The organism is Pseudomonas rosaeacicularis, assembly GCF_057128745.1.
Genome location: NZ_JBSKHT010000023.1, coordinates 1 through 57,671, shown reverse-complemented (window position 1 = coordinate 57,671; position 57,671 = coordinate 1). Strand labels below are relative to the sequence as shown.

42 protein-coding genes (1 of these 42 running past the window's edge) are annotated in these 57,671 nt (G+C 59.1%); 20 read left to right on the top strand and 22 right to left on the bottom strand.

The window, feature by feature from the left end; all coding sequences use genetic code 11:
* Positions 1-588, top strand: partial view of a PepSY domain-containing protein gene (locus tag ACWKWM_RS25670; RefSeq protein WP_483848835.1) — the 3' end only. Its footprint begins 1,959 nt before the window's first position; only the last 588 of its 2,547 coding nucleotides appear in the window; its start codon lies off the left edge, out of view; the stop codon is at positions 586-588.
* A gap of 1,009 nt (positions 589-1,597) precedes the next feature.
* Here ACWKWM_RS25670 and ACWKWM_RS25665 read toward each other — a convergent pair.
* The 11 genes from ACWKWM_RS25665 to ACWKWM_RS25615 all read right to left on the bottom strand — a co-directional run bounded on the left by ACWKWM_RS25665 (position 1,598) and on the right by ACWKWM_RS25615 (position 17,496).
* Complete coding sequence (locus ACWKWM_RS25665; protein ID WP_483848798.1) at positions 1,598-2,569, bottom strand: peptide ABC transporter ATP-binding protein; 972 nt, start codon at positions 2,567-2,569, stop codon at positions 1,598-1,600.
* Positions 2,569-3,537, bottom strand: coding sequence for an ABC transporter ATP-binding protein (locus ACWKWM_RS25660; protein WP_483848797.1), 969 nt, complete (start codon positions 3,535-3,537; stop codon positions 2,569-2,571). The genes ACWKWM_RS25665 and ACWKWM_RS25660 overlap by 1 nt, the downstream gene beginning before the upstream one ends.
* 10 nt (positions 3,538-3,547) lie before the next feature.
* A complete protein-coding gene (locus tag ACWKWM_RS25655) occupies positions 3,548-4,459 on the bottom strand; it encodes an ABC transporter permease subunit (protein WP_483834089.1) in 912 nt (303 codons plus the stop codon).
* A 10-nt stretch (positions 4,460-4,469) separates the two neighbouring features.
* Positions 4,470-5,480, bottom strand: a complete 1,011-nt coding sequence (locus tag ACWKWM_RS25650; RefSeq protein WP_483848796.1) for an ABC transporter permease subunit — start codon at positions 5,478-5,480, stop codon at positions 4,470-4,472.
* A gap of 74 nt (positions 5,481-5,554) precedes the next feature.
* On the bottom strand, positions 5,555-7,162 hold the full coding sequence (locus ACWKWM_RS25645) for an ABC transporter substrate-binding protein (protein WP_483848795.1): 1,608 nt from the start codon (positions 7,160-7,162) through the stop codon (positions 5,555-5,557).
* A gap of 81 nt (positions 7,163-7,243) precedes the next feature.
* Complete coding sequence (locus tag ACWKWM_RS25640) at positions 7,244-8,623, bottom strand: OprD family porin (RefSeq protein ID WP_483848794.1); 1,380 nt, start codon at positions 8,621-8,623, stop codon at positions 7,244-7,246.
* Between the two features lie 166 nt (positions 8,624-8,789).
* Entirely contained in the window at positions 8,790-10,403 is a 1,614-nt protein-coding gene (locus ACWKWM_RS25635) for an ABC transporter substrate-binding protein (RefSeq protein WP_483848793.1), read from the bottom strand.
* Between the two features lie 334 nt (positions 10,404-10,737).
* Complete coding sequence (locus tag ACWKWM_RS25630) at positions 10,738-12,366, bottom strand: ABC transporter substrate-binding protein (protein ID WP_483848792.1); 1,629 nt, start codon at positions 12,364-12,366, stop codon at positions 10,738-10,740.
* A 280-nt stretch (positions 12,367-12,646) separates the two neighbouring features.
* Entirely contained in the window at positions 12,647-14,245 is a 1,599-nt protein-coding gene (locus ACWKWM_RS25625; protein WP_483848791.1) for an ABC transporter substrate-binding protein, read from the bottom strand.
* Between the two features lie 124 nt (positions 14,246-14,369).
* A complete protein-coding gene (locus tag ACWKWM_RS25620; RefSeq protein WP_483848790.1) occupies positions 14,370-16,532 on the bottom strand; it encodes an HET-C-related protein in 2,163 nt (720 codons plus the stop codon).
* Positions 16,533-16,779: 247 nt separating this feature from the next.
* Positions 16,780-17,496 (bottom strand): SIMPL domain-containing protein, encoded by a 717-nt coding sequence (locus ACWKWM_RS25615; RefSeq protein ID WP_483848789.1) that lies wholly within the window; start codon positions 17,494-17,496, stop codon positions 16,780-16,782.
* Positions 17,497-17,812: 316 nt separating this feature from the next.
* Between ACWKWM_RS25615 and ACWKWM_RS25610 the strand changes: the two genes are divergently transcribed.
* From ACWKWM_RS25610 to garD, 7 genes are all read left to right on the top strand, one after another.
* Positions 17,813-19,072 (top strand): ATP-binding protein, encoded by a 1,260-nt coding sequence (locus ACWKWM_RS25610; RefSeq protein WP_483848788.1) that lies wholly within the window; start codon positions 17,813-17,815, stop codon positions 19,070-19,072.
* Positions 19,069-19,629, top strand: a complete 561-nt coding sequence (locus tag ACWKWM_RS25605) for a response regulator transcription factor (RefSeq protein ID WP_483834099.1) — start codon at positions 19,069-19,071, stop codon at positions 19,627-19,629. The genes ACWKWM_RS25610 and ACWKWM_RS25605 overlap by 4 nt, the downstream gene beginning before the upstream one ends.
* Before the next feature lie 88 nt (positions 19,630-19,717).
* Positions 19,718-21,454, top strand: a complete 1,737-nt coding sequence (locus tag ACWKWM_RS25600; protein ID WP_483848787.1) for an ABC transporter ATP-binding protein/permease — start codon at positions 19,718-19,720, stop codon at positions 21,452-21,454.
* 109 nt (positions 21,455-21,563) lie between these two features.
* Positions 21,564-22,313, top strand: coding sequence for a FadR/GntR family transcriptional regulator (locus tag ACWKWM_RS25595; RefSeq protein WP_483848834.1), 750 nt, complete (start codon positions 21,564-21,566; stop codon positions 22,311-22,313).
* A 433-nt stretch (positions 22,314-22,746) separates the two neighbouring features.
* Entirely contained in the window at positions 22,747-23,658 is a 912-nt protein-coding gene (gene kdgD, locus ACWKWM_RS25590; RefSeq protein WP_483848786.1) for a 5-dehydro-4-deoxyglucarate dehydratase, read from the top strand.
* 168 nt (positions 23,659-23,826) lie between these two features.
* Entirely contained in the window at positions 23,827-25,197 is a 1,371-nt protein-coding gene (locus tag ACWKWM_RS25585; protein ID WP_483848785.1) for an MFS transporter, read from the top strand.
* Positions 25,198-25,209: 12 nt separating this feature from the next.
* The gene (gene garD / locus ACWKWM_RS25580; RefSeq protein WP_483848784.1) at positions 25,210-26,763 is read left to right on the top strand and encodes a galactarate dehydratase; all 1,554 of its coding nucleotides are present in this window, start codon (positions 25,210-25,212) and stop codon (positions 26,761-26,763) included.
* A gap of 218 nt (positions 26,764-26,981) precedes the next feature.
* On the opposite strand, the gene ACWKWM_RS25575 is transcribed toward garD, so the two are convergent.
* The gene (locus ACWKWM_RS25575) at positions 26,982-27,983 is read right to left on the bottom strand and encodes a ketopantoate reductase family protein (RefSeq protein WP_483848783.1); all 1,002 of its coding nucleotides are present in this window, start codon (positions 27,981-27,983) and stop codon (positions 26,982-26,984) included.
* A gap of 363 nt (positions 27,984-28,346) precedes the next feature.
* Here ACWKWM_RS25575 and ACWKWM_RS25570 point away from each other — a divergent pair, with 363 nt between their 5' ends.
* Positions 28,347-29,561, top strand: coding sequence for a zinc-dependent alcohol dehydrogenase (locus tag ACWKWM_RS25570; RefSeq protein ID WP_483848782.1), 1,215 nt, complete (start codon positions 28,347-28,349; stop codon positions 29,559-29,561).
* A gap of 145 nt (positions 29,562-29,706) precedes the next feature.
* Here ACWKWM_RS25570 and ACWKWM_RS25565 read toward each other — a convergent pair whose 3' ends face one another.
* The 5 genes from ACWKWM_RS25565 to cra all read right to left on the bottom strand — a co-directional run bounded on the left by ACWKWM_RS25565 (position 29,707) and on the right by cra (position 34,151).
* On the bottom strand, positions 29,707-30,474 hold the full coding sequence (locus tag ACWKWM_RS25565; RefSeq protein ID WP_483848781.1) for an alpha/beta hydrolase family protein: 768 nt from the start codon (positions 30,472-30,474) through the stop codon (positions 29,707-29,709).
* Entirely contained in the window at positions 30,458-31,582 is a 1,125-nt protein-coding gene (locus tag ACWKWM_RS25560; RefSeq protein WP_483848780.1) for a DUF3182 family protein, read from the bottom strand. The genes ACWKWM_RS25565 and ACWKWM_RS25560 overlap by 17 nt, the downstream gene beginning before the upstream one ends.
* Positions 31,583-31,857: 275 nt before the next feature.
* Positions 31,858-32,283: a low affinity iron permease family protein gene (locus ACWKWM_RS25555; RefSeq protein WP_483848779.1), complete on the bottom strand. Its 426-nt coding sequence runs from the start codon at positions 32,281-32,283 to the stop codon at positions 31,858-31,860.
* A 90-nt stretch (positions 32,284-32,373) separates the two neighbouring features.
* Complete coding sequence (locus ACWKWM_RS25550; RefSeq protein ID WP_483848778.1) at positions 32,374-33,153, bottom strand: TatD family hydrolase; 780 nt, start codon at positions 33,151-33,153, stop codon at positions 32,374-32,376.
* Between the two features lie 2 nt (positions 33,154-33,155).
* A complete protein-coding gene (gene cra / locus ACWKWM_RS25545; protein WP_483848777.1) occupies positions 33,156-34,151 on the bottom strand; it encodes a catabolite repressor/activator in 996 nt (331 codons plus the stop codon).
* A gap of 403 nt (positions 34,152-34,554) precedes the next feature.
* Between cra and ptsP the strand changes: the two genes are divergently transcribed.
* The 5 genes from ptsP (at position 34,555) to ACWKWM_RS25520 (ending at position 43,193) form a co-directional block, all read left to right on the top strand.
* Positions 34,555-37,416, top strand: a complete 2,862-nt coding sequence (ptsP, locus tag ACWKWM_RS25540; RefSeq protein WP_483848776.1) for a phosphoenolpyruvate--protein phosphotransferase — start codon at positions 34,555-34,557, stop codon at positions 37,414-37,416.
* On the top strand, positions 37,416-38,357 hold the full coding sequence (gene pfkB, locus ACWKWM_RS25535) for a 1-phosphofructokinase (RefSeq protein ID WP_483848775.1): 942 nt from the start codon (positions 37,416-37,418) through the stop codon (positions 38,355-38,357). The genes ptsP and pfkB overlap by 1 nt, the downstream gene beginning before the upstream one ends.
* Before the next feature lie 175 nt (positions 38,358-38,532).
* Positions 38,533-40,272: a PTS fructose-like transporter subunit IIB gene (locus ACWKWM_RS25530; RefSeq protein WP_483848774.1), complete on the top strand. Its 1,740-nt coding sequence runs from the start codon at positions 38,533-38,535 to the stop codon at positions 40,270-40,272.
* A 204-nt stretch (positions 40,273-40,476) separates the two neighbouring features.
* Entirely contained in the window at positions 40,477-42,036 is a 1,560-nt protein-coding gene (locus tag ACWKWM_RS25525) for an alkaline phosphatase D family protein (RefSeq protein ID WP_483848773.1), read from the top strand.
* Positions 42,037-42,251: 215 nt separating this feature from the next.
* Positions 42,252-43,193, top strand: a complete 942-nt coding sequence (locus ACWKWM_RS25520; RefSeq protein WP_483848772.1) for an AEC family transporter — start codon at positions 42,252-42,254, stop codon at positions 43,191-43,193.
* A gap of 98 nt (positions 43,194-43,291) precedes the next feature.
* Here the strand turns inward: ACWKWM_RS25520 and ACWKWM_RS25515 are convergent, their stop codons facing one another.
* The 5 genes from ACWKWM_RS25515 to gatC all read right to left on the bottom strand — a co-directional run bounded on the left by ACWKWM_RS25515 (position 43,292) and on the right by gatC (position 48,138).
* Positions 43,292-44,344, bottom strand: a complete 1,053-nt coding sequence (locus ACWKWM_RS25515) for a calcium/sodium antiporter (RefSeq protein ID WP_483848833.1) — start codon at positions 44,342-44,344, stop codon at positions 43,292-43,294.
* Between the two features lie 69 nt (positions 44,345-44,413).
* Positions 44,414-44,785, bottom strand: a complete 372-nt coding sequence (locus ACWKWM_RS25510) for a septal ring lytic transglycosylase RlpA family protein (protein WP_483848771.1) — start codon at positions 44,783-44,785, stop codon at positions 44,414-44,416.
* 141 nt (positions 44,786-44,926) lie between these two features.
* On the bottom strand, positions 44,927-46,372 hold the full coding sequence (gatB, locus tag ACWKWM_RS25505; RefSeq protein ID WP_483848770.1) for an Asp-tRNA(Asn)/Glu-tRNA(Gln) amidotransferase subunit GatB: 1,446 nt from the start codon (positions 46,370-46,372) through the stop codon (positions 44,927-44,929).
* Between the two features lie 11 nt (positions 46,373-46,383).
* Positions 46,384-47,835 carry an Asp-tRNA(Asn)/Glu-tRNA(Gln) amidotransferase subunit GatA gene (gene gatA, locus ACWKWM_RS25500; RefSeq protein WP_483848769.1) on the bottom strand — a complete coding sequence of 484 codons (1,452 nt, stop codon included), beginning with the start codon at positions 47,833-47,835 and terminating at the stop codon, positions 46,384-46,386.
* Between the two features lie 15 nt (positions 47,836-47,850).
* Positions 47,851-48,138 carry an Asp-tRNA(Asn)/Glu-tRNA(Gln) amidotransferase subunit GatC gene (gene gatC / locus ACWKWM_RS25495; protein ID WP_483834118.1) on the bottom strand — a complete coding sequence of 96 codons (288 nt, stop codon included), beginning with the start codon at positions 48,136-48,138 and terminating at the stop codon, positions 47,851-47,853.
* A gap of 206 nt (positions 48,139-48,344) precedes the next feature.
* On the opposite strand from gatC, the gene mreB reads away from it, so the two are divergent.
* The 6 genes from mreB to ACWKWM_RS25465 all read left to right on the top strand — a co-directional run bounded on the left by mreB (position 48,345) and on the right by ACWKWM_RS25465 (position 57,569).
* Positions 48,345-49,382: a rod shape-determining protein MreB gene (mreB, locus tag ACWKWM_RS25490; protein ID WP_020292894.1), complete on the top strand. Its 1,038-nt coding sequence runs from the start codon at positions 48,345-48,347 to the stop codon at positions 49,380-49,382.
* Positions 49,383-49,619: 237 nt separating this feature from the next.
* Positions 49,620-50,741, top strand: a complete 1,122-nt coding sequence (mreC, locus tag ACWKWM_RS25485; RefSeq protein ID WP_483848832.1) for a rod shape-determining protein MreC — start codon at positions 49,620-49,622, stop codon at positions 50,739-50,741.
* Positions 50,741-51,232 carry a rod shape-determining protein MreD gene (gene mreD / locus ACWKWM_RS25480; protein ID WP_065990112.1) on the top strand — a complete coding sequence of 164 codons (492 nt, stop codon included), beginning with the start codon at positions 50,741-50,743 and terminating at the stop codon, positions 51,230-51,232. Before mreC ends, mreD begins: the two co-directional genes overlap by 1 nt.
* A gap of 266 nt (positions 51,233-51,498) precedes the next feature.
* Entirely contained in the window at positions 51,499-52,110 is a 612-nt protein-coding gene (locus ACWKWM_RS25475; RefSeq protein WP_483848768.1) for a Maf family protein, read from the top strand.
* On the top strand, positions 52,107-53,564 hold the full coding sequence (gene rng, locus ACWKWM_RS25470; protein WP_483848767.1) for a ribonuclease G: 1,458 nt from the start codon (positions 52,107-52,109) through the stop codon (positions 53,562-53,564). Before ACWKWM_RS25475 ends, rng begins: the two co-directional genes overlap by 4 nt.
* A gap of 189 nt (positions 53,565-53,753) precedes the next feature.
* Positions 53,754-57,569 carry a YhdP family protein gene (locus tag ACWKWM_RS25465; RefSeq protein WP_483848766.1) on the top strand — a complete coding sequence of 1,272 codons (3,816 nt, stop codon included), beginning with the start codon at positions 53,754-53,756 and terminating at the stop codon, positions 57,567-57,569.
* Positions 57,570-57,671 lie beyond the last annotated feature (102 nt).

Genomic DNA, 57,671 nt, shown 5'->3' with positions numbered 1-57,671 from the left:
TATTCCATTGCCTCTGTGCCCGAGGACAATTCGCTGCAACTGATTGTCCGTCAGGAAATACATCCCGATGGATCGCTCGGATTGGGTTCGGGCTGGCTTACAGAGCATGCGGCTCAGGGCGACACGATCAACGTGAAAGTGCGTCGAAACAGCAGCTTCCATCTACCGAGTGAACCTGTGCCGTTGATTCTGATCGGCAACGGCACAGGGCTGGCGGGATTGCGCAGCCTGCTCAAGGCCCGGATCGCCGAAGGTCAGCAGCGTAACTGGCTGCTGTTCGGCGAGCGCAACGCGGCCCATGACTTTCATTGCGGTGCTGAACTGCAAGGCTGGCTGATGACCGGCGATATCGAACGTCTGGATCTGGCGTTCTCGCGGGATCAGGTCGAGAAAGTCTACGTTCAGGATCGTTTACGTGAAGCGGCAGATGAGTTGCATCGCTGGCTCGACGACGGCGCGGCGATCTACATCTGCGGCAGTCTGGAAGGCATGGCCTCTGGGGTAGATGAGGTGCTGAAAGCGTTGCTGGGCGAGGATGGCGTTGAAGCGTTGATCGAGCAGGGGCGTTATCGTCGGGATGTTTATTGACTACAGCGCACTAGGCTTCCGGCCGGAGGCCGGAGGAGTCCAGCTTGCTGACGATTGGCTGCGAAGCAGTCATGAACCTAACGATGAAACATTGGGTGGATATCCATTAGCTCGGGTGTTGCTTATATCGGCTCCGCCCTTACGGCGGGTCACTTTTGCCAAACGCCCGGAAGCCGGCCCAGCGAAAAGTAACCAAAAGGTCTCGCTCCCGTGTCCGGCCCCTCCTTCGTCGGGGTCCCTTCGCTCCGGCATTGCTCCGCCGGGACGCGCCGAACGGGCATCCATGCCCTAGCGGCGCTCGCACGACATCCATGTCGTGCGCCCGGCTGCGCAATACCTGCGCTCGGCCTCTCAAAGTCGCAATTTGTGGCGCTCGTGAAATCTCGGCATGGACGAAGACTGATCGCTCCCACGCGGAGCGTGGTAGCGCCTCTCATGACGCTCCGCGTCATCGGACGCGGAGCGTCCTGGGCTGCACTCCCACGCGGAGCGTGAGGAACGATCAGAAGCAGGAGCACAGTTCGCCCTTGCCTTTGCCTTTGCCTTTGCCTTTGTTTTCGTTTTCGCTTTTGCTCTTCTTCCACGTCAGCCCAAACACCGCAAAACGCGACTTGGGTGCAGGCCGAACGCAGGTGGCGCGGAGTGGGCAGCGCGGCATGGATGCCGCGCTAGCCGCCCCCGGCCATGGATGGCCGATGGCGGCGTGCCCACGGAGCGTCGCCGGAGTGAGGGAACCCGACGGAGGAGGGCCAAGCCAGGAGCAAGAGCGCTTTGGTTACTTTCGCGCTCTTTTCGAAAGTGACCCGCCGTAAGGGCGGAACCGATGTCAGCACCACCCGAGATAACGGACACACACAATTCCGGCGTGTCAGGTAGACCGTATCGCGGCCTCGCACTGGCTCGGCAGCTCCTACAGGGAATCCGTGGCCCGCAAAAACATCAGCCACAAAAAAGGCCGTTGCATGAGCGCGCAACGGCCTTTGATCAACACACCGCAGGGCGGCTCATATCACGCCACAAACTGCTCTGCGTAATGGCAAGCAACCTGACGGTTGTCGACTTCACGCAGCGCTGGTTCTTCGTTTACGCAACGCTCGGTCGCGTAGGGGCAGCGCTTGTGGAAAGCACAGCCGCTTGGCGGGTTCAGTGGGTTGGGCAGCTCGCCGATGATCTTGATCTTCGGCTTCAGCGGGTCCGGGTGAATGGTCGGGGTCGCCGACAGCAGCGCTTGCGTGTAAGGGTGCAGCGGACGCGCGTAAATGTCCTCTTTGGGACCCATCTCAGCAGGGCGACCCAGATACATCACCAACACCGTATCAGCCACATGACGCACCACCGACAGGTTGTGCGAGATGAACACGTACGCGGTGTTGAATTCCTGCTGCAAATCCATGAACAGGTTCAACACCTGCGCCTGAATCGACACGTCTAGCGCGGAAGTCGGTTCGTCTGCCACCAATACTTTGGGTTGCAGCATCATCGCGCGAGCCAGCGCGATCCGCTGACGCTGACCGCCGGAGAACATGTGCGGGTAACGCTGATAATGCTCAGGACGTAGACCGACCTGTTTCATCATCGCCTGCACTTTCTCGCGACGCTCGGCCGCCGACAGCTTGGTGTTGATCAACAGCGGCTCGCCGAGCTGATCGCCAATCTTTTGCCGAGGATTGAGGGATGCGTACGGGCTCTGGAACACCATCTGCACATCTTTGCGCAGCTGTTTGCGCTGTTCCTTGGTGGCGCCTGTAACTTCCTGGCCGGCGATTTTCAACGAACCGGAAGACGGTTCTTCAATCAGCGTCAGGGCCCGAGCCAGGGTGGATTTGCCGCAGCCGGATTCACCGACCACAGCCAGTGTCTTGCCAGCTTCCAGCTCGAACGACACGCCGTTGAGCGCGCGCACGACAGCGTGAGGCTTGAACAGACCACGGGAGACTTCGTAGTGACGGGTAAGGTCGCGGGCGGTAAGAACGACGCTCATTACGCCACCTCCTGATTCAGCGGATAGAAGCAGCGCGCCAGGCTATGGGCCTTCGGGTCCAGGGCTGGGCGTTGCTGATGGCATTTTTCCTGAACGTACGGGCAGCGCGGCGACAGCAGGCAACCCACCGGGCGGTCATAACGACCGGGCACGATACCCGGCAGCGTGGCCAGACGCTCGGCGCCCATGCTGTGTTCCGGAATCGCCGCCAGCAATGCTTCGCTGTACGGATGCGCCGGGACGTCGAACAAACCAGGCACCTGACCGACTTCCACGGCTTGCCCTGCATACATCACGCACACGCGCTGGGCGGTTTCGGCTACGACTGCGAGGTCGTGAGTGATCAGCACCAGGCCCATGTTCTGTTCTTTTTGCAGTGCCAGCAGCAGGTCCATGATCTGCGCCTGAATCGTCACGTCGAGTGCCGTGGTCGGTTCATCGGCGATCAGCAGTTTCGGCTCGCCGGCAATTGCCATGGCAATCGCAACCCGCTGGCTCATACCACCCGAAAGCTGGTGAGGGTAGGCATCCAGACGCTGTGCAGCGCCCGGAATTTCGACTTTCTCAAGCAGCTCCAGTGCACGTTGGCGGGCGGCTTTGCCCGACATGCCCAAGTGTGCGCGCAGTACTTCTTCGATCTGGAAACCCACCGTGTAGCTGGGGTTCAGTGCCGTCATCGGGTCCTGGAAAACCATCGCCAGGTCTTTGCCGACGACCTGACGACGCTGGCGCTTACTGAGCTTGAGCATGTCCTTGCCGTCGAAGATGAGCGAATCGGCGGTGACGATGCCGGGGGAATCGATCAGCCCCATCAGCGCCATCATGGTCACGGATTTACCCGAGCCCGATTCGCCGACGATGGCCAGCACTTCGCCCTTGTCGCAGCTCAGGTCCAGACCGTCGACAACCGGAGTGGCCTTGGCGTCGCCGAAGCGCACGTTGAGGTTCTTGATTTCTAAAAGAGACATTCGGACGTCCTCAGGCGGCGTTCTTGAGTTTCGGGTCCAGCGCATCGCGCAGACCGTCGCCCATCAGGTTGATTGCCAGCACGCTGAGCAAAATGGTCAGACCGGGCAGGCTCACGACCCACCAGGCACGTTCGATGTAGTCGCGGGCCGAAGCGAGCATGGTGCCCCACTCAGGCGTCGGCGGTTGTACACCCAGACCCAAAAAGCCCAACGCCGCAGCGTCGAGGATTGCCGAGGAGAAACTCAACGTGGCCTGCACGATCAGCGGCGCCATGCAGTTAGGCAGCACGGTGACAAACATCAGGCGCGGCAGGGTCGCGCCGGCCAGACGCGCGGCGGTCACATAATCACGGTTCAGCTCGCCCATTACGGCCGCACGGGTCAGACGCACGTAGGACGGCAGCGAGACGATGGCGATGGCGATCACGGTGTTGATCAGGCCAGGGCCGAGGATCGCGACAATGGCAACAGCCAACAGCAGCGAAGGCAGGGCCAGCATGATGTCCATCAAACGCATGATGGTTGGGCCGAGAATCTTGGGGAAGAAACCGGCGATCAGGCCCATGAAGATGCCCGGAATCAGCGACATCACCACCGACGACAAACCGATCAGCAACGACAGGCGCGAACCCTGAATCAGGCGCGACAGCAGATCGCGACCCAGTTCGTCAGTGCCCAGCAGAAACTGCCACTGACCGCCTTCTAGCCAGACCGGCGGGGTCAACAGGAAGTCTCGGTATTGCTCGCTCGGGTCATGGGGGGCAACCCACGGCGCGAACAGTGCGCAAAAAACGATCAACAGCATGAATAGCAGACCGGCGACAGCGCCTTTGTTCTTGGAGAACGCTTGCCAGAACTCTTTGTACGGGGACGGGTAGAGCAGGCTTTGATCGACTGCTACTACAGGAGTAGGTGTGCTCATAGAAATGATCTCAGCCGTGGTGACGAATGCGTGGGTTGGCAAATCCGTAAAGGATGTCCACCAGGAAGTTGACCAGGATCACCAGACAGGCGATCAGCAAAATCCCGTTCTGCACGACAGGGTAGTCACGTGCACCGATGGCTTCGATCAGCCATTTGCCAATGCCGGGCCAGGAGAAGATCGTCTCGGTCAGGACAGCGCCCGCCAGCAATGTGCCAACTTGCAGGCCGAACACGGTCAGTACCGGGATCAGCGCGTTGCGCAGGCCGTGTACGAACACCACGCGGGCAGGGGACAGGCCTTTGGCGCGGGCAGTACGCACGTAATCTTCGCGCAACACTTCCAGCATCGAGGAGCGGGTCATCCGGGCGATAACGGCCAGCGGAATGGTGCCCAGCACGATGGCCGGCAGAATAAGGTGATGCAGGGCATCCAGGAACGAGCCTTCTTCATCGCTGAGGAGGGTGTCGATCAGCATGAAACCGGTTCTGGGTGGAATGTCGTACAGCAGGTCGATTCGTCCGGAGACCGGCGTCCAGCCTAGCGACACCGAGAAGAACATGATCAGGATCAGGCCCCACCAGAAGATCGGCATCGAGTACCCCGCAAGCGAAATACCCATGACCCCATGGTCGAACAGGGACCCTCGTTTGAGGGCTGCGATCACCCCGGCCAGAAGCCCGAGAATGCCCGCGAATATCAACGCCGCAATCGACAGTTCCAGTGTGGCCGGGAACAGCGAAGTGAATTCGGTCCACACGCTCTCACGCGTACGCAGCGATTCGCCGAGGTCGCCATGGGCGAGCTTGCCGACGTAGTCGATGTATTGCGCATAAAGGGGTTTGTTCAGGCCAAGACGTTCCATGGCTTGGGCGTGCATTTCCGGATCGACCCGGCGTTCACCCATCATGACTTCGACCGGGTCACCAGGAATCAGGCGAATCAGGGCGAAGGTCAGCAGGGTGATGCCGAAGAAGGTGGGTATGAGCAACCCCACTCGGCGGGCGATAAAACTAAACATCGTGTCGTGTACCTCATCAGCCGGTTAGGCGTGTTCCGGCGGGTCTCGGGTAGTGAGCCCGCCAGATTCTTCTTCTACTTCACTTGGGTGGTAGCGAAGTTGTTAGTGGTGAGAGGACTGATGTGATAGCCCTCTACGTTCTTGCGCATTGCAGTGAACATCTTGGTGTGGGCCATGCTGATCCACGGCAGGTCCTGATTGAAAATCTCCTGGGCCTGCTCATAGAGCGCTGCGCGTTCGGCCGGGTCGGTTTTTTCCCGGGCCTGATCGATCAACGTCTGAAACTTCTGATTGCACCAGCGCGCGTAGTTTTCGCCGTTTTTAGCGGCCTCGCAACTGAGCAGTGGAGTCAGGAAGTTGTCAGGGTCGCCATTGTCACCTGCCCAGCCAGCGGAGACCATGTCGTGTTCGCCGTTTTTCGCCCGTTTGAGCATTTCGCCCCATTCCATGACGCGAATATCTAACTTAATGCCGACTTTCGCCAAATCGGCTTGCATCATCTGTGCCCCCATCGTTGGATTAGGGTTGGTTGCGCCTCCTCCGTTGCGAGTGAACAGGGTCAACACGGTGCCTTCAGGCACGCCGGCTTCCTTGAGCAAAGCGCGGGCCTTGTCCAGATCGTGGGCCGGGTTTTTCAGCTGGGTGTTGTAGCCCAGCAACGTGGGCGGGTAGGGGTTGACCGCCACGCTGGCGTTGCCCTTGCCGAACAGCGCGTTGACGTAGGCTTCTTTGTCGAAGGCAATGTCGATGGCTTTGCGCACGCGCACATCGCTCATGTATTTGTGCGTGGTGTTCATCGAAATGTAGGCGGTGGTCATGGCCTGCAGTTCGTCGATCTTCAGGCTCGGGTCTTTCTTGATGTTCGGAATGTCATCAGGCTTTGGATACAGCGCGATCTGGCATTCGTTGGCCTTGAGCTTCTGCAGGCGAACGTTGCTGTCCGTGGCGATGGCAAAAATCAAAGCGTCAGCTGGCGGCTTGCCACGGAAGTAGTCCGGATTGGCCTTGAAGCGTACTTGGGCGTCTTTGGCATAACGCACGAACACAAAGGGGCCGGTGCCGATCGGGTGGTTGTTCAGCTCTTCGGTCTTGCCTGTCTTGAGCAACTGATCGCCATATTCAGCCGAGTAGATCGAGGCGAACGCCATGGCCGCGTCAGCCAGGAACGGCGCTTCACGGCGGGTCAGCGAAAATTTGACAGTGCTGTCGTCAACTTTTTCGACACTTTTGAGCAGCTCTTTGAAACCCATGCTTTCGAAGTACGGGAAGCCGACGGTCGATTGTTTGTGCCACGGATGGTTCGGGTCCAGTTGACGCTGGAAGCTCCAGACCACGTCGTCGGCATTCATGTTGCGCGTCGGTTTGAAGTAGTCGGTGGTGTGGAACTTGACGTCTTTACGCAGGTGGAACGTGTAGGTCAGGCCGTCGTCGCTGATTTCCCAGGACTCAGCCAGTGCCGGTTCAATTTCAGTGGTGCCGGGTTTGAAATCCACCAGACGATTGAAAATGGTTTCCGCCGCGGCATCGGCAGTGACGGCGGTGGTGTACAGCGCCGTATCGAACCCTTCCGGGCTGGCTTCGGTGCAGACCACCAGAGGTTTGGCTGAAACGCCGACAGCGACACTGAACAAAGCCAGTGCGACTGCGTTGCGTAACGTTGCGAGCTTGAATTTCGATTTCATGTAGACGCCCTCCGCAAGTATGAAGCCATAAAGTGGTCAGCCGGCGAGCCCGTTGGCCTGACTCGCCGCCAACCGCAGGTTTTACAAAATGTTGAATGGAATCGTGGTGACCAGACGGAACTCGTTGATGCTGCCGTCAGCCTGTTCTGCGCTGGCGCGGTGCGTGGTGTACGTAGCGCGCACGGTTGTGGCTTTTAAGGGGCCCGATTGCAGCGTGTATGTCGAACCCACGCCGTATTCGTAATGGGTCTCACCGTCCATGCGCGACACGTCATACGCAGTGCCTTTGTAATGGGTACCGTCGATATCGAAGCCGCGCGCCTGATACACGTTGAACTTCAAGCCCGGCACGCCGTAGTCGGCCATGTTCAGCAGGTAGCTCAATTGCACCGATTTTTCGTTCGGTCCGTTGAAGTCAGACAGCAAGGAGTTGGCCAGGAAAATGGCGTTGGTGTCGTGCACGTAGTCGAAGTAGGTGTCGCCTTCGACTTCCTGGTACGCAATGCTGAAGCTGTGCGCCTTGTGGGTAGCAGTCAACGACAGGCTGTAGGTGTCGTTGTCGATCTGGCCCATCTTTCTGGCGCCGGAATCTTTGGTCTTGTAGTAGTTCAGGTTGGTGCTGATGCCGACCACGTCGGTGTCGCCCATTTCATGCAGCACGCCCAGGTAGTACTGATGCCAGAAGTCTTCGACGTTGGAGGCGTACAAGCTAGTGGTCAGACTCTTGAACGGCTTGTAGTCGAAGCCGGCCATGTCGACGCGATCGGCTTTGGCGCCGTTGGCGTTGTACTCGGACGTGAACTTGGTCAGGCTTTGTTCGGAGCGCGGGGATACGCGGTCGAAGCTGCCAGCCTGGAACGACAGGTTGCTGAGTTCGTCGCTCTGCAGGCTCACCCCTTCAAAGCTCGACGGCAACGCGCGGTTGCCGATGAAGGCAATCACTGGCGTGTTCATCGACTGGCGGCCCAGGGTCAGGGTTGTGTTTGACACCCGCGCCTTGACGTTGGCCAGGCCCATTTTGCTCCACTGCCCCACTGCGTCGCCGTTGCTGCGCGTCAGCGTGCGGTTGTTCGGGCCCATGATGTCGCCGGCGTCCTGGTCCAGTGCGACAGCGTTGTACATCGCCAGCTGGGTGGCGAAACCGACGACGCCCTGAGTGAAGCCCGAGCTGTAATCGATGATGGTGCCTTGCACCCAGTTGATGCGACGCGGGTCGCGATCGACCACGACGCCATCGTCCCGACGACTGAACTGGCCGCCACGCCGCTGCAGCTCGTTGGCATACCAGTTACGGGTAGAACCGGTCAGTTTTGAGTCTTCGAGAAAACCCTTGGCTTCGCTTTGAGCATTGCTCGAGGCGAGCGTTGTCGGCACGAAGTCCTGACTGGTGGGCTCTGCCTGGGCCGCGACGCTCAAGGCAATCATGGACACGGCGAATACAGCGGTGCTGGCTTTTTTCACGTTTTGAAGCTCCCTTTTACTACTTTTATAAAGGCCAGTTTTATGAATGGGCTGGCTTGGGTGGATCTTGTTATTCCGCCGTTTTGATCGGTTTTTGATCAAAGAAGCGGATTGCAGGAATAGCTGCGCCGAGGGGCGGGATTCGCCCCTGGCGCGTATTCATGGGTTATTGAGCGAGACTGACGCCCGAAAAGTTATTGCGTCCGAATGGACTCACCTGAAAACCTTCGACCTCAGCGCGCAATGGCTGGTTGACGGTGGAGTGGGCAATAGGCGTGATCGGCAGTTGTTCCTTCAGATAGTGCTGCGCCTGCTTGTACAGGTCGATACGCTGGGCTTTGTCTGAGGTGGCGACGGCTGCTTTCACCAACTTGTCGTATTTCTCGTCACACCACATCGAGTAATTGTTGCCGCCAATAGCCGCACAGCTGTACAGCGTGCCGAGCCAGTTATCCGGATCACCGTTGTCACCCGTCCAGCCGATCAGCGAGATGTCGTGTTCGCCGTTCTTGCTGCGCTTGAGGTATTCGCCCCACTCGTAACTGACGATATTGACCTTGAGGCCAATCTTCGCCCAGTCCGACTGCAGCATCTGCGCCATCAGCTTGGCGTTCGGGTTGTACGGACGCTGGACCGGCATGGCCCAGAGGTTGATCACGGTGCCTTCCTTGACGCCCGCCGCACGCAACAACTCTCGGGCTTTTTCGGGGTTGTAGGGCGCGTCCTGGATGGTTTCGTCGTAGGACCATTGCGTCGGCGGCATGGCGTTGACCGCCAATTGGCCCGCGCCCTGGTACACGGCCTTGATGATTTCCGGTTTGTTGATCGCCATGTCCAGCGCCTGGCGCACCTGCAGATTATCCAGCGGCGCATGGCGTACGTTGTAGGCGATGTAACCCAGGTTGAACCCCGGCTTCTCGATGACCTTGAGCTGCTTGTCGGCTTTCATGGCATCGAGGTCGGCAGGACGAGGGTTGGAGGTGACTTGGCATTCGTTTTTCTTGAGTTTCTGCACCCGCACCGAGGGATCGGTATTGATGGCGAAAATCAATTGGTCCACCTTCACTCGACTCGGGTCCCAGAACTGTTTATTGGCGATATAACGAATTTGCGAGTCTTTCTGATATCGCTGAAACACAAATGGTCCAGTACCAATGGGTTGTTGATTGATATCGCGTACATCTCCAGATGCCATCAGTTTGTCAGCATACTCAGCAGACAGAATCGAGGCGAAGTTCATTGCAATATTTTGAATGAATGCAGCGTCCACAGTGTTCAATGTGAACACCACTGTCAGTGGGTCGGACTTTTCTACCGACTTGAGATTCTTATCCATTCCCATCCCGGTGAAGTACGGGAATTCAGTCGGATATGCGACGCGGAATGGTTGATCCTTTTGGAGCATCCGGTTGAATGTGAAGAGCACATCGTCCGCATTGAAATCACGGGTCGGGGTAAATGTTTTATTGCTGTGGAACTTCACCCCTTCGCGCAGGTGGAACGTATAGGTCAGACCGTCCGCAGAGACGTCCCAGCGCGTAGCCAGCGCTGGGACTACGCTGGTGCTGCCTTGTTCGAACTCGGTCAGCCTGTTGTAAATGGGCTCTGCGGCGTCATTGTCGGTGCCTGAAGTGTATTGCGCGATATCAAACCCTGCCGGGCTTGCTTCGGAACAAAACACCAGACTTTTGGTGGCCGCTTGTACAGTCGGAGTAATGGCAAATAGCCCGGAAGCTATTCCGATGCTTAACAGCGATGAAGCAAACAAATGATTACGCATGACAATCCTTATCGTTTAATCGCAAAAACGTCTGCACACCCAGACAATTCGTTTGCGCAACTGTTTGCGCAAACGAAACTTGGTATTCCGGACTCGGGCGTTCATAAACGAAAACACAAAGCACGGGCGTTGACGAAGTTATGTCCGTCACGCCGTACAGTAAAGAGTTCTAGGCACTGCACTGTATGTAGGAAAAGTGCATATCATTAGTAGGCAATGGCTTTATTTGACCTGCAAACTAATGATAGGGACCTTTGCGACAAATCGATTTCCCACAAAACGTCACAGCCGCATCACCCGAAGGTGACGCGACCGTGAGTTGATTTCTGATCGATTACTTGCCGCTGACGCTAACGCCGTAGAACGAGTTCAGACCGAATGGGCTGATCTTGAAGTCCTGAACTTCCTTGCGCATCGGCTGATAGACAGTCGAGTGAGCAATTGGGGTCATAGGTACTGCGTCTTTGAGCAGGTGTTGCGCCTGTTTGTACAGTTCGGTGCGCTTGGCCTGATCGGTGGTTTCTTTAGCCTGGTGAATCAGAGTGTCGAACGGCTTGTCACACCATTTGGCAAAGTTGTTGCCGTTGACAGCATCACAGCCAAACAGGGTGCCGAGCCAGTTGTCCGGGTCACCGTTATCGCCGCTCCAGCCAATCAGCATCGCGCCGTTTTCACCCGCTTTGGCGCGCTTAATGTACTCGCCCCACTCGTAGGAAACGATCTTGGCGTTGATGCCGATCTTCTTCCAGTCGTTCTGGAGCATCTCGGCCATCAACTTGGCGTTAGGGTTGTAAGGACGCTGAACCGGCATCGCCCACAGGGTGATTTCGGTGCCATCTTTCACGCCTGCTTCTTTGAGCAGTTCCTTGGCCTTGGCGACGTCGTATGGCGCATCTTTGATCGTGGTGTCATAGGACCATTGGGTCGGCGGCATGGCGTTGACCGCCAGTTGACCTGCACCCTGATACACCGCGTCGATGATGGCTTTCTTGTCTACAGCCATGTCCAGTGCCTGACGCACTTTCAGCTGTGACAATGGGTTTGGCTTGTCGTCGCCCTTGATCTTGTCCATCGTGTTGTAAGCGATGTAGCCCAGGTTGAAGCCTGCCTGATCAGGCATCTTCAGTGCAGCGTCGGCCTTGAGTGGTGCAAGGTCGGCTGGACGTGGGTAAGCGGTAATCTGGCATTCGCCTTTTTTCAGCTTCTGCGCACGAACCGATGCGTCGGTTGTGATCGCGAAAATCAGGTTGTCGACTTTGACGTCTTCAGGCTTCCAGTAGTCCTTGTTCCCGGTAAAGCGGATGTTGGAGTCTTTCTGGTAGCTCTTGAACACGAACGGACCAGTGCCGACTGGCTTCTGGTTGATGTCGGCGGCCTTGCCTTCTTTGAGCAACTGCGCTGCGTATTCAGCGGACTGAATGGACGCAAAGCTCATGGCCAGGTTCTGAATAAATGCCGCGTCGACAGTGCCCAAGGTCATCTTGACCGTGTTGGCGTCAACCTTCTCGATCTTGGTGATGTTGGTGTCCATCGCCATGTCGGTGAAGTAAGGGAATTCGGTTGGGTACGCCTTACGGAACGGGTCGTCCTTGTTGATCATGCGATTGAACGTGAACAGCACGTCATCGGCATTGAAGGTACGCGTTGGTTTGAAGTAAGGCGTGGTGTGGAACTTGACACCTTCGCGCAGATGGAAGGTGTAGGTCAGGCCGTCTGGAGTGACGTCCCAGCTGGTGGCCAGGCCTGGAATGACAGCGGTGCCGCCACGTTCAAATTGGCTCAAACGGTTAAAAATGGTTTCCGCGGAGGCGTCAAAGTCGGTACCGGTGGTGTATTGACCTGGGTCAAAGCCGGCTGGGCTGCCTTCGGAGCAGAACACCAGGTTCGATGCTGCTTGAGCGAAGGGAGCGCTGGCGATCAAACCTGCGCTGAGTAGAAACGGAATGACCGCTTTTTTGAGCATGGTGGCCTCAGTTGTTGTCATTTTTTAATAGAGGGAACGACCTCGTGGGTCATTCCTGCGGATACTTATGCAGGCGTCATACCCAAAGCAAGACGCTGACGCCAATGAAGTGTCAAAGAGTGGCACGAACGTACACGAATGTCGCAAAAGTATAATTTCTGACGCAGTTGAACGTTTGCGTGTCGCATATCGATATCTTTCACGCACCAAGCGGGCGCAGGCAAACGTGACGAATGCACCCGATTGGTACGCAGTTGTTACCCCTAAAACACCTTTTGAGCTATTTGCTCAGGCTGACGCCGTAGAAGGGTGTCAGGCCAAACGGACTGAGCTTGAAGTCTTGGACTTCCTTGCGCATCGGCTGGAAAACCTTGGAATTGGCGATCGGCGTGATGGGCACGTCATTCTTCAGAATGTTCTGCGCCTGTTGATAGAGCTTGATCCGCTCATCGCGATTACTGGTCAGTTTTGCCTGTGTCACCAGCTTGTCGTAGCTGGGATTGCACCATTTGGCGTAGTTGCTGCCCTTGACCGCCGCGCAGCTGTAGAGCACGCCGAGCCAGTTGTCCGGGTCGCCGTTATCGCCGGTCCAGCCGTAGATCATCGCATCGTGTTCGCCCGCCTTGGCGCGTTTGATGTACTCGCCCCATTCGTAGCTGACGATGTTGGCCTTAATGCCGATTTTGGCCCAGTCCGCTTGAATCATCTGCGCCGACATTCGCGCATTCGGGTTGGACGCTCGCTGCACGGTCATTGCCCAAAGGTTGATCTGCGTGCCCGGTGCGACGCCTGCTTCCTTCAACAGCTGTTTGGCTTTTTCAGGATCGTGGGGCGCGTCCTTAATGTTCGGGTCATAGCTCCACTGATCCGGCGGCAGGGCGTTCTGCGCCAATTGGCCAGCGCTCTGGTAAACCGCCTTGATGATCGCTGGCTTGTCGATCGCCATGTCCAGCGCCTGACGTACTTTCAGTTGGTCCAGCGGCGGATGCGTCACGTTGTAGGCCAAAAACCCCAGGTTGAATCCGGCTTGGCTCAGCACTTTGAGGTTCGGGTCTTTCTGCGCTTCTTCGATGTCTTGCGGGCGTGGATAGCCGCTGATCTGGCACTCATTGGTCTTGAGCTTCTGCAGGCGCACGGCCGCGTCGCTGGTGATCGAGAAGATCAAGGTGTCGATCTTCACATCTTCTGGCTTCCAGTAAGCCGTATTGCCGGTGTAGCGAATCTGCGAATCCTTTTGATAGCGCTTGAACACAAACGGCCCGGTGCCGATGGGCTTTTGGTTGATGTCCGCAGCTTTACCTTCCTTGAGCAACTGCGCGCCGTATTCAGCCGACTGAATGGAGGCAAAGCTCATGGCCAGGTTTTGAATGAACGCCGCGTCAATATTGTTCAGGCTGAACTTCACAGTCTGGTCATCGACCTTCTCGACGCTCTTGATCGTGGTGTTCATCCCCATATCGGTGAAGTACGGAGACTCGGAAGGGTAGGCCTTGCGAAATGGGTCATCAGCCTTGAGCAGGCGATTGAACGTGAACAACACGTCATCGGCGTTGAAGTCTCGGGTCGGCTTGAAGTAGTCAGTGGTATGGAATTTCACGCCGGGGCGCAGGTGAAAGGTGTAGGTCAGGCCATCGCTGGAGACGTCCCACTTTGTCGCGAGCCCGGGCTCGACTTCCGTGCCACCGCGCTTGAACTGGGTCAGCCGGTTGAATACCGTTTCTGCCGATGCATCGAAATCGGTACCGCTGGTGTATTGGCTCGGATCGAAACCTGCGGGGCTCGCTTCAGAGCAATAGACCAGAGTGCTCGCCGCCTGGACCATCGGTGTGCAAGCCAGCATGGCTGCGGTGAGCAGTAGGGGTTGAAACGTCTTGCCCATGGAAACCTCGCCCTTATCTCAAAAGAATCGTGCGGCAATCCTGCCGTCGTTGATCGTTGACTGATCATAGACCGCGAAGATTGCTGCACTGCTGAGTTTTCCTACAAGAGCGGGAGAGCGTGGCTTAGATGAGTTTCAGGTATTCGAGCACTTTCCTCGATAGATACCCAAAGGGCGTCAGGCTGTGGAGAAACCACAACGGTGAATCCTTATCCAGAAACTCACCGCGTAAAAACATCAGATAGGCAACGCTGTCTTTGCGCATCTGCTCCAGCGCGTTGCTCCCTGAATGGGCAAGTGTTTTGCTTATTTCGGCGAGTTCGGTTTTCGATTGGCTTCGGCGTAACTCGGCAGGATTGGCAGCGGCCCACGCGACGACTTGATCGTCTTGCCAATGGCTGTCCTGAGGATGTTTGAAATACGCCGTTGCTATGGCAATGGGGTCTGCGCTGGTGTCGCCGCTCCAGTAGTCGACCATCGCCTTGGCTACGTCGCTCACGGCGCTGGTCGCCAGTGATCCAGCCAGCACATGCAACGGGTGTTCGGCATGGTCCTTGGCAAGTTGCGAATGAGTCGGATCGGTCGAGCCGTTCAGATGAGGGTCTTGTCCGTAACGGGTTTGCCAGTCATCGACGTTCTCGCCCAGGTGCGTGAGCATGTCTTTCATGACGATGCCGACCGCATTGCCGACGACGGCAGACAAACCCTGCAGGTAGAGCGCCGACCTTTGCAGGAACTCTACAAACGGCAGGTCGAGCCATTCGTCACGCGTTGTCAGAAAGGTATTGAAGGTGTGCAGGTAGCTCGGGTTGTGATGCTCTTCAAGCAGGATCAGCAGCACTTGCTCCCGCGGACTGCGATCACCCGCTTTGATCGGTTTGTACGTGACGTCTTCGGTCGAAAACAGAATCTCACCCAGCGGCCCGGCCACGCTTGCGAGTACATCGGTGGCGCCAAACATGCCGGTGACCAGCGGCAAGCCAGCCTTGCACGGCGCTGGGGACGTCCATGGCACGACCTCGGAGTGGCCGTTTTTGATCAGGCTCAGCTCGACGAAATTGGAGTGAGCAAAGAAGTCTTCGAGTACATGCAGCGCAGACCCGAACGCACGCATGCCGGCGAAGGTACGCTTCTCCTTCATCGCAATTGTCAGTTCAGCCTGCATGAACGCCACCGATCGCTCGATGTAGCGCTTCATCGAAGTGTCGTAGTCAATTCCCAGTAACGGGTTTGATTCCTGCACCAGCGGCTCGAAGTCCGGATCGCGGGTGGTGGGGTCAAACGCGTTCGCGTCAGTCACCTTCGGGTTGTCGATATGTTCACTCGGGCGGTAAACCCCAAGCATTGCCGGTGTCACGGTGAAGTGTTGTGCAAAGTTGCGCCTCCACCGGAAGCGCTTCACCGCCAGGACATCGACGATTCGCGTAAGGGCATTCCGGGACAGGACGTCCGGAAAGTCTTTCGGCATATTTGTGGCACGTACGATTTTCGGATCGAGCAGTTGCGAGTAGTCACGCAGCCAGTTGCCGAAGTACACCGCTTCGATCTCGTCGCGGTCAAATCCATGGGTGCTTAATACGGCTTCGATCCGTCGATGCGTCATTTGGTGATCGTCTTCGTGCCCTGCTTCAAACGCTTCACGATCTGGATCGGTATGGATAACGTCGTTGTTGCCACGGGCGTCGTTATAACGCGCCTGGATTTGTTCCGCTGCGGCTTTCCATTGAACGGTTATTTCTTGGCTCTTGTCCTGATAACCGCTGAAGCAGGTAACGATGGTCACCTCGTTTGCATCGGGTTCACCGCGCAGTGCCATCCAACGCGAAAAACGCTGGCCTTCCTCGCCCTTGGCGTCTGAGGCCAGCACCGGGTTGCCCTCGGCATCTCGATCGCTGAGGTCGTGGCGCAGAATATTGTCGATGTGATGACCAAACTCGTGCATTAGGGCATCCAGAAGCCAGGAGGTGTCCAGTCCTTGCTCGATGCGTCTGAAAAATCCCCGGTCAATACGGACAATTCGCTCACGGTTGTCGTAGTCCGCCTCGTATCCCAAGGCCTCGGTGAGGATGATTTTCGGGCTCTCTATCTGGTGCGCGAGCAAACGCTGCTGCAGCGCGTGATACGTGTGTGCAGGAATATCGCTGCCGTAGACCGTCGACAAGGCTGCTGAAAACTGCTCGGTCGTTAGCTGACCTGCCACTTGGGTCAATAGGTCCAGTGCCAGGTTGCTGTGAAGCCGCTGGTCAGAGAGGTCGATATGTTTTATGGCTGTCGCTTTGAAGGACATGATGGATTCTTCCGTGATCCCGTGAAATGAACACGCCCTGTCATCAGGGCGAGTGCGCCATTGCGCTCAGGAGGTGAGCGGGTGCGCCGTTCATTTTATGGACTGTCAGGGGAAAGCAAATCGGGAAGATCACTCCGGCCCGTAGGAGAACGGAACCGGCACATGGAGCATGTACAACTGAGTAGTGCGTAAAGAAGGGATGCGCAGGAGCGAAATAGCGGCAGCCCAAGGCTGCCGCTGCCTGACGTCAAGGTATCGCGACTTCGATCACGCCATCAGCCGTGACGCTGACTTCGGCGGTCCCGGCTTCGACGTCTGGCGCTGGAGCGCCGTCGCTGCGGGCTGCTTTCATCATCATGACCGGCGCGCGTGCATACGGTTGTGGATAGCCAGAGGTGTTGAGGTTCAGGTTGACCAGTTTGTAGCTGCTGCCGCCGAGCGCATCAGTGACCAGTTGCGCGCGGGTTTTGAAGGCAGCGACGGCGTCCTTGAGCAGGGTGTCTTCGCTGGCTTTGCGCGCGGGCTTGGAAATCGAGAAATCCATGCCGCCCATCTTCATCTCGGTGCTCAGCAACTCGCCGGTCAGCTTGGACAGTGCGGCGAAGTCGGCGCTTTCCAGGCGAAGCTCGGCACGTTCGCGCCAACCGGTGATTTTCTGGCCCTTGTCGTCATAGACCGGGTAGCTGTTGCGATTGCCCTGGCGGATGGTGACGTCCTTGACCTCGCGCGCCTGACCCAACGCCTTGTTGAGATTTTCGGTGATTTCTGCGGCCAGTTTGGCAGGATCGGCATTCTGGGATTCGCTGTAGAACGTGACCATCATCAGGTCACGCTGGACGTCTTGATTGACCTCGGCGCGCACCGAAACCTGGTTGTAATGAACGTCATCGGCCAAAGCAGGGAGGCTGGCGAGCGCTGCGGTGCCGACAGCAACGAGGGTGGCAAGAGGGCGACGGATGAACATATAAACTCCTTGTTGTGTGAACCGTGGACGATGGCTCGCCGCACGGATGCCCATGAGACTGTGATCCTGGGGTCTTGTTCCTGCACGCGATGGCCCTGCCAGCCCTGTAGGAGCGAATTCATTCGCGAGAAGACGAAACATCCGTTGCACATGTTTGGCCCGACCTGATACTTCGCGAATGAATTCGCTCCTACAGATCCATATCCCGTGTGAAGTCGAACCAGCACATGTGGCGCTTTGACGCACTAACGCTGTATTGCTGCTGTCATTGGTTATACTCGCTCCGATACGCCTGGAGCGCTCATCAGGAGAGCTCATGCTCGCCCCCGTCCAAATGCTTTCCGCCACCCGCCAAAACCTCTGGCGGCTGACCTTCGTCCGTGTGCTGGTATTGGCCGCGCAGGCCGGCTCCGTCGGGTTTGCTTACCTGTTCGATCTGCTGCCGCTGCCTTGGCTACAACTGGACGTCACGCTTGGCATATCGGGCATCGTCTGTTTGCTGACGGCCCTGCGCCTGCGCACCTCATGGCCGGTGACCGAGCTTGAATACGCCGTACAGCTGGCGTTCGATCTGTTTATCCACAGCGCGCTGCTGTTCTTTTCCGGCGGTTCGACCAACCCGTTCGTTTCTTATTATCTGGTGCCGCTGACCATCGCTGCGGTGACGTTGCCGTGGCGCTATTCGCTGATCCTGTCCGGTATCGCCCTGGCCCTGTACACCCTGATGCTGGCGCAGTTTTACCCGCTGGCAGCATTCGCGGCGTCGCGCGAGAAGTTGCAGATTTACGGCATGTGGCTGAGTTTTGCGCTGGCGGCGGGCGTGATCACCTTCTTTGCCGCGCGCATGGCCGAGGAACTGCGTCGTCAAGAACAGATGCGCGCCTTGCGCCGGGAAGAGGGCGCTCGCGATCAGCAGTTGCTCGCCGTGGCAACCGAAGCCGCTGGCGCTGCGCATGAACTGGGCACGCCGCTGGCCACCATGAGCGTGCTGCTCAAGGAAATGCGTCAGGACCACCACGACCCGGCGCTGCAGGAGGACCTGTCGATTCTGCAAGACCAGGTCAAATTGTGTAAGGAAACCCTGCAACAACTGGTGCGTGCGGCTGAAGCCAATCGCCGCCTGGCCGTGCAGGAACAGACTGTCAGTCATTGGCTGGATCAGGCGCTCAACCGCTGGCACCTGATGCGTCCCGAAGCCAGCTATCGTTTCCAACGGCTGGGGCAGGGCGAGCTACCGATGATCGCGCCGCCGCCCGACCTGACCCAGGCCCTGCTGAACCTGTTGAACAACGCCGCCGATGCCTGTGCCGAAGGGCTTGAAGTCAATCTGGACTGGGGCGATCACGAGATCTGCATCAGTATTCGGGATCATGGCCCTGGCGTACCACTGGCGGTCGCTGAACAAATCGGTAAACCCTTTTTTACAACGAAGGGCAAAGGCTTCGGCCTGGGCCTGTTCTTGAGCAAAGCCAGTGTCACCCGCGCGGGCGGCTCGGTGAAACTCTATCCTCACGAGGAAGGCGGCACGCTCACTGAGCTGCGCCTGCCCCGTGACGCACGAGGAGATGAAGCATGACTGACGAAATCCAGGTTGAAGGCGAAGAGCTGCCGCATTTGTTGCTGGTCGACGATGACGCCACCTTCACCCGCGTGATGGCACGTGCGATGGCCAGACGCGGTTTTCGCGTCAGTACCGCAGGTTCAGCCGAAGAAGGCCTGACCCTGGCTCAGGCCGATATCCCGGACTACGCGGCCGTTGACCTGAAAATGGAAGGCGACTCGGGGCTGGTGCTGTTGCCCAAGCTACTGGAACTGGACCCGGAAATGCGTGTCCTGATACTGACCGGTTATTCGAGCATCGCCACGGCGGTCGAAGCCATCAAGCGCGGCGCCTGCAACTACTTGTGCAAGCCGGCCGACGCCGATGACGTGCTGGCGGCGTTGCTGTCCGAGCACGCAGACCTCGACACCCTGGTGCCGGAAAACCCGATGTCCGTGGACCGCCTGCAGTGGGAACACATTCAGCGCGTATTGACCGAGCACGAAGGCAACATTTCTGCCACGGCGCGCGCGCTGGGCATGCACCGCCGCACCCTGCAACGCAAGCTGCAAAAGCGCCCGGTGCGTCGCTGAGGAGTTAAAACTTTATTCATGGAAGATCGTGGGTGGCGTCTGGCACATTGAGAAGACGCTACTAAATACCTGCCACTGAGCCTTAACCATGAATTTCAATGCCCAAGAGTCCACGGTCAACGACACCGTGTCAGGGAAGTTTTTTTCCCGCGTCTGGAAGCTCGTCACGCCCTATTGGCGCAGCGAAGAAAAAGGCATGGCGTGGGTTCTCCTGATCGCCGTCATCATCCTGTCGTTGTTCAGCGTATTCATCTCGGTGCTGGTCAACAGCTGGTATCGCGACTTCTATAATGCGCTGCAGAACAAAGACCTCGCTGCCTTCACCCATCTGATTCTGTATTTCTGCGGGATTGCCGCCATCGCCATCCTCGGCGCGGTGTATCGCCTTTACCTCACCCAGATGCTGACCATTCGCTGGCGTCGCTGGCTGACCGAGCAACACTTTGCCAAGTGGCTCGCGCACAAAAATTACTACCGGCTGGAGCAGGGCGGTTACACCGATAACCCTGACCAACGTCTGTCCGAAGACCTCAATAACTTCACCTCCGACACCCTTAGCCTGAGCCTCGGATTGTTGCGCACGGTGGTCAGTCTGGTGTCGTTTTCGGTCATTTTGTGGGGCGTGTCCGGCAGCATCGAGCTGTTCGGCATCACCATTCCTGGCTACATGTTCTGGGCTGCCCTGGTTTACGCGGCCGTCGGCAGTGTGCTGACGCATTTGATCGGCAAACGCCTGATCATTCTCAGCAACCAGCAGCAACGCTACGAAGCCGACATGCGATTTTCGTTGGTGCGCGTGCGTGAAAACGCCGAAAGCATTGCGCTGTCCGACGGCGAGGCCAACGAGAACGAGCGTCTGAGCAGTCGCTTCGGCATGGTCTGGAGCAACTTCTGGACGATCATGAAGGTGCAGAAACGCCTGACGTTCTTCACCGCCGGCTACTCACAGATCGCCATCATCTTTGCGTTCGTCGTCGCGGCGCCGCGTTACTTCGCGGGCAAAATCGAGTTGGGCGAGTTGATGCAGATCAACTCGGCGTTCGGCAATGTGCAGGAGAATTTCAGCTGGTTTATCGATGCGTACGCGTCGTTGGCTTCTTGGCGCGCGACTTGTGATCGTCTGCTGAGCTTTCGTCAGGCCATGGATCAGAACGAGGCCCGCGTACCGGCCATCAATGTCAGCCATGAGCAGAATGCACTGCGCCTGGAAGGCCTGGACCTGTCCCTGGCCGGTGGCCGTCAGTTGCTCACCAACGCAAACGTAAACATTGCCGCTGGCGAGAAAGTCATGCTCAGCGGCCGTTCCGGCAGCGGCAAAAGTACCTTGCTGCGAGCGATGGGTGGGTTGTGGCTCGATGGTCATGGGGCGGTAAAGTTACCTGCTCAGCGTTCATTGTTCCTGCCGCAGAAACCTTATCTGCCGATTGGCACATTGCGTGAAGCGTTGAGTTATCCACAACTGCCGGAAGTGTACCCGGCTGAGCGTTTCGCCGAGATTCTCGAGACCTGTCGTCTCAGCCATTTGATCCCGCGTCTGGACGAGAGCAATCACTGGCAACGCATGCTCTCGCCCGGCGAGCAGCAACGTGTAGCCTTCGCGCGCGCGCTGTTGTATGCGCCGCAATGGCTGTATCTGGATGAAGCAACGTCGGCAATGGATGAGGAGGATGAAGCGGCGCTTTACCAAGCTCTACTTGATGAGCTGCCGGGCTTGACGCTGTTGAGCATCGGTCATCGCAGCAGCCTGAAACGCTTCCACGGCCGTCATCTGCGCATCGACTCGGGCCAGCTGCGGGAGCAGCCGTTGCCAGAGCCGGTGGTTTAGCGCGACGCTGTCTGGACAACCCTTTTGGCTAATCAGCTCGCCGGGTGTGATCGTACAACCCGGTGAGCTATGATTAGCCTTTCACCGTATTTAGAGACGCATGTTGGATATGGAAAATCAGAGTGCTCCGCCTCGCGCCCGCCGAAAGCACCGCAGCCTGGCCCAAGAGTTGGTGACTGAGCTGTCCGAGCGCATTCGCAGTGGCCTGTTGAAGCGCGGCGACAAGTTGCCCACCGAATCGGCAATCATGGAAGAGCAGGGCGTTAGCCGCACTGTTGTGCGTGAAGCGATTTCCCGGTTGCAGGCGTCGGGCTTGGTTGAAACCCGTCATGGCATCGGCACTTTCGTGCTGGATACGCCAAGCCCTAGCGGCTTTCGCATTGATCCTGCGACCATTGTCACGTTGCGCGATGTGCTGGCGATTCTCGAACTGCGCATCAGTCTGGAAGTGGAATCGGCAGGGCTGGCGGCGCAGCGTCGTTCCGCTGAGCAACTGGCCGACATGCGCGCTGCACTGGATGCGTTGAACGAAGGCGTGTCCCATGCCAGCGATTCAGTCGGACCTGATTTTCAGTTCCACATGGCGATTGCGCTGTCGACTGGCAATCGTTACTTCACCGACATCATGAATCACCTGGGCACCAGCATCATTCCTCGCACCCGTCTGAATTCCGCGCGCATCGCTCACGATGACCATCAGCACTACATGGGTCGACTGAGCCGCGAACACGAAGAAATCTACGACGCCATCGCCCGCCAGGACTCCGACGCCGCCCGCGCCGCGATGCGCCTGCACCTGACCAACAGCCGCGAACGGTTGCGTCATGCTCACGAAGAGGCCGAGTCTCAGCGGGCTTGAATAGCCACGCCTGAAGCGCTTGTACGGTAAATGTTGGAGCGAGGCTTGCCCGCGAAGTTGGCACCGCGGTTCGCCTGACATACCGCGCCGTCTGCTTCGCGGGCAAGCCTCGCTCCAACAGGATTTTGCATCAGTCTGTAAGAGCAATAGGAAGCCGCGGCGGCTGTGACGCGGTCCGTCTGGCAAACAAAAGTAACTGAATTACGACCGGTTCCCGGCCGATCGCTGGCAAGCCAAGCTCCTACGCCCTCCGGGTAGAAGCAATCGAGCAGTCCCAGACTCATCTCTCTGCACCACCCATCCCCCCAACATTAAATTTCTCGACCCCCTATTGAGTCCTCCCGATTACAGTTGTACGATGACTTACGACATCAGCGCAGGACTGATGCTTCATCCACAAAATCCACAAAAATTGTCCCAGGGTGTTCGAATAATGAATCCACAAGAACTGAAGTCCGTCCTCTCTGCCGGTCTGTTGTCCTTCCCGGTTACCGATTTCAATGCCCAGGGCGATTTCCACCGCGCTGGCTACATCAAACGTCTGGAGTGGCTCGCCCCGTACGGCGCCACTGCTTTGTTCGCAGCCGGTGGTACTGGTGAGTTTTTCTCCCTCGCCGCCAGCGAATACTCCGAAGTCATCAAGACTGCCGTCGATACCTGCGAACACAGCGTGCCAATCCTGGCCGGTGTCGGTGGCTCGACCCGTCAAGCAATCGAATACGCTCAGGAAGCCGAGCGTCTGGGCGCCAAAGGCCTGCTGCTGCTGCCGCACTACCTGACTGAAGCCAGCCAGGACGGCGTTGCCGCTCACGTTGAAGCTGTCTGCAAATCGGTCAAGATCGGCGTTGTCGTCTACAACCGTAACGTCAGCCGCCTGACCGCTCCGCTGCTGGAGCGTCTGGCCGAGCGTTGCCCGAACCTGATCGGTTACAAAGACGGTCTGGGCGATATCGAACTGATGGTGTCGATCCGTCGCCGTCTGGGCGATCGCTTCTCTTACCTGGGCGGTTTGCCAACCGCAGAAGTCTACGCCGCGGCTTACAAGGCGCTGGGCGTGCCGGTTTACTCCTCGGCCGTGTTTAACTTCCTGCCAAAAATGGCGATGGATTTCTACCACGCCATCGCTCGCGACGATCACGAAACCGTCGGCAAGCTGATCGACGATTTCTTCCTGCCTTACCTGGACATCCGTAACCGCAAATCCGGTTACGCCGTCAGCATCGTCAAAGCAGGCGCGAAAATCGCTGGCTACGACGCAGGCCCGGTTCGTACTCCATTGACCGACCTGACTGCAGAAGAGTACGAAATGCTCGCTGCACTGATGGACAAGCAGGGCGCGCAATAAACGGCACGCACCTGATCAAGAACCGCTGAGCAATCAGCGGTTTTTTGCCGTCGGGCTGTCGCGTTTCACCGCATCAATCGCAGCTGAGCTAAGGGGCAGCGGCGAGTAGCAAACACACACATAAGATCGTTAACCCGCACAAAAAAATAATTAGTGGGAGTTCCTGACATGCTGAAAACCAAGCCGACTCACGTCCGGTATTTGATCTTGCTCATGCTGTTTCTGGTGACAACGATTAACTATGCCGACCGTGCAACCATCGCAATCGCGGGCTCCAGCCTGCAAAAAAGTCTCGGCATCGACGCCGTCACCCTCGGTTTTATCTTCTCCGCGTTCGGTTGGGCCTATGTGGCTGGTCAGATTCCTGGCGGCTGGCTGCTTGACCGCTACGGCTCCAAGAAAGTCTACGCACTGAGCATTTTCACCTGGTCGCTGTTCACCGTGCTGCAAGGCTATGTCGGTGAGTTCGGTCTCTCCACTGCGATCTTCCTGCTTTTCGCCCTGCGCTTCATGGTGGGCCTGGCAGAGGCACCTTCCTTTCCTGGCAACGCTCGCATCGTCGCGGCCTGGTTCCCGACCTCCGAGCGCGGGACTGCTTCGGCGATCTTCAACTCGGCGCAGTACTTCGCCACCGTTCTGTTCGCCCCGATCATGGGCTGGATCGTCTACACCTTCGGCTGGCAGCATGTGTTCGTGGTCATGGGCAGCATCGGCATCATCTTCTCGCTGATCTGGCTGAAAGTTATCCACAGCCCGCGTAACCACCCGAAAATCAACAAGGAAGAGTTCGACCACATTGCCAACAACGGCGGCATGGTCGACATGGATCAGGACAAGGGCAAAGGCTCGGCCAGCGGCCCGAAATGGGACTACGTGCGTCAGCTGCTGACCAACCGCATGATGCTCGGCATTTACCTGGCGCAGTACTGCATCAACGGCATCACCTACTTCTTCCTGACCTGGTTCCCGGTGTACCTGGTTCAAGAACGCGGCATGACCATTCTCAAGGCCGGTTTCATTGCTTCGTTGCCTGCGATCTGCGGCTTCATCGGCGGTGTACTGGGCGGGGTGATTTCCGACTACCTGCTGCGCAAAGGCCACTCGCTGACCTTCGCCCGCAAGGCGCCAATCATCGGCGGTCTGCTGCTCTCGACTTCCATCGTGACCTGTAACTACGTCGATATCGAATGGGTCGTCGTCGGCTTCATGGCTTTGGCGTTCTTCGGCAAAGGCGTGGGCGCGCTGGGTTGGGCGGTGATGTCCGACGCTTCGCCAAAACAGATTGCCGGCTTGAGCGGCGGCCTGTTCAACATGTTCGGCAACATCGCATCGATCACCACCCCGATCGTGATTGGGTACATCATCAGCACCACCGGTTCGTTCAAATGGGCCTTGGTGTTCGTCGGCGCCAACGCGCTGGTGGCGGTGATCAGCTACGTCTTCATCGTCGGTGAAATCAAACGTGTAGAACTCAAGGAAACCCCATCGAAGGGTGTCCTACCGGCCAGTGAAGCCGATCTTTCTCAAGCGAAACTCTGAGGAAAAACCGTGATGAACTTGATCCAACATGCCGACTCGCCGCGTTACATCCGCTTGCACGCGCTTGATAACGTCGTCGTCGTGGTCAATGACCAAGGCGTTCCGGCGGGGACAGAATTCGATAACGGTCTGGTAACCATCGATAACGTTCCGCAGAGCCACAAGGTCAACACCGTGGACATTGCCGAAGGTGAGCCGATCATTCGTTATGGCCACACCATCGGCTACGCGCTGCAACCGATTCCGAAGGGCAGTTGGGTCAAGGAAGATCAATTGCGCATGCCGTCGGCGCCGCCACTGGACAGTCTGCCAATGTCCGATGCGGTGCCGGTGAGGGGTGAAGCGCTGGAAGGCTTCACCTTCGAGGGCTATCGCAATGCTGACGGCACGGTCGGCACGCGCAACATTCTAGGGATTACCACCACGGTTCAGTGCGTGACTGGCGTGCTGGACTTTGCGGTAAAGCGAATCCGCGAAGAGCTGCTGCCCAAATACCCGAACGTCGATGACGTCGTGGCCATCACCCACAGCTACGGCTGCGGCGTGGCCATCACGGCCAAAGACGCCTACATCCCGATTCGTACCGTGCGCAACTTGGCGCGCAACCCGAACCTGGGCGGCGAAGCGCTGGTGATCAGTCTGGGTTGCGAGAAATTGCAGGCCGGGCAAGTCATGCACGAGGACGACGCTTCGGTGGACCTCACCGATCCGTGGCTGTACCGCCTGCAGGATTCCAGTCACGGCTTCAATGAAATGATCGAGCAGATCATAGAGCTGGCCGAGACCCGTTTGAAGAAGCTCGATCAGCGTCGTCGCGAAACCGTGCCGGCCTCCGAGTTGATTCTGGGCATGCAGTGCGGCGGCAGTGACGCGTTTTCCGGCATCACCGCCAACCCGGCTTTGGGTTATGCCTCGGACTTGCTGCTGCGCGCAGGCGCTACAGTGATGTTCTCTGAAGTGACCGAAGTGCGCGATGCAATCTATTTGCTGACCTCGCGCGCGGAAACCATGGAGGTCGCCGAAGGGCTGGTGCGCGAAATGGACTGGTACGACCGTTACCTGGCCAAAGGCGAAGCGGACCGCAGCGCCAACACTACGCCCGGCAACAAAAAGGGCGGGCTGTCGAACATTGTCGAGAAGTCCTTGGGCTCAATCGTCAAATCCGGTAACAGCGCGATCAACGCGGTGCTGGGCCCTGGCGAGCGTGTGACGCGCAAAGGGCTGATCTTCTGCGCGACGCCAGCGAGCGATTTTGTCTGCGGGACGCTGCAACTGGCGGCCGGGATGAACCTGCACGTGTTCACCACCGGGCGCGGCACGCCGTATGGTCTGGCGATGTCGCCGGTGGTGAAGGTGTCGACTCGAACCGAGCTGGCACAGCGCTGGCCGGACCTGATCGACATCGACGCCGGGCGGATTGCCACAGGGCGGGCGAGCATCGAGGACTTGGGTTGGGAGCTGTTCCATTTCTATCTGGATGTCGCGAGCGGCAAAAAGAAGACCTGGACCGAGCACTATCGTTTGCACAACGACATCACTTTGTTCAACCCAGCGCCGATTACTTGATTGATCGCCTTCGCGGGCAAGCTCACTCCTACAGGACAGCGTTGGACCTGTGGGAGCGGACCTATCCGCGAAGACGTCGTCACATCCGGTACATATCTATCGCCTGAAAAACTGCCTTCGCGGACAGGTCCGCTCCCACGAGTTTGGGTACGGCAACAGATGTGCGCCGATCACGGATTCTGTTGGAGCGAGGCTGCCCCTCCTACAATTCCTGCCGCTCAATGCCGCACATGATCCTTGTGCGGATGCTCACCGCAAAACCTGGCCAGGGTCACGATGCTTCGAGTGATCGGCATCGGGATGTTTACTTTGGCTGCCATCTCCAACACAGCATCGCCAATTGCCGCCAGTTCCAGCGGCAAACCCTTGTCGAAGTCCTGCAGCATCGACGTGCGCACAGCGCCCATGCTGGCGCCAAACTGCATGAACGTCGTCGGCTCCATGCTCAGTCGCGCGTCGTAGGCCGAGGCAACAGCCATCGCTTCGTGAAAGGTCGCAAGCGCCAGTTCGCGCATATCCGGCAGGCCATAGATCTGCTCAAGCGTGGCACCGGTCACCACCGACACCGGGTTTGAGGTCAGATTGGCAATGATCTTGGTCCACAGCTGATCGCGAATCCTGTCCGAGCCTTGGGCTTCAATGCCTGCGCGGTAAATCAGCGACGAGAGTTCTTCCAGGCGGGGCGTCAGTTCATTGTTCAGTTCACCGAAGATGATCCGGTAGGGGTTGTGGGTTTTGACCACGCCGGGCGCCGAGCTCTGCGCGGTCATGAACACAACACAGCCAATGACGTTATTCAGGTTCAGCGATTCCTCCAGCACCCCGTCAGGATCGACGCTGGCAATACGTTCCCCGTCAAACTGGCCGCCTTCGCCGTGGAAATACCACCACGGCACCCCGTTGATCATCGGGATCACCAACGTGTCAGGACCAATCAGCGGCTGAATCTGCGGCAATAGCGTGGTCAGCGAAGGCGCTTTGGTGCACAGAAAAACCACATCCTGCTCGCCGAGGGTTTGCGCGCTGTCGCTGGCGTTGACCTTGACGTGATGGCGCCCCTCCAAATCGTGCAGGTGAATGCCGTTGCGTTGCAGGGCGTCGAGGGTCTTGCCGCGGGCGAAGACGTTAACCGGCTGACCGCTCAGGGCAATGCGCGCCGCCAGCGTGCAACCAATGGCACCAGCGCCCGCAATGCAGACGCGCAAGGAAGAAGAATTCATGACAGCTCCAGATGACCAAACATCGGCTGCGCGAAAGGCCAGCCAGTTGTGCAATATCGCCTGAATCTCACGGTGGGCGTTAGTCTCAATGGCGCTCGGTGTTGATCGCGTTGTCGCGATACGCCGTTTCTGTAGGGGCGAATTTATTCGCGAGGCTTTTTGCTCGGCACACTATTTTTGATCGCTCGCCAACACGTTGGCTCCTACAGTGCCAAGCGCGTTTTACAAATTCCCGCCTGTCCGCTTCCCGTCGCCCGTACCTGAACTTACGGTCCCGTTCCTTCCTCCCTATTTTATACAGGCGGCGCAAGCCTTACGCGCCGCGCCGCAGCTTACTGGCTAAGGCCAAAAAAGGAGAAGTTCATGCGTGCATTGACCTACCACGGTGCCCACGACGTACGCGTCGAAACCGTCGCCGACCCGATCATTCAGGAAGCCGATGACGTCCTCCTCAAAGTCACGGCTACTGCCATCTGTGGCTCGGATCTGCACCTGTATCGCGGCAAGATTCCTGCGACCGAGCATGGCGATATCTTCGGCCACGAATTCATGGGGATCGTCGAAGAAGTTGGCCCGCAAGTGACCGCAGTCAAGCCGGGTGATCGCGTGGTGATCCCGTTTGTGATCGCCTGCGGTGGTTGTTTCTTCTGCCAGATGGATCTCTTTGCCGCGTGTGAAACAACCAATACCGGTCGTGGGGCGATTCTGAACAAAAAGTCGATTCCACCCGGAGCTGCACTGTTTGGCTTCAGCCATTTGTACGGTGGTATTCCGGGCGGGCAGGCGGAATACGTGCGTGTGCCCAAGGGCAACGTCGGGCCATTCAAAGTGCCAGGCAATCTCTCGGATGAGAAGGTTTTGTTCTTGTCAGACATCCTTCCGACGGCTTATCAAGCCGTTCTCAACGCGGGTGTTGGTCAGGGCTCGAGTCTGGCCATTTACGGCGCGGGGCCGGTGGGTCTGCTGGCTGCAGCGTGCGCCAAGATGCTCGGGGTCGAGCAGATTTTTATGGTCGATCACCACGCCTATCGATTGGCTTACGCGCAATTCACCTACGGCGTCATTCCGATCAATTTCGACGAAGACGATGATCCGGCCGACACTATCATCCGCCAGACCAAAGGCATGCGCGGCGTGGATGGCGTGGTCGATGCGGTGGGGTTCGAAGCCAAGGGCAGCACCACTGAAACCATCCTCGCCACGCTCAAGCTCGAAGGCAGCAGCGGCAAGGCTTTGCGTCAGTGCATTGCGGCTGTTCGTCGTGGTGGCACGGTCAGTGTCCCGGGGGTATACGCCGGGTTCATTCACGGCTTCATGTTCGGTGACGCGTTCGATAAAGGCCTTACCTTCAAGATGGGCCAGACGCACGTTCAGCGCTATTTGCCAGAGCTGCTGGAATACATCGAAAGCGGTGCGCTGGCGCCGGAAGCGATTGTCACGCACCGCATGTCACTCGAAGAGGCGGTGGAGGGTTACCGGATCTTCGACAAGAAAGAAGAAGACTGCCGCAAGATTATCCTGACGCCAGGGTTTGATAGCCGCACTGAGTTGTCGGCCAATGATGTGGTGGTGGAGTAGAGGTTCGTCTGATTAGGTCGCTCCAACAGAGTGACGCGACCTGTAGGAGCGAACTTGTTCGCGAGAGGGCATGTTTGATACGCCGGGGTGCCTGCCTCGCCAACAAGTTGGCTCCTACAGAATTGCGGGCCCCGTAGGGCCGCGCTTATGTAAACGCTGCTGAATGCGGGTAATCCACGATCCGCGAGCCAATGACCATCTCGCTGATCCAGTTGGTTAGCATCGTCGTGTACGCGTGCTGACTGGAGTCGCTGGTCAGCGCATGGTCGGCGCCGTCTACCAGCCGATACGTCAGCGAGTGTGCCATGTCGAACGCCGTGCGATAGCTCATCACGGTGGCGTGCGGCACGTAATCGTCGGTTTCTGATTCGACCAACAGCACATCGCCCTTGAAATCCTTGCAAGCAGCCAACGCCCGATTGTCCGCGGCGGTTACGGCGGAGCGTCGATAGTGCGCCAGCTTGTCGCGGTCCAGCGCTTGCTTGGGCATGTCCCAGTCCGCATCCCAGTACAACGCGGGCACTCGCAGCGCCAACCAGCGTACCGGGCGAATACCGCTCAGAATGGTCGCCAGGTAGCCGCCATAACTGCTGCCGATCACCGCAATTGCGTTGTTATCCACAGCGGGGTGGCTGGCCAGCCGATCGTACGCGGCCAAGAGGTCAGCCATGCTTTGTTCACGGGATACTGACGCGCGCATCTCATGAGTACGTTCGTGGCCACGCAAATCGAACGTCAGGCAAACACAGCCTAGCCCCGTGATGTTTTTGGCCCGAGCCAAGTCCCGCTGCTGACTGCCGCCCCAACCGTGGACGAAGAGGATGCCGGGCAATTTGGCGCCCGGCGTAAGAATGGTGCCGGAAATGCTTTGATCATCGACGGCGATGTCGATGGTTTCACTGCGAACCGTCATAGGGCTGGACCTGTGTGAATTTGGTGATGAAGCCGACGTCTGGGTCATCGCCTTCGTAAAGCACGTTAGCGTCTGCGGGCAGGGTGGTTTCGCCGTAGATTTCGTGGGTCGACACGCTGATATGGTTCAGGCCCGGATCGGCGGCGAACGCCACCAGCGCCTGGACTTCCGCCGGACTCGCACCGCCGATTCGCCAGGACTGCTCGAGCACGCCGGAGCACACCTGCCCGCGTGAGTTCGTGCCATGTGCGATGTCGTAGTTGCGCCTTGACGCGAGGAAGTCCGGGAAGCAATCGTGTGCCGCTTTCTCGTAAGTCATCGCCTGATTGACCGACTTTCTGACATCCGCGTCGAGATCGAGTTTGAGCAATTCGTCGTAGTCGCCACGTACCAGCCACAGTTCCGACCCTCCATAAACCGTTTCGCCGTCGTTGTCTTGCGTCAGGCTTTGGGTGCCGTGATAGCTGATCACGATGCCCGCCACCTGGATCTGCCCGACGCTGTAAGTGATGACGTCGTGCAGGTCCTCTTCAAGCACCAGGCCCCATTCCTCGACCTGCGCACTGTCTTGCGCGTCGATGGCCTGATCGAGTTCTGCCTGAGTCTGCGCGACGATCTGGCCCCGTCCAGCGGTGGCCAATACTGGCTTGACCCTGACCGGGCCGTTTTCGAGCAATCGCTTCCCGGCCCGGTGGGCATCGGCGAGATTGAACACGGTAAAGCCGAGCAGAACTGAATCAGCGGCGTCTTCAAAAAATTTATCCGACCAACCTTCCGGTTTCGCCGTGGCGTCATCGAGCAAGGGGTGGGAGATCGCCTTGGTGGCCATGAACGGGTGCTGGATCAAGCCGCCGAAGAAGTCGCGCACTGAACGAATATTCAACGCATCGACAGCGTCTTTGCCGATCAGTGTGTCGGAAGGGATGAAATACAGCCCCGGGCCTTTATGCAGGGCGGGATCGTATAAGCCGGAGAATCTGGCGCCCAGCAGCCTGGCGATCTGCTCGCCAAGGGCCGAGTGCACGCCGACTTCATGTGTAGCGAGTTTCTTATGGGTGGAGAGCAGAACAACTTCAGACTTTGCAGTGCTGGTTTCTGACCCGCTCATGCACAAACTCCCTGTTCAAAAATTGGCAGCGCGTTCCTGTGTAGGAGCCAACTTGTTGGCGAGGCGATCTACAGGTAACGCCGCGTGAACCGCCTCGCCAACAAGTTGGCTCCTACAGGATTGCGTTGACGTCATATCTTCTGTAGGAGCGAACTTGTTCGCGAGGCGATCTACAGGTAATGCCGCGTGAACCGCCTCGCCAACAAGTTGGCTCCTACAGGTGTGCGTCGGCGTCAGGACGTAAAGGTAAGAAGCCCACACAGCTGCGTAGTTCCTCAGCGCTGATCAGTGGCCATCTTGTTAACCTGCTCGTCGGACAGCGGTTCCGGGAACGGTTGGGTGTGATCGATCTCAACGCCGTCACCCATCGCCTTGTACTTTTTACGCAGCGCGTGCAGCTCTTTCTGATCCAGATTGTCGAGGCTGAGCACTGCGTTTTGCGCGTCTTTGGACACCCGCAGCAGCTCGTCGATTTTGATGTGCAGCTCGTCTGTATCGCGGTTCTGAGTGTTTTGAATCAGGAATACCATCAGGAACGTGATGATGGTGGTCGAGGTATTGATGATCAGCTGCCAGGTGTCGTTGTAGTGAAACATTGGCCCAGTGCAGGCCCATGTGGCGATCAGCAAAACGGCGATCAGAAAGGTCTTGGGGCTGCCTGTCCACTTAGATAACGCCTGAGCGAACCTGGAGAATTTCATTGCCGGTGTCCTTGGTACAAATGAGTGATACCTAAGGGACCGCAGTAGGGCTTTGAAATTTCTTATTACAAAATGAAATCGCTGACAGCTTCAGCGCCAGTCGAACACCTGATTCGCATTATGAGTGCTGGCCTGCGCCAATGCGTCGGGCTCCACGCCCATGATCCCTGCTAGCGCCGCGCAAATATCGGGCAAGTGTTCCGGGCTGTTGCGCTGATTGGGATACATCGCGGGCGCCATGTCCGGTGAGTCGGTTTCCAGAACAACGCTGTCCAGCGGCAGATCGGCGAGCACACGATGCATGCGCAGCGCCTGTGGCCAGGTTGCCGCGCCGCCCAGACCCAGTTTGAACCCCAGCTTGATGTACTCGCGCGCTTCTTCGCGACTGCCGGCGAACGCGTGAACGATCCCCGCCCGCTTGAGCTTGAAGCGTTTGAGCGTTGCGAGGACATCGGCGTGACTGCGGCGCACATGGAGCAGCGCGGGCAGGTTGAAGTCGGCGGCCATCTGTAACTGAGCTTCGAACACCTGTTGCTGGCGCGTGCGGTCCAGACTTTCAAGGTAGTAATCCAGACCGATTTCGCCGATGGCGCAGAGCTTCGGATGCCCGGCCAGATGACTCAATCGCTCGCGCAATTCGTCCAGATGCGCCGGGAGATGCTCATCGATGTAAATCGGGTGCAGCCCCAATGCGGCGTACACCGACGGCTCGCTCAGCGCCAAATCCCACACCCGTTGAAGATTGCGCTGATAGACGCCCAGCACCACCACACGCTCGATGCCCAGTTGCTGGCAATTAGCTAGCACCTCAGAGCGATCCTTATCGAAATCGTCGAAGTCCAGATGGGTGTGGGTATCGAACAGCTTCAACGTCAGACCTCGTGGATGCGTTGCTTGAACGTGCGGACGATGGCGTGCACCCCCGGTTCGTAAACGTCTTTCTCAACGGCATCCAGCGCCAGGGACAAGGCTTTTTCCGCAATCAGCTGATGCTGCTGCGCCATGGCATTGACTGGCAACGGCAGAAGGTCCAGCAACTGGGTGTCGCCAAAAGTGCCGAGATGGAGCTGGTCCGGATTCAGCGTGCGTTTTTGCAACAGGTCGAAAACGCCCTGCAGCAATACGTAGGACGTGGTGATCAACGCATCGGGCATGTGGCCGAGTCGGTCGAACAGTTCCGTGGCCAGACGTAAGCCACAGTCGCGACTGAATGCTTCGCCGTGCTCGATGAACACCTCGCCCGTGAAGCCGTCGAGGGCGTCTTTAAAGCCTGCAGTGCGTTCGCGGCTCACGCTCAGTTCCGGGCGCGCGCCGAGCAGGGCGATGTGGCGGGGGCGGGTTTCCAGTAAGCTGCGGGTCAGTTGCTGGCTGGCGTCATGGTCATCGCTGACCACCGAGCAGAACAGCTCAGGGTCCATTTCCCGGTCGATGGCGATGATCGGCAGCCCTTGTTTTTGCAGCGCGCGGTAACTGTCATCGCTGGCCGGAAGACAGCTTGCGACGAACAGCGCATCGCATCGACGGGCGCGAAACAGCTGCAACAATTGCAGCTCACTGATGGGGTCATCGTCGGAACTGGCGATCAGCAACTGATAGCCGCGAGCCCGGGCGCCTTGTTCAAGTTGCTTGGCGATCCGCGCGTAACTGGGGTTCTCCAGGTCCGGCAGAATAAAACCCAGCGTGCGCGTATGACGACTGCGCAAGCCGGCGGCCTGAGGGTTAGGCCGGAAACCATGTTCATCGACCACCGCGCGAACACGCTCCACGGTAGCGCTGCTGATGCGTTGCTGTTCGGCCTTGCCGTTGATCACGTAGCTGGCAGTCGTCACGGACACACCCGCCAAGCGCGCAATATCACTGAGTTTCAACCCGAACATTCCTTTTGTTGTGTGAGGCGGGCTTGATCATATCGCCGAGGATTCTCACCGATCTGGGTCATCATTGCATCAGACTCATGCCAGACGACGCTTTACTGTAGGAGCGAATTTATTCGCGAGACGATCTTACGTCCGGCAAACGGTGTGAGCTGAAAATCCTCTCGCGAATAAATTCGCTTCTACAGATTCGACCGGATGGACTTCAACCCAACGAGATTATCGAGTAACGTGCCCGGCGATTTAGATTAAACGATTCAGCTATCGTATTTACGGCGCTGAACTTGCGTTCAAGCGGTGGTCAGAGTGGTATCGCTTTTACGCTGACACGATCGATCATCGATGATCGATCTACAAAACAAGAACCGGGCGCGCCCTGCGCTGTAAGGAGAGAAGCATGCTCGAACTCACCATAGAGCAAATTTCCATGGCGCAAGCGGCGGCGGACAAACCCGCTGCCTTAAAGCTGCTCGCCGATTTGCTGGTGGCCGACGGCCTGGTAGCCGAAGGTTATCTCGCCGGGCTGCAGGCCCGCGAGCAGCAGGGTTCGACTTTCCTGGGTCAAGGCATCGCCATCCCCCACGGCACCCCGGACACCCGCGAGCTGGTATTCGCCACCGGCGTGCGCCTGATGCAATTCCCGGAAGGCGTGGATTGGGGCGACGGCCAGATCGTCTATCTCGCCATCGGCATCGCCACCAAGTCCGATGAGCACCTGCGTTTGCTGCAATTGCTGACCCGTGCCCTCGGCGAAACCGACCTCGGTGAAGCGTTGCGTCAGGCCCAAAGTCCAGAAGCGCTGCTCAAACTGCTGCAAGGCGCGCCGCAAGCGTTGGCGCTGGATGCGCAGATGATCAGCCTCGGCGTTTCCGTGGATGATTTCGAAGAACTGGTCTGGCACGGCGCGCGCCTGCTGCGTCGAGCCGACTGCGCCAGCAACGGTTTTGCCGCCGTACTGCAACAGGTCGAGCCACTGCCTTTGGGCGATGGCTTGTGGTGGCTGCACAGCGAACAGATGGTCAAGCGTCCAGGCCTTGCGTTCGTCACACCCGACAAACCGATTCGCCACCTCGGTCAGCCACTGACGGGGCTGTTCTGTCTGGCCAGTCTGGGCGAAGCCCATCAAGCGTTGCTTGAGCGACTGTGCGCGTTATTGATCGAAGGCCGTGGCCACGAACTGGGCAGCGCGAAAAACAGCCGCGCGGTGCTGCAAGTGTTGGGCGGCGAGGTGCCCGAAGACTGGCCCACTGAGCGTATCGGTCTGGCCAACGCTCACGGACTCCACGCGCGCCCGGCGAAAATCCTCGCGCAACTGGCCAAAAGCTTCGAGGGCGATGTGCGGGTGCGCATCGTCGACGGCGGCGAAAGCGCTGTGTCGGTCAAAAGCCTGAGCAAACTGCTGAGCCTGGGTGCGCGACGGGGTCAGGTGCTGGAATTCATCGCCGAGCCCAACGTGGCCGGCGACGCCTTGCCTGCGCTGATCGCCGCCGTTCGTGAAGGCCTTGGCGAGGACATCGAGCCGCTGCCCACCGCTGCTGCACCCACACCCATTGCGGCGGTTGTCGCCAAAACGCTCCAGGCCCCGGCCGACGGCAGCCAGATCCAGGCTATAGCCGCATCTCCCGGCATCGCTATCGGGCCGGCTCATGTTCACGTGCTGCCGGTGTTCGATTACCCGCTGCAAGGCGAGTCCCACGCTGCCGAGCACGAGCGTCTGCAATCGGCGCTGGCCGAGGTGCGTGAAGACATTCAGCGCCTGATTCAGCGCAGCACCGCCAAGGCAATCCGCGAAATTTTTATCACTCATCAGGAAATGCTCGACGACCCGGAGTTGGTGGACGAAGTCGCCGCGCGCCTGAAGAAAGGCGAGAGCGCGGCGGCCGCCTGGATCAACGTGATCGAAGAAGCGGCCCGTCAGCAGGAACAGCTGCAAGACGCGTTGCTGGCCGAACGCGCTGCAGACTTGCGTGACGTCGGGCGCCGGGTGCTGGCGCAGATCTGTGGCGTCGATGACCTGGTCGAGCCTGAGCAACCTTACATTCTGGTGATGGACGAAGTGGGTCCTTCTGATGTCGCGCGCCTGGACCCGGTGCGTGTCGCGGGGATTTTGACCGCGCGCGGTGGCGCCACTGCCCATAGCGCCATCGTCGCTCGCGCTCTGGGCATTCCGGCGCTGGTGGGGGCGGGCGATGCGGTGCTGTTGATCAAGTCCGGTACGACGCTGCTGATCGACGGCCAGCGTGGTCGTTTGAACGTGGCACCGGATGAGGCCACTGTGCAGCGCGCCATTCAGGACCGCGACACCCGAGACAAACGCTTGCAGGCCGCTGCCGCATTACGCTTTGAACCTGCGCTCACACGCGACGGCCATGCAGTCGAAGTGTTCGCCAACATTGGTGACAGCGCAGGCACGCCGGCTGCGGTGGAGCAGGGCGCCGAGGGCATTGGCCTGCTGCGCACCGAATTGCTGTTCATGGCCCACAGTTCCGCCCCGGATGAAGCCACGCAAGAAGCCGAATACCGCCGCGTGCTCGACGACCTGCAAGGTCGTCCGCTGGTGGTCCGCACCCTTGATGTCGGCGGCGACAAACCCTTGCCCTACTGGCCGATCGACAAGGAAGAAAATCCTTTCCTTGGCGTGCGCGGCATCCGTCTGACCTTGCAGCGACCCGATGTCATGGAAAGCCAGCTGCGCGCCTTGTTGCGTGCGGCTGACAGTCGCCCTTTGCGGATCATGTTCCCCATGGTCGGCACGGTTGAGGAGTGGCGTCAGGCGCGGGACATGACCGAACGTTTACGCCTGGAAATCCCGGTCGCGGATTTACAGTTGGGGATCATGATCGAAGTGCCGTCAGCCGCGCTGCTGGCGCCGGTCCTGGCCAAAGAGGTGGATTTCTTCAGTGTCGGCACCAACGACCTGACCCAGTACACCCTGGGCATCGACCGCGGCCATCCGACGCTTTCGGCCCAGGCTGACGGCCTGCATCCGGCCGTGCTGCAACTGATCGACATCACGGTTCGCGCGGCCCATGCCCATGGCAAATGGGTCGGTGTATGCGGCGAGCTGGCGGCAGATCCAGTAGCAGTGCCGATTCTGGTGGGGCTTGGGGTCGATGAATTAAGCGTTTCGGCGCGCAGCATTGGCGAAGTCAAAGCCTGCGTGCGCGAATTGAATCTTATCGGTGCAAAACAGCTGGCGCAGGCGGCCTTGACCGTCGGCACGGCTGGCGAAGTCCGCGCGCTTGTGGAGGGCCTGTAATGGCGAAAATTCTGACATTGACCATGAATCCGGCGCTGGACCTGACCGTGCAGTTGGGCCCGTTGCAGGTCGGCCAGGTCAACCGCAGCGAAGCCATGCTCAGTCACGCCGCAGGCAAGGGCCTGAACGTGGCGCAGGTGCTGGCCGATCTTGGTCATGAGCTGACGGTGGCGGGCTTTCTCGGCGTGGACAATCAGCAGCCGTTTGAAACGCTGTTCGCCCAGCGCGGCTTTATCGATGAGTTCGTGCGCGTGCCGGGGGAAACCCGCAGCAACATCAAGCTGGCCGAAAGCACCGGGCGGATTACCGACGTCAATGGCGCCGGGCCGCAGGTTAGCGTCGAGGCGCAACAAGCGTTGGCGGCGCGGATCGAGCAGATCGCACCGGGTTTTGATCTGGTGGTGGTGGCAGGCAGCTTGCCCCGTGGCGTCGATGCGCAATGGCTCAAAGCCTTGCTGCTGCGCCTCAACGCCCAAGGTTTGAAAGTGGCGCTGGACACCAGTGGCGAAGCGTTGCGCGCAGGGCTTGAAGCCGCGCCGTGGCTGATCAAGCCCAATACCGAAGAGCTGGCGGACGCCCTCGATTCGCCGATCATTTCGATTGCCGCCCAGGCAGAAGCCGCCGCGCGCTTGCGCGAGAACGGCATCGAGCATGTGGTGATCTCCCAAGGCTCCGAAGGCGTGCACTGGTTCAGTTCCAGCGTGGCGTTGCAGGCGTTGCCGCCCAAGGTCACTGTTGCTAGCACTGTCGGCGCCGGTGATTCGTTGCTAGCGGGCATGGTTCACGGTTTGCTAAGCGGCCATCCCGCCGAGCAGACCCTGCGTATAGCCACGGCAATTGCCGCCATGGCCGTCACCCAGATCGGTTTCGGCATCAACGACGTCGCACAGCTCAAGCGACTTGCCAGCGGCGTCAACGTACGTCCGTTGACTGAACAATGAGTGCGCTCACGTTGTTCAAACGCACTTTCTGTAGGAGCGAACTTGTTCGCGAGGCGTCCTGGCAGGCACACCGCGTCAGCCGTCTCGCCAACAAGTTGGCTCCTACAGAAGTCTGCGTCGTTCGGAGGGCACCCAAAATAGCCCGTTCAGTTTGTGTTGAAAGGAGAGGTTGGTAATGAAGTTAGCGATTGTTACGGCCTGTCCCAACGGCAAGATCAGCAGTGTCCTCAGCGCGCGTTTACTTGATGCCGCCGCGCAACGCCAGGGCTGGAGCACTAGCGTTGAGGTGCACAACCCGCGCAACCTGGAACAACAACTGACCGATGCCGATATCGAGGCGGCAGACTGGGTTCTGGTGGTCAACACCGGCCCGCTGGACCTGACCCGTTTTGCCGGCAAGCGTCTGCATCAAGCGACGCCCGCGCAAGCGTTGCAGGACGTCGATGGCTTCCTGCGCAACGCTGCCGAACTGGCAAAACCGTACGTTGCACCGTCCGCTTCCGACTCCGCGCCTTTAGCGATTTCTGCTCAGCCGCGATTGGTGGCGATAACGGCCTGTCCTACCGGCGTTGCGCACACCTTCATGGCCGCCGAGGCCATCCAACAGGCCGCCAAGAAGCTCGGCTATGAGTTGCAAGTCGAGACCCAAGGCTCGGTCGGCGCACGTAACCCGCTCAGTGCCCAGGCCATCGCCGACGCCGATGTGGTATTGCTCGCAGCCGATATCGAAGTCGCGACCGAGCGCTTCGCGGGCAAGCGAATCTATCGCTGCGGCACTGGTATCGCGCTGAAGCAGTCCGAGGCAACGCTGAAAAAAGCACTCGCTGAAGCCGAGGTCGAATCTTCGGCCAGCGCTTCGAAAACACCTGCCAAGCAAGAGAAAACCGGGGTCTACAAACACTTGCTGACGGGTGTCTCGTTTATGCTGCCGATGGTGGTGGCGGGCGGTTTGTTGATCGCGCTGTCGTTCGTGTTTGGCATTCATGCAGCCGAAGAGCCAGGCACCTTGGCTGCCGCTCTGAAACAGATCGGCGCTGGCGCTGCGTTCCAGCTGATGGTGCCATTGCTGGCCGGTTATATCGCTTATTCGATTGCCGATCGGCCAGGGCTTGCCCCCGGCATGATCGGCGGTCTGCTGGCGAGCACCCTGGGCGCCGGATTTATTGGCGGGATCATCGCCGGTTTCCTCGCGGGATACAGCGCCTGGGCGGTCAATCGCTATGCCAAGTTGCCGCCAAGCCTGGAAGCGCTCAAACCGATTCTGATCATTCCGTTGCTGGCGAGCGCATTTACCGGGTTGGTGATGATCTACGTGGTCGGCCAGCCGGTCGCGGCAATGCTTGCAGGCCTGACGCATTTTCTCGACACCATGGGCACCGCCAACGCCGTACTGCTGGGCGTATTGCTCGGCGCGATGATGTGCGTTGACTTGGGTGGGCCGATTAACAAGGCGTCGTATGCGTTTTCGGTGGGTTTGCTGGCGTCGAGCAGTGGGGCGCCGATGGCCGCGACCATGGCAGCGGGCATGGTGCCGCCGATTGGTATGGGCATCGCGTCGTTCATTGCCCGCCGCAAGTTCGCCCAGAGTGAACGGGAAGCGGGCAAAGCGGCCTTGGTGTTGGGGCTGTGTTTCATCTCCGAAGGTGCAATCCCGTTTGCCGCCAAAGACCCGTTGCGGGTGATCCCGGCGAGCATCGCGGGTGGCGCGCTGACTGGCGCGTTGTCGATGTACTTCGGCTGCAAACTCATGGCGCCCCATGGCGGGCTTTTCGTACTGCTGATCCCGAACGCGATCAACCATGCGCTGCTGTATCTGCTGGCGATCGTCGCGGGCAGTCTGGTGACCGGGTTGCTGTATGCCGTGCTGAAACGGCCGGAAGTGGTTGAGCTCGATGCGGTGCCTGCCGGGGCTTGATTTACCTCGGCCCAGCGCAGGACCGGTAGGAGCTGCCGAAGGCTGCGATGCGGTACATCTGACACACCGCAATCGCAGCCTCCCGCGGGTCGTCAGCTCCTACAAAAAACGCGTCGGCGGCCAGGATCAGAAGCGCGCTGTCACATTCCAGCCAACATCAGGCTGTAGGTTTTACCCCTTCGCATTCGTTTGATGGGGATACACATGACTCAGTTCGACCTGACCCGCCGCCGCATCATTCAAGCTGCCGGCGCCGGTTTGCTGTTGCCTGGCCTTGCGCCTGCGGTCATCGCGTCCGTCAAAGACCGTCCGAAAATGACCGATGGCGTGCAGTCCGGCGACTTGCAGGGTGATCGCGCGATGGTCTGGAGTCGCAGCGATCGCCCTTCGCGCATGGTGGTCGAGTGGGACACCCGCAGCATGTTCACCAACCCGCGCCGCAGCGTTTCGCTGCTGGCCGACCAGCGCACCGACTTCACGGCTCGCGTGGAACTGACCGGCCTGCCCACCGATCAAGCCATCTTCTACCGAGTGTCCTTCGAAGACGCCCAAACCGGTGTCGCCAGCGAGCCCTGGTTCGGCCACCTGCGCAGCGTGCCGCAGACCAAACGCGATATCCGCTTCGTCTGGAGTGGCGACACCGTCGGACAGGGCTTCGGCATCAATCCGGACATTGGCGGCATGCGCATCTACGAAGCCATGCGCCTGCGCCTGCCGGACTTCTTCATCCACAGCGGCGACACCATTTACGCCGACGGCCCGGTGCCCGCCGAGATCGTCGCAGAAAACGGCCGCGTCTGGCGCAACGTCACCACCGAGGCCAAGAGCAAAGTCGCTGAGACGCTGGACGAATATCGCGGCGCTTATCGCTACAACCTGCTCGACGACAACCTGCGCCGTTTCAACGCCGAGGTGCCACAGATCTGGCAGTGGGACGACCACGAGGTGTGCAACAACTGGTCGCCGACCAAGCAACTGGATGATCGCTACAAGGTGAAAGACATTCAGCTGCTGGCTCAACGCGGGCGTCAGGCGTTTCTCGAATACGCGCCGATGCGGTTGCAGAGCGCCGACAACGGTGGCCGGGTTTATCGCAAGCTCAGCTACGGCCCGATGCTTGATGTGTTCGTGCTCGACATGCGCAGCTACCGCGATGGCAACGACGCCAATCTTGCCGACAAACCAGGGCCTACCACTGCGTTTCTGGGGCGCGAACAACTGGATTGGCTCAAGCGCGAACTGGCAGCTTCCACCGCACAGTGGAAAATCATAGCCGCCGACATGCCTATTGGCCTTGGCGTGCCGGATGGCGAAGTCAGCCCTGGCGTGGCGCGTTGGGAAGCCATCGCCAATGCCAACGACGGTGCGCCGAAAGGACGTGAGCTGGAGATGGCCGAGCTGCTCGGCTATCTGCGCGCGCAGAAGATCAAGGATTGTGTGTGGCTGACAGCGGACGTGCATTACTGCGCCGCGCATCACTATCAACCGGATCTGGCGGTGTTTCAGGATTTCGACCCGTTCTGGGAGTTCGTCGCCGGGCCGTTGAACGCCGGGACCTACGGGCCAAACGTGCTCGACAAAACCTTCGGCCCGGAGCTGGTATTTCAAAAGGCACCTACCGCGCAGAACATATCGCCGTTTGCCGGGTATCAGTTTTTCGGCGAAGTGAATATCGACGGGCAGACGTCCGAGCTGACCGTGACCCTGCGTGATCTGGACGGCGTGTCGGTGTTCGAGAAGAAGCTGGCCCCTGCGAAGGGTTGATGCGCAACCGGTTTATTGTGGGAGCGGACCTGTCCGCGAATACGCAGGTCGGGTTGCTGCACATGTATCGACTGCACGGGCCTCTTCGCGGACAGGTCCGCTCCCACGGTTTTCGTGTACCAGCCAGAGATCCACTCATCTCGCGCAAATCCCTGCCACATAACCCTTCGTGCTGACCTATCATTAGCCACCTAACGACAGGACAGGGTTTGCGCATGCTGGACATTTTTTCCGAGACCCTGGCTATCACCGCGCCGGTGTTCGCCATGTTGTTTCTGGGCGTGGTGCTCAAGCGCGTTGGCTGGATCAACGACAGCTTCATCCACACTGCGTCGGCGCTGGTGTTCAACTGCACCATGCCGGCGTTGCTGTTTCTGGGGATCATTCACGCCGATCTGCACGCCGCGTTGCAGCCGGGTGTGTTGATCTACTTCATCGTCGCCACGCTGGTGGGCTTCGCCATCGCTTGGGGCTGGGCAATTTACCGGGTGCCGTTCGCCGAGCGCGGGATCTACACCCAAGGCGCGTTTCGCGGCAACAACGGTGTTATTGGCCTCGCGCTGGCCGCCAGCATGTACGGCGATTACGGGATTTCGCTCGGGGCAATCCTCGCAGCCCTGGTGATCCTGTTCTACAACACCCTCTCCACGGTGGTGCTCGCCGTGTACAGCCCGGTGATCAAATCCGACCCTTGGAGCATTTTCAAAAGCGTGCTGGCCAACCCGCTGATCATCAGCATCGTGCTGGCCACGCCGTTCGCCTACTTCTCGATCCCTTTTCCCAAGTGGCTCGACACGTCTGGCAGCTATCTGGCGCAGATGACCTTGCCGCTGGCGTTGATGTGCATCGGCGGCACGTTGTCCCTTAAATCGTTGCGTGAGAGCGGCGGTTTGGTGATCAGTGCCAGCCTGATGAAGATGGTCTGGCTGCCGATCATCTGCACCTTCGGCGCCTGGGCCCTGGGTTTTCGCGGCGCGGAGCTGGGGATATTGTTTCTGTACTTCGGCGCCCCGACGGCATCGGCCAGTTACGTCATGGTGCGTGCGGCGAATGGCAATCACGAACTGGCCGCTGCGATCATCGTCATGACCACGCTGGCGGCGGCGGTGACGACCAATATCGGGATATTTGTTTTGCAGTGGGGTGGGTGGATTTAGCGGCAATCTGTAGGAGCCAACTTGTTGGCGAGGCGAGTTACCGGATGCTTCAGGTCCTACGCCTCGCGAACAAGTTCGCTCCTACAGAGACCGCCGATTCAGTGCTGGCGCCGCCACGCGCGGGCGGTGCTGATTGCCACACCGACTGCCAATACCGGCAGCACGTAGTGAATCATCAGATTTTCCAGGCGGTCAGCCAGCGGCATGCCTGTTGTGAACGATACGATGTGCAGCCCGTACACCACGTACAACGCCAGCAACAGCAGGCCTTCGATCCGCGTGACCCGATAGCCCGAGTAAAACAGCGGCAGGGTCAAAGCGGCCGCAGCCAGCATCACCGGCAAATCAAACACCAGCGCATTGGGCGAGATGGTCATCGGCTCCGGGCTGATCAGTGCGGTCGCGCCCAACACCCCCAGCAGGTTGAACAGATTGCTGCCGATCACGTTGCCCACGGCGATGTCGCGCTCGCCACGCAGGGCGGCGATCAGCGAGGTCATCAATGCCGGAAGCGAGGTGGCGATGCCGATCACCGTCAAGCCAATCACCCGTTCCGACAGCCCCAGATCCTGAGCGATCACCGTCGCTGCGCTGACGAGAAAATGACTGCCGTAAATCATCAGCACCAGCCCGCCGATCATCATCGACAGGCGCCCGATCATCGGGCGGATTCGGCGTTTGGATTGATCGGGCACCGGGCTGAAATGTCTTGTGCCGTGGGCGAACTGACGCAGCACGATCACCAGATAGCCCCCCAGGGCAAGCAGTAGAATCACGCCATCGAGGCGGCTGAGCACGCCATTCCATGCCAGTACGGCCGCCAGTGCAGTGGCGGCGATCATCAGCGGAATGTCGACCCGCACCAGTTGCCGGGCGACCCGCAGCGGAATGATCAGCGCGGCCAGACCAAGGGTTACCAGTACGTTAAAAATGTTGCTGCCGATCACGCTGCCAATTGCGATGTCGCTGCTGCTGGAAAACGCTGCCTGTAGCCCGACAGCCATTTGCGGCGCGCTGCTGCCCAACGCCACTACCGTAAGGCCGAGAAACAAAGGTCGGGTTTGCAGAATCACCGCCAGCCCCACGGCGGCACGTACCGACAATTCAGCGCCGAATATGAGTAACAGGAGGCCGCCAATCAGCTCAATCAGGTTGGGCAGTGGCAGGGTCGATAATTCGAGAATTGCGAGTACCTGTTCAGGTCAGTGAAACATTGAAATTCAGTCCAGCGCTTGCACGCGGACCTTGGCCGTACCGCTGCGCAGCATGCCCAGTTGCTCGGCGGCGGCGCGTGATATGTCGATCAGGCGTCCGCGAGCGTGCGGGCCGCGGTCGTTGATGCGTACCACGACCTTTCGGTCGTTGGCCAGGTTAGTGACCTGCACCCGGGTGCCAAACGGCAGTTGGCGATGCGCTGCGGTGAAGCTGCTTTGATCGAAGCGTTCGCCGCTGGCAGTCCGCTTGCCCTGGTGCCGGGCACCGTAATAGGACGCGCTGCCGGAGGCGTTGTAACCGTGTGGATCGATGAGGCCGTCGCTGGCACAACCGGCCAGCAGGGAAAGCAGGGCGCAAGCGCCGAGAAGCCGCAGCATGAGTGGCAGTCCTTGATCGTATTGAGCCTCAGGACACCTGTAGGAGCTGCCGAAGGCTGCGATGCGGTGTTTCATGGGAAATCGCATCGCAGCCTTCGGCAGCTCCTACAGGTTATGCATCATCCTGCGAGGCTGTTTGGCTTAACCTTCCAGCTTGCTCTTCAACAGTTCGTTGACTTGCTGCGGGTTGGCTTTGCCTTTGGACGCTTTCATCGCCTGACCCACGAAGAAACCGAACATCTTGCCGCGCTTGGCTTCGTCTGCCGCGCGATACTGTTCGACCTGCTCGGCATTGGCTGCCAGCACTTCGTCCAGCATCGATTCGATGGCGCCGCTGTCGGTGACTTGTTTCAGGCCGCGCTTCTCGATGACTTCATCGGCGCTGCCTTCACCATTGGCCATGGCCTCGAACACCATCTTGGCAATCTTGCCGGAAATGGTGTTGTCAGTGATGCGCAACAGCATGCCGCCCAACTGTTCGGCGCTGACCGGCGACTCATCGATTTCGACGCCTTGTTTGTTCAGCAACGAACCCAGCTCAACCATGACCCAGTTGGCCGCCAGTTTTGCGTCGCCGCCGATGCTGACCACTTTTTCGAAGTAGTCGGCTTGCTCGCGGCTGGAGGCCAGCACGCTGGCGTCGTAGACCGACAGCCCGAACTGCGACTGGAAGCGCTCGCGTTTTTGCGGCGGCAACTCCGGCAATGTCGCGCGCACCTGATCAAGGAACGAGTCCTCGATGATCACCGGCAACAGGTCAGGATCAGGGAAGTAACGGTAGTCGTTGGCTTCCTCTTTGCTGCGCATGGCGCGGGTTTCGTCTTTGGCCGGATCGTAAAGACGGGTCTGCTGGATAACCCGGCCGCCGTCTTCGATCAGCTCGATCTGACGCTGGATTTCGCTGTTGATCGCTTTTTCGATGAAGCGGAACGAGTTGACGTTCTTGATCTCGCAGCGAGTGCCGTACTCGACCTGACCTTTGGGGCGGATCGACACGTTGCAGTCGCAGCGCAGCGAACCTTCGGCCATGTTGCCGTCGCAAATACCCAGATAACGAACCAGCGCGTGCATCGCCTTGACGTATGCCACCGCTTCTTTGGCCGAACGCATGTCCGGCTCGGACACGATTTCCAGCAGCGGTGTGCCCGCGCGGTTCAGGTCGATCCCGGTCATGCCGCTGAAGTCTTCGTGCAAGCTTTTGCCAGCATCTTCTTCCAGGTGCGCGCGGGTTACGCCGATGCGCTTGATCGTGCCGTCTTCCAGAGTAATGTCCAGGTGGCCTTTGCCAACGATCGGCAATTCCATCTGGCTGATCTGGTAGCCCTTGGGCAGGTCCGGGTAGAAGTAGTTCTTGCGGGCGAACACGTTGTGCTGGCCGATCTCGGCGTCGATGGCCAGGCCAAATTTGACCGCCATCTGAACCGCTTCCTTGTTCAGCACCGGCAGCGAACCGGGCATGCCCAGATCAACGAGGCTGGCCTGGGTGTTGGGCTCGGAACCGAACGTTGTGGAGCTACCGGAGAAAATCTTCGATTGTGTGGTGAGCTGGGTATGAATCTCCAGCCCGATCACGACTTCCCATTGCATGTTTTTTCTCCTTAGAAGCCAGCCGGCGAGCGGGTGTGCCAATCAGTTACCTGTTGGTATTGGTGGGCAACATTTAACAGGCGGCCTTCCTGGAAATACGGCGCGAGCAATTGCACGCCCACCGGCAGACCGTCAGCGAAGCCCGCAGGCATCGACAGACCCGGCAGACCCGCAAGGTTGGCGGTGATGGTGTAGAAATCTTCCAGATACGCAGAAATCGGGTCGTTGTTCTTGGCGCCGATTTTCCAGGCCGGGTTGGGCGTGGTCGGGCCGAGGATCACATCGACTTCAGCGAATGCGCTCATGAAGTCGTTCTTGATCAGGCGACGGATTTTCTGCGCTTGCAGGTAGTAGGCGTCGTAGTAGCCGGCCGACAGCGCGTAAGCCCCGACCATGATCCGGCGCTGCACTTCGGGGCCAAAACCCTCGGCGCGGGAGCGCTTGTACAGATCGGTCAGGTCTTTGGGGTCTTCGCAGCGATAGCCGAAGCGCACGCCGTCGAAACGCGAAAGGTTGGAGGACGCCTCTGCCGGCGCGATCACGTAATAAGCCGGGATTGCATGTTGCAGGTTCGGCAGGCTGACTTCCTTGACCACTGCGCCGAGCTTTTTAAGCTCTTCGACGCTGGCCATGACCAGATCGGCGATACGCGGATCGAGACCGGCGCCGAAATACTCTTTCGGCACGCCGATGCGCAAACCTTGCAGCGAGCCGTTGAGGCTGGCGGCGTAGTCGGGCACCGGTTCGTCGATGCTGGTGGAGTCATTGGTGTCAAAACCGGCCATGCCTTGCAGCAGCAGGGCGCAGTCTTCGGCAGTGCGCGCCATTGGGCCGGCCTGATCGAGGCTGGAGGCGTAGGCGATCATGCCCCAGCGCGAGACGCGACCATAGGTGGGCTTCAAACCGGTGAGGTTGGTCAGTGCAGCCGGCTGACGGATCGAGCCGCCGGTGTCGGTGCCGGTCGCGGCAGGCAACAGACGCGCTGCCACTGCCGCAGCCGAACCGCCGGACGAGCCGCCGGGTACGTGCTCAAGGTTCCACGGGTTTTTAACCGGACCATAGTGGCTGGACTCGCTGGCCGACCCCATGGCGAATTCGTCCATGTTGGTCTTGCCCAGGGTCACGGTGCCCGCAGCGGCCAATTTGGCAACGACCGTGGCATCGTACGGCGCCTTGAAGTTGTCGAGCATCTTCGAGCCACAACTGGTGCGGATGCCCTTGGTGCAGAACAAGTCCTTGTGGGCCAGCGGTACCCCCAGAAGAGCGCCGTTTTCGCCAGCGGCACGGCGTGCGTCCGCAGCTTGCGCCTGTGTGATAGCCAGGTCTTGGGTGATGGAAATGAAGCTGTTGATCTGCGGGTCGAGCTGAGCGATGCGCGTCAGCAGCGAGCGGGTCAATTCTTCGGAAGAAAATTTCTTGTCGGCGAGTCCGCGAGCGATCTCTGCCAGTGTCAAATCGTGCATTACGGGCACATTCCCTTAGTCGATGACTTTCGGAACCAGATAAAGGCCGTCTTGGACCGCTGGTGCGATGGCTTGATACGTGTCACGGTGGTTGCCTTCGGTGACTGCGTCTTCTCGCAGGCGTTGAGAGGCTTCAAGCGGGTGCGCGAGTGGTTCGATACCGGTGGTATCAACCGCTTGCATCTGGTCGACAAGTCCCAGAATGCTGTTAAGTGCCTCGGTAGTACGTGGTATATCAGCGTCATTCAAGCCAAGTCGGGCCAGATGGGCGATTTTTTCCACGTCGGAGCGATCAAGCGCCATGGGGTTCTCCAGTGGAATGCGTAGGGCATGCGCCGTACGTCAGATTGCGGAACACTACACGCTTTAAACGGTCATAGGCCGCGAACGTCGAGGGTAGTGCTCGGAAAAACAGCCAATTTAACATATTGGCTCCTTGCCCAAAATCCCTGTCGTTGTTAGAGTTTGCCGCACTTTTTTACCCACGCGTTCCCTAGGGTCCCTTTCCCATGTTCAAGAAACTGCGTGGCATGTTTTCCAGCGATCTTTCCATCGACCTGGGCACTGCCAACACCCTTATTTACGTGCGTGAGCGCGGTATTGTCCTGAACGAGCCATCGGTTGTGGCCATTCGGACCCACGGAAATCAGAAGAGCGTTGTTGCTGTCGGGATGGAAGCCAAGCGCATGCTGGGCCGTACCCCGGGCAACATCGCCGCCATTCGTCCGATGAAAGACGGCGTGATCGCCGACTTCAGCGTGTGCGAAAAGATGCTGCAGTACTTCATCAACAAGGTTCACGAGAACAGCTTTTTGCAGCCCAGCCCTCGCGTGTTGATTTGCGTACCGTGCAAATCCACTCAGGTCGAGCGTCGCGCCATTCGCGAATCGGCACTCGGCGCTGGTGCCCGTGAAGTATTCCTGATCGAAGAGCCAATGGCCGCTGCCATCGGTGCCGGCCTGCCGGTTGAAGAAGCCCGCGGTTCGATGGTTGTCGACATCGGCGGCGGCACTACTGAAATTGCTCTGATCTCCCTGAACGGTGTGGTCTACGCCGAATCCGTACGTGTAGGCGGCGACCGTTTCGACGAAGCGATCATCACTTACGTGCGCCGTAACTACGGCAGCCTCATCGGTGAATCCACCGCCGAGCGCATCAAGCAGGAAATCGGTACGGCCTACCCAGGCGGCGAAGTGCGTGAAGTCGACGTACGCGGCCGTAACCTGGCAGAAGGCGTACCACGTGCATTCACCCTGAACTCCAACGAAGTGCTGGAAGCGTTGCAGGAATCCCTGGCAACCATCGTTCAGGCCGTGAAAAGCGCGCTGGAGCAATCCCCGCCAGAATTGGCATCGGACATCGCCGAGCGCGGCCTGGTCCTGACCGGTGGCGGCGCTTTGCTGCGCGATCTCGACAAGTTGCTGGCTCAGGAAACCGGGCTGCCGGTCATCGTCGCCGAAGACCCGCTGACCTGTGTTGCCCGTGGCGGTGGTCGTGCGCTGGAAATGATGGACAAACACACCATGGACCTGCTCTCCAGCGAGTAACGCGCTAGAGTTGCAACTGTGATGAACCCGACAGGCGGCACCCCCGGTGTTGCCTGTGTGTTCGTTGTGTCGACGACACCCTTTGGAGTTCAAAGTCTGTCAGTCTGTAGTTTCCGTCAATCTGCACCGGGCCGGTTTCATGTCGCATGAATAAGCACAACCCATCGAAGCGCAATCCGTTGAACGCATGCCTGGAAGGAGCGGCCTATTAAACCGCTTTTCTCAAAGGGCCCCTCGCTGGGCGTTCGTCTGCTGGTGCTGGTCGTGCTATCCGTTGCGGTCATGGTCGTGGATGCGCGTTTCACCTTGCTCAAGCCTGTCCGTAGTCAGATGTCGCTGGTGCTGATGCAGTCCTACTGGATCGCCGACTTGCCGGAGCGTCTGTATCAAGGCGTTGCCAGCCAGTTTGGCAGCCGCACGGAACTGGCCGCCGACAACGAAAAACTCAAAACCGAAAACCTGCTCCTGCAAGGACGCCTGCAGAAGCTCGCGGCCCTGACCGAGCAGAACGTACGTCTGCGCGAACTGCTCAACTCTTCGGCGCTGGTTAACGAAAAAGTTGAAGTGGCCGAGTTGATCGGCATGGACCCCAACCCTTTCACTCATCGCATCATCATCAACAAGGGTGAGCGCGATGGCGTAGTGCTGGGTCAGCCGGTGCTCGATGCCCGCGGGCTGATGGGGCAGGTGGTCGAATTGATGCCGTACACCTCTCGCGTTCTCCTGCTGACCGACACCACCCACAGCATTCCGGTGCAGGTGAATCGCAACGGGCTGCGCGCCATTGCCAGCGGCACCGGCAACCCCGAGCGTCTCGAATTGCGTCATGTCGCCGACACCGCTGACATCAAGGAGGGCGACCTGCTGGTCAGTTCCGGCCTGGGTCAGCGCTTCCCGGCGGGTTATCCGGTAGCGACCGTGAAAGAAGTGATTCACGACTCCGGGCAACCATTTGCCATCGTGCGAGCGGTGCCGACGGCAGCGTTGAACCGTAGCCGGTATCTGTTGCTGGTGTTCTCCGATGGGCGCTCGCCGGAAGAACGCGCCGCCGATGCCGCGCAACAGCAGGAATCTCTGGATCACCCTTCGGCCGATCCTGCCGTCGTGCCGTCGGCAACGTTGCCCGCCACCACTCCCGCCACCGCCACAGCCGCAAAGCCCGGCGCCACGACGCCAGCCAAACCGGCCTCGACTCCGGCAGCAACTCCCGCTGCTACGCCAGCCGCTGCACCCACCAAGACACCTGCTACCAAACCGGTAGCCAAACCGCCTGCCAAGCCTGCCGCCACCAAGCCGCCCGCGACTGCGCCTGCTGCATCAGCGCCTACGCGTGAATCAACGCGGCAGAGGGAAGAATAATGGCTCGTCATGCCCCCGCGAGAAACGGCTGGGTCGTCTGGTTGACCTTCGCTATTGGCCTGTTGCTGAGCGTTTCGCCGCTGCCGCAGTTCATGGAAATCTTTCGTCCGCTTTGGCTCGCGCTGCTGCTGGCGTTCTGGGCTTTGGCCCTGCCACACAAGATCGGCATGGTCACCGCCTGGATGCTCGGGCTGGCAGAAGATGTGCTGTATGGCACGCTGCTGGGCCAGAACGCGCTGATCCTGACCCTGATTACGTTTTTGGTCCTGTCGCTGCAACAGCGTTTGCGCATGTTCCCCATGTGGCAGCAGTGCTTGGTGATTCTGGTGATTTTCGGTCTGGCGCAGTTGGTCCAGTTGTGGCTCAGTGCCCTGACCGGTAACCGCCAACCGACTCTCGCTCTGGTGTTGCCGGCATTGGTCAGCGCATTGTTGTGGCCATGGGTGAGCTATGGTCTGCGCGGCTTGCGTTTGCGATTGAAGATAAATTGAGGGTTTCGCCGCCTTGCGCTTTTGATTCTGGCCGGAGGCCGTAGGAGCGAGGCTTGCCCGCGATCTGGCGCGCAGCGGCAGCAAACCCAGTGCATGCGGTGTATCTGAACGCCCGAGTCGCATGATTTTGCTGCCGGTTCCCGGCAGATCGTGAGCAAGCTTGCTCCTACGCCCTCCGGGCAGAAGCGAGACCGGGGGTAGAACAGAGGAAGCGTCACTGTTTTCAAGCAACACGAAGCCGATATTCACTGACACGGAGACGTCCCATGCCCCAACTTCACCTGGCCTCTGGCTCACCTCGCCGCCGTGAATTGCTGACTCAAATCGGCGTGACGTTCACCGTTCTTAGCGCCGACATCGACGAAACCCCACTCAACGACGAAACCCCGACCGCCTATGTCGAGCGCCTGGCGCGTGGCAAAGCTGACGCCGGCCTGCTGTTTCTCGCCAACGATCCCGCTTACTCGAGCGCCTGCGTACTGGGCGCGGACACCGCGGTAGTGCTCGACGGCAAGATTCTCCGCAAACCGGCAGACGAAGCAGACGCCCTGGCGATGCTCGGCGCATTGTCCGATCGCGAACATGAGGTGCTGACCGCCATCGCCGTGGTCGACCAGCAGCGCTGCGAAACCCGTATCGTCAGCAGCCGCGTGAAGTTTCGCGCGATAGCCGCCGAGGAGGCGAGTGCCTACTGGGCCAGCGGCGAACCCAAGGACAAAGCCGGCAGCTACGCGATTCAAGGCTTGGCCGCCGTTTTCGTCGAAAGCCTCAATGGCAGCTATTCCGCAGTGGTCGGCCTTCCACTGTGCGAAACCGCAGAAATCCTCCAGCGTTTCGGCATACCCTGTTGGCAATGCCTGGAAGGTAAAACGTCATGAGTGAAGAGATTCTGATCAACATCACGCCGATGGAATCGCGCGTGGCAGTGGTTGAAAACGGAGTGTTGCAGGAAGTCCACGTCGAGCGCACCCAGCGCCGCGGGATCGTCGGCAATATCTACAAGGGCAAGGTCGTGCGGGTTTTGCCGGGGATGCAGGCAGCCTTCATCGACATCGGCCTGGACCGCGCTGCGTTCATCCATGCATCGGAAATCTCCATGCGCGAAGGCCCGGCAGTGGAGGGCATCGCTTCGCTAGTGCATGACGGGCAGAGCCTTGTGGTGCAAGTCACCAAGGACCCGATCGGCAGCAAAGGCGCACGCCTCACGACACAACTGTCGATCCCCTCGCGGTATCTGGTGTACATGCCGCGCACTGCCCATGTTGGCATCTCGCTGAAAATCGAAGACGAAGCCGAGCGTGAGCGCCTGAAAAAGGTCGTCAGCGACTGCGTGGCGCAGGAAGGCATCAAGGAGACGGGCGGGTTCATTCTGCGCACGGCGGCAGAAGGTGCTGGCGCCGACGAAATCCTGATGGACATCCGCTACCTGCGCAGGCTGTGGGACCAGATTGGCGAGCAGATCAAAACCATTGGCGCGCCAAGCGTTATTTATGAAGACCTTGGCCTGGCGCTGCGCACATTGCGCGACCTGGTGAGCCCGCGCATCGAGAAGATCCGCATTGACTCGCGGGAAACCTTCCAGAAGACCACTCAGTTTGTCGCTGAACTGATGCCGGAAATCGCTGATCGCCTGGAGCACTACCCCGGGGAGCGGCCGATTTTCGACCTGTACGGCGTTGAGGATGAAATCCAGCGTGCGCTGGAGCGCAAGGTGCCGCTCAAGTCCGGCGGCTATCTGGTGATCGATCCAGCTGAAGCCATGACCACTATCGACGTCAACACTGGCGCGTTCGTGGGGCATCGCAATCTCGAAGAGACCATCTTCAAAACCAATCTGGAAGCGGCAACCGCCATTGCCCGGCAGATGCGCCTGCGCAACATGGGCGGGATCATCATCATCGATTTCATCGACATGGAAGACGCCGAACACCAGCGTCAGGTCCTGCGCACGTTGGAAAAACAGCTCGAACGCGATCACGCCAAGACCAACATCATCGGGATCACCGAGTTGGGCCTGGTGCAGATGACGCGCAAGCGCACCCGCGAAAGCCTTGAGCAGGTGCTGTGTGAGCCATGCGCCTGTTGTCAGGGACGTGGCAAGCTGAAAACACCTGAAACCATCTGCTATGAAATATTTCGCGAGATCCTGCGCGAAGCCCGTGCCTATCAGGCGGTTGGATATCGCGTCCTGGCCAACCAGAAAGTGGTTGATCGATTGCTCGACGAAGAGTCTGGCAATGTGGCGGAGCTCGAGGCGTTTATCGGCCGCACTATCCGTTTTCAGGTCGAGACCATGTATTCGCAGGAACAATACGACGTTGTGCTGCTCTGACTGAACGTGAACGCCCCGTGCCATGAATGACGGGGTGACGAAAAACAGAAAATGCGCCTGACGGGCCGACGGCATGGATGCCCTCTAAAGAGAATGTTGCGTGGCAAATGAGCACTTACCGGACGTACCTACACCTGCAGGATTGAGCCGGTTGCGATTTGCCCACGTCCTGCGCGGAGGCGCGGCGACATGGAGCGTCTGACCCGTTTTCTCGCGAGCCTTTTGCGCTGGTGCCTGAGTCTTTGCGCGTTGGTGGTCGTGTTGACTGCGCTCTATGTCAGCGTCGGGCGCCAACTTGCGCCGATGGTGGCCGAGTACCGCGTCGAGGTGCAAAACAAAGCGCAGGCTGCGATCGGGATGCCGCTGAGCATCGGGCGTCTCGAGGGGAGCTGGAGCGGTTTCGTACCGGTCTTCGTCGCCCATGATGTGATGGTGGGCGAGGGTGCCAGCGCCGTGCGACTCGATCAGGTCCGCGCCGTCCCCGACCTCTGGAAAAGCCTGACAGCACAGGAAGTGCGGATTGCCAACGTCGAACTCGACGGCTTGCAAGTCAGCCTCAGTGAGGACCAGAGCGGTCATTGGTCGTTGCAGGGCTTGCCGATCAGCAATGACAAACCTCTGGACCCGGAACAAGTACTGACGCAGATGCAAACGGTCTCGCGACTGTCGCTGTTCGACAGCCAGATTACCTTGCAGCCATTTGCCCAGGCGCCGCTGACACTGACTTATGTCAGCCTGACCCTCAAAACCGGCAGCAGCCATCAACGTCTGGATGCTCGGCTGACCTTGCCGGACGGCCAGCCCCTGGCGCTGAACGTCAACGCCCGCGTGCAGGCAAAACAATGGCGTGAAGGCGAAGCCGACGCCTACTTGAGCCTGCCACAAAGCGACTGGGCGCAGTGGTTGCCCAAAAGCCTAACCCGCGACTGGAAAGTAAAATCGCTTAAAGCCGGTGGCGAATTCTGGTTGAGCTGGGGCAGGGGCGCTGTGCAAAGCGCGGTTGCGCGGCTCAACGCCCCACTGATCAAAGGCGCCTACGCCGACCGTAAGCCGCGCAAGATCGAAAATCTGGCGCTCAACGCGTGGGCTCAGCGCAACGACACGGGCCTTGCGATATCGCTGGATTCTCTGGCCATGAATTTGGGCGACAAGCGCTGGGAAAGCCGGATTCAGGTCCAGCAGACCGCAGCGACCGTAGACAGTGAAGAAGTCTGGCACCTACAGGCCGACCGGCTTGATCTGACGCCGATCACTCCGCTCCTCGACGCCTGGGCACCGTTACCGGACAAGGTGATGGAGATAGTCGACCATCTGAAAGTTACCGGCGGCCTGCGCAACGCGCTTGTGGATTACCGGCCACAGGCCACTGGCGCCAAGCGGCTGAGCTTCGCTGCGAATCTGGACAAGGTCGGTTTCGACGCCTATCACGGGGCGCCCGCCGCAGGGAATGTCACCGGCTCGATCAGCGGTGATCTGGGACAGGGCGAGCTGCGCCTGAACACTGACGACTTCATGCTGCACCTTGACCCGATTTTCGCCAATGAATGGCGCTACAAACATGCCGAAGCCCGATTGACCTACGCGCTGGACGATCAAGGTTTCACCCTGATCGCGCCGTACATCAAGGTGCTCGGCGATGAAGGCAAGATCGCCAGCGACTTCCTGATTCGGCTGCATTTCGATCACAGCCAGGAAGACTACATGGACCTGCGCGTTGGCATGGTCGATGGCGATGGTCGCTACACCTCCAAATACCTGCCTGAAGTGCTGAGCCCGGCCCTTGATGAGTGGCTGCGCACGGCGATCTTGAGCGGCAATGTCGATCAGGGCTTCTTTCAGTACCAGGGATCAATAAACAAAAGCGCTTCGGACGTGTCACGGGTCATCAGCCTGTTCTTCAAAGTGCGCAATGCCAATCTGGCGTTCCAGCCAGGCTGGCCGCAACTGACCGGCGTTGATGGCGATGTGTTTGTCGAGAACAGCGGCGTGCGTATTCGCGCCAGCAAAGGCAAGTTGCTCAACACTCAGGTCAGTAAAGTCTCGGTGGATGTGCCCCATGTGCCTGCTGGTCAGCCAAGCCATCTGCTAGTGGATGGCGATTTTGCCGGGGGCCTGGATGACGGCGTGAAGATTCTTCAGGAAGCGCCCATTGGCACCGCGCAGACCTTCGCCGGCTGGCAGGGCGACGGACCATTGCAGGGCCACATCAACCTCGACATCCCGCTGGTCAAAGGCCAGGAGCCGAAAGTCGTCGTGGATTTCAAGACCGATAGCGCGCGACTCAAACTGGCTGACCCGGTGCTTGAACTGACGCAGCTCAAAGGCGATTTCCGATTTGATTATGCCAAGGGCCTGAGCGGTAAGAACATCAAGGCGATAGCGTTCGAGAAACCGGTCACTGCCGAGATTTTCGGCGAAGGCAAACCGGGCGCTCCGGTGACACGCATCGCCGCCAGTAGCCAGATCAGCGTCAAGCGCCTGACCGATTGGCTCGGCGTCACCCAAACGCTGCCTGTGTCGGGCGACTTGCCGTATCAGTTGCAGGTCACGTTGAACGGCAGTGACAGCCAGTTGCGGATCAATTCCAGTCTCAAGGGCTCGGCCATCGATCTGCCTGCTCCGTTCGGTAAGACCGCCGAAGAGGTGCGCGACAGCAATTTCAGCATGAACCTGCAAGGCGCAGAGCGGCGTTTCAACGCCGGTTACGGCAATCTTGCCAGCTTCGCGTTCGCAGCGCCGGGTGGCAAACTTGCCGATGGCCGGGGTGAGCTGTTTCTGGGTGAAGGCGGGGCCATTGTTCCCGAAGCCAAAGGCCTGAGGGTGCGTGGCTCGCTGGCGGAACTGGATATCGCGCCTTGGCAGGCGATGGTGCAGCGGTATGCCGGAGATGACCCTGGCGATAGCGCCAAGCAGTTGCTCAACAGTGTGGACTTGCAGATCGGTAAACTGACCGCCTTTGGCTCGACGCTTAATCAGACCAGCGTGCAGCTCAATCGCAAAGATGCCGCATGGGCGCTGGCGCTGGACAGTTCATTGATGAAGGGCACGGCTATGTTGCCCGATAGCAAAACGACGCCGATCGATATCAATCTGCTGTATGTGCGCCTCCCTGCACCTGACCCAACCGCTGCCGTGGTTGAAAACGCGCCGGATCCGCTGGCTGATGTAGATCCCCACAAGATTCCGTCCATGAACCTCAAAGTCACTCAGGTGTTCCAGGGTGATCAGCTGATGGGCGCTTGGTCGTTGAAAACGCGACCGACCGCTAATGGCATGCAGCTGGCCGATATGGACCTGGGCCTAAAAGGCATGTTGCTGCAGGGCAACGGCGGTTGGGAAGGTGCGCCGGGAGCGACCAGCAGTTGGTTCAAAGGTAAGGTCTCGGGCAAGAACCTGGGCGATATCCTCAAGGCTTGGGGTTTTGCGCCAACGGTCACCAGTGAAGACTTCGAAATGAACGCTGACGGTCGTTGGCCGGGATCGCCTGCATGGGTGTCACTCAAACGTTATTCCGGCAGCCTGGATGCGACGTTGCGCCGAGGTCAGTTCGTCGAAGTTGAAGGCGGTGCCGCAGCGTTGCGGGTGTTTGGTCTGCTCAACTTCAATTCCATTGGCCGCCGCTTGCGTCTGGACTTCTCGGACCTGGTGGGCAAAGGCTTGAGTTACGACAAGGTCAAAGGGCTGTTGGCGGCAAGCGATGGTGTTTACGTGACCCGTGATCCGATCACGTTGACCGGGCCTTCGAGCAACCTTGAGCTGAACGGTACATTGGACATGGTCAAGGACCGCGTTGACGCCAAGGTGTTGGTGACGTTGCCCGTGACCAATAACCTGCCGATTGCGGCCCTGCTCGTCGGCGCCCCGGCCATTGGCGGTGCCTTGTTTCTGGTCGATAAACTGCTGGGCGATCGCGTAGCGCGTTTTGCCAGCGTCCAGTACAAGGTCGAAGGCCCGTTGAAAGAGCCGAAAATCACCTTTGATAAGCCGTTCGAAAAGCCGCAGTAGCCTACGGTCTGCTTCTGCCGAAGGCCTGTAATTGGATGGACTCGCCCAAGCCGAGGCGTCTGTGCGCCACGGTGGCATTCTTATGGAAGCCAACGAACAGCG

What these genes read in the sequence shown, in the direction of transcription:
- ACWKWM_RS25625 (WP_483848791.1), bottom strand. Translation starts at nt 14,245, where the DNA reads ATGGGCAAGACGTTTCAACCCCTACTGCTCACCGCAGCCATGCTGGCT.
- ACWKWM_RS25655 (WP_483834089.1), bottom strand. Translation starts at nt 4,459, where the DNA reads ATGAGCACACCTACTCCTGTAGTAGCAGTCGATCAAAGCCTGCTCTAC.
- ACWKWM_RS25585 (WP_483848785.1), top strand. Translation starts at nt 23,827, where the DNA reads ATGCTGAAAACCAAGCCGACTCACGTCCGGTATTTGATCTTGCTCATG.
- ACWKWM_RS25520 (WP_483848772.1), top strand. Translation starts at nt 42,252, where the DNA reads ATGCTGGACATTTTTTCCGAGACCCTGGCTATCACCGCGCCGGTGTTC.
- gatC (WP_483834118.1), bottom strand. Translation starts at nt 48,138, where the DNA reads ATGGCGCTTGATCGCTCCGACGTGGAAAAAATCGCCCATCTGGCCCGA.
- gatB (WP_483848770.1), bottom strand. Translation starts at nt 46,372, where the DNA reads ATGCAATGGGAAGTCGTGATCGGGCTGGAGATTCATACCCAGCTCACC.
- ACWKWM_RS25600 (WP_483848787.1), top strand. Translation starts at nt 19,718, where the DNA reads ATGAATTTCAATGCCCAAGAGTCCACGGTCAACGACACCGTGTCAGGG.
- ACWKWM_RS25615 (WP_483848789.1), bottom strand. Translation starts at nt 17,496, where the DNA reads ATGTTCATCCGTCGCCCTCTTGCCACCCTCGTTGCTGTCGGCACCGCA.
- ptsP (WP_483848776.1), top strand. Translation starts at nt 34,555, where the DNA reads ATGCTCGAACTCACCATAGAGCAAATTTCCATGGCGCAAGCGGCGGCG.
- ACWKWM_RS25555 (WP_483848779.1), bottom strand. Translation starts at nt 32,283, where the DNA reads ATGAAATTCTCCAGGTTCGCTCAGGCGTTATCTAAGTGGACAGGCAGC.
- ACWKWM_RS25570 (WP_483848782.1), top strand. Translation starts at nt 28,347, where the DNA reads ATGCGTGCATTGACCTACCACGGTGCCCACGACGTACGCGTCGAAACC.
- ACWKWM_RS25475 (WP_483848768.1), top strand. Translation starts at nt 51,499, where the DNA reads ATGCCCCAACTTCACCTGGCCTCTGGCTCACCTCGCCGCCGTGAATTG.
- mreD (WP_065990112.1), top strand. Translation starts at nt 50,741, where the DNA reads ATGGCTCGTCATGCCCCCGCGAGAAACGGCTGGGTCGTCTGGTTGACC.
- ACWKWM_RS25660 (WP_483848797.1), bottom strand. Translation starts at nt 3,537, where the DNA reads ATGTCTCTTTTAGAAATCAAGAACCTCAACGTGCGCTTCGGCGACGCC.
- ACWKWM_RS25530 (WP_483848774.1), top strand. Translation starts at nt 38,533, where the DNA reads ATGAAGTTAGCGATTGTTACGGCCTGTCCCAACGGCAAGATCAGCAGT.
- ACWKWM_RS25650 (WP_483848796.1), bottom strand. Translation starts at nt 5,480, where the DNA reads ATGTTTAGTTTTATCGCCCGCCGAGTGGGGTTGCTCATACCCACCTTC.
- ACWKWM_RS25560 (WP_483848780.1), bottom strand. Translation starts at nt 31,582, where the DNA reads ATGAGCGGGTCAGAAACCAGCACTGCAAAGTCTGAAGTTGTTCTGCTC.
- ACWKWM_RS25595 (WP_483848834.1), top strand. Translation starts at nt 21,564, where the DNA reads ATGGAAAATCAGAGTGCTCCGCCTCGCGCCCGCCGAAAGCACCGCAGC.
- ACWKWM_RS25605 (WP_483834099.1), top strand. Translation starts at nt 19,069, where the DNA reads ATGACTGACGAAATCCAGGTTGAAGGCGAAGAGCTGCCGCATTTGTTG.
- ACWKWM_RS25465 (WP_483848766.1), top strand. Translation starts at nt 53,754, where the DNA reads ATGGAGCGTCTGACCCGTTTTCTCGCGAGCCTTTTGCGCTGGTGCCTG.
- ACWKWM_RS25565 (WP_483848781.1), bottom strand. Translation starts at nt 30,474, where the DNA reads ATGACGGTTCGCAGTGAAACCATCGACATCGCCGTCGATGATCAAAGC.
- ACWKWM_RS25635 (WP_483848793.1), bottom strand. Translation starts at nt 10,403, where the DNA reads ATGCGTAATCATTTGTTTGCTTCATCGCTGTTAAGCATCGGAATAGCT.
- ACWKWM_RS25610 (WP_483848788.1), top strand. Translation starts at nt 17,813, where the DNA reads ATGCTCGCCCCCGTCCAAATGCTTTCCGCCACCCGCCAAAACCTCTGG.
- gatA (WP_483848769.1), bottom strand. Translation starts at nt 47,835, where the DNA reads ATGCACGATTTGACACTGGCAGAGATCGCTCGCGGACTCGCCGACAAG.
- ACWKWM_RS25630 (WP_483848792.1), bottom strand. Translation starts at nt 12,366, where the DNA reads ATGCTCAAAAAAGCGGTCATTCCGTTTCTACTCAGCGCAGGTTTGATC.
- ACWKWM_RS25645 (WP_483848795.1), bottom strand. Translation starts at nt 7,162, where the DNA reads ATGAAATCGAAATTCAAGCTCGCAACGTTACGCAACGCAGTCGCACTG.
- mreB (WP_020292894.1), top strand. Translation starts at nt 48,345, where the DNA reads ATGTTCAAGAAACTGCGTGGCATGTTTTCCAGCGATCTTTCCATCGAC.
- pfkB (WP_483848775.1), top strand. Translation starts at nt 37,416, where the DNA reads ATGGCGAAAATTCTGACATTGACCATGAATCCGGCGCTGGACCTGACC.
- ACWKWM_RS25510 (WP_483848771.1), bottom strand. Translation starts at nt 44,785, where the DNA reads ATGCTGCGGCTTCTCGGCGCTTGCGCCCTGCTTTCCCTGCTGGCCGGT.
- rng (WP_483848767.1), top strand. Translation starts at nt 52,107, where the DNA reads ATGAGTGAAGAGATTCTGATCAACATCACGCCGATGGAATCGCGCGTG.
- kdgD (WP_483848786.1), top strand. Translation starts at nt 22,747, where the DNA reads ATGAATCCACAAGAACTGAAGTCCGTCCTCTCTGCCGGTCTGTTGTCC.
- ACWKWM_RS25665 (WP_483848798.1), bottom strand. Translation starts at nt 2,569, where the DNA reads ATGAGCGTCGTTCTTACCGCCCGCGACCTTACCCGTCACTACGAAGTC.
- ACWKWM_RS25525 (WP_483848773.1), top strand. Translation starts at nt 40,477, where the DNA reads ATGACTCAGTTCGACCTGACCCGCCGCCGCATCATTCAAGCTGCCGGC.
- ACWKWM_RS25620 (WP_483848790.1), bottom strand. Translation starts at nt 16,532, where the DNA reads ATGTCCTTCAAAGCGACAGCCATAAAACATATCGACCTCTCTGACCAG.
- ACWKWM_RS25575 (WP_483848783.1), bottom strand. Translation starts at nt 27,983, where the DNA reads ATGAATTCTTCTTCCTTGCGCGTCTGCATTGCGGGCGCTGGTGCCATT.
- garD (WP_483848784.1), top strand. Translation starts at nt 25,210, where the DNA reads ATGAACTTGATCCAACATGCCGACTCGCCGCGTTACATCCGCTTGCAC.